The 57671-nt window shown below is 63.0% G+C and carries 48 protein-coding genes (1 of these 48 only partly in view); 25 read left to right on the top strand and 23 right to left on the bottom strand.

Going from position 1 to position 57671, the window contains the following annotated elements:
* The 3 genes from metF to LVY71_RS20880 all read left to right on the top strand — a co-directional run.
* A protein-coding gene (metF, locus tag LVY71_RS20890) for a methylenetetrahydrofolate reductase [NAD(P)H] (protein ID WP_235101857.1) crosses the window boundary here: on the top strand, window positions 1-496 show its 3' portion. The gene continues 392 nt to the left of window position 1, outside the view; the window shows 496 of its 888 coding nt (coding positions 393-888); the start codon falls outside the window, past its left edge; it ends in the stop codon at window positions 494-496.
* A gap of 4 nt (window positions 497-500) precedes the next feature.
* A complete protein-coding gene (gene metH, locus LVY71_RS20885) occupies window positions 501-4352 on the top strand; it encodes a methionine synthase (RefSeq protein WP_235101856.1) in 3852 nt (1283 codons plus the stop codon).
* 245 nt (window positions 4353-4597) lie between these two features.
* Window positions 4598-5188 carry a hypothetical protein gene (locus LVY71_RS20880; protein WP_235101855.1) on the top strand — a complete coding sequence of 197 codons (591 nt, stop codon included), beginning with the start codon at window positions 4598-4600 and terminating at the stop codon, window positions 5186-5188.
* Between the two features lie 56 nt (window positions 5189-5244).
* Here LVY71_RS20880 and LVY71_RS20875 read toward each other — a convergent pair whose 3' ends face one another.
* The 8 genes from LVY71_RS20875 to LVY71_RS20840 all read right to left on the bottom strand — a co-directional run bounded on the left by LVY71_RS20875 (window position 5245) and on the right by LVY71_RS20840 (window position 16280).
* Window positions 5245-5955 (bottom strand): carbonic anhydrase family protein, encoded by a 711-nt coding sequence (locus LVY71_RS20875; protein ID WP_283842559.1) that lies wholly within the window; start codon window positions 5953-5955, stop codon window positions 5245-5247.
* Between the two features lie 150 nt (window positions 5956-6105).
* Window positions 6106-7614 carry a glycerol kinase GlpK gene (glpK, locus tag LVY71_RS20870; RefSeq protein WP_235101853.1) on the bottom strand — a complete coding sequence of 503 codons (1509 nt, stop codon included), beginning with the start codon at window positions 7612-7614 and terminating at the stop codon, window positions 6106-6108.
* Between the two features lie 116 nt (window positions 7615-7730).
* On the bottom strand, window positions 7731-8504 hold the full coding sequence (locus LVY71_RS20865) for an SDR family NAD(P)-dependent oxidoreductase (RefSeq protein ID WP_235101852.1): 774 nt from the start codon (window positions 8502-8504) through the stop codon (window positions 7731-7733).
* Window positions 8505-8660: 156 nt separating this feature from the next.
* The gene (gene pimD / locus LVY71_RS20860) at window positions 8661-9803 is read right to left on the bottom strand and encodes a pimeloyl-CoA dehydrogenase small subunit (RefSeq protein WP_235101851.1); all 1143 of its coding nucleotides are present in this window, start codon (window positions 9801-9803) and stop codon (window positions 8661-8663) included.
* A gap of 161 nt (window positions 9804-9964) precedes the next feature.
* Window positions 9965-11152 carry a pimeloyl-CoA dehydrogenase large subunit gene (pimC, locus tag LVY71_RS20855; protein WP_235101850.1) on the bottom strand — a complete coding sequence of 396 codons (1188 nt, stop codon included), beginning with the start codon at window positions 11150-11152 and terminating at the stop codon, window positions 9965-9967.
* Window positions 11153-11223: 71 nt separating this feature from the next.
* The gene (locus LVY71_RS20850; RefSeq protein ID WP_235101849.1) at window positions 11224-12408 is read right to left on the bottom strand and encodes an acetyl-CoA C-acyltransferase; all 1185 of its coding nucleotides are present in this window, start codon (window positions 12406-12408) and stop codon (window positions 11224-11226) included.
* Window positions 12405-14090 carry a dicarboxylate--CoA ligase PimA gene (gene pimA / locus LVY71_RS20845; RefSeq protein ID WP_235101848.1) on the bottom strand — a complete coding sequence of 562 codons (1686 nt, stop codon included), beginning with the start codon at window positions 14088-14090 and terminating at the stop codon, window positions 12405-12407. Before pimA ends, LVY71_RS20850 begins: the two co-directional genes overlap by 4 nt.
* A gap of 102 nt (window positions 14091-14192) precedes the next feature.
* A complete protein-coding gene (locus LVY71_RS20840) occupies window positions 14193-16280 on the bottom strand; it encodes a 3-hydroxyacyl-CoA dehydrogenase NAD-binding domain-containing protein (RefSeq protein ID WP_235101847.1) in 2088 nt (695 codons plus the stop codon).
* A 141-nt stretch (window positions 16281-16421) separates the two neighbouring features.
* Here LVY71_RS20840 and LVY71_RS20835 point away from each other — a divergent pair, with 141 nt between their 5' ends.
* The 13 genes from LVY71_RS20835 (at window position 16422) to LVY71_RS20775 (ending at window position 31596) form a co-directional block, all read left to right on the top strand.
* Entirely contained in the window at window positions 16422-17297 is an 876-nt protein-coding gene (locus tag LVY71_RS20835) for an IclR family transcriptional regulator (protein WP_235101846.1), read from the top strand.
* A gap of 60 nt (window positions 17298-17357) precedes the next feature.
* The gene (locus LVY71_RS20830) at window positions 17358-18152 is read left to right on the top strand and encodes an ABC transporter ATP-binding protein (RefSeq protein ID WP_235101845.1); all 795 of its coding nucleotides are present in this window, start codon (window positions 17358-17360) and stop codon (window positions 18150-18152) included.
* Window positions 18149-18862 carry an ABC transporter ATP-binding protein gene (locus LVY71_RS20825; RefSeq protein ID WP_235101844.1) on the top strand — a complete coding sequence of 238 codons (714 nt, stop codon included), beginning with the start codon at window positions 18149-18151 and terminating at the stop codon, window positions 18860-18862. The genes LVY71_RS20830 and LVY71_RS20825 overlap by 4 nt, the downstream gene beginning before the upstream one ends.
* A 10-nt stretch (window positions 18863-18872) precedes the next feature.
* Entirely contained in the window at window positions 18873-19751 is an 879-nt protein-coding gene (locus LVY71_RS20820; protein WP_235101843.1) for a branched-chain amino acid ABC transporter permease, read from the top strand.
* A 2-nt stretch (window positions 19752-19753) separates the two neighbouring features.
* Complete coding sequence (locus tag LVY71_RS20815) at window positions 19754-20770, top strand: branched-chain amino acid ABC transporter permease (RefSeq protein ID WP_235101842.1); 1017 nt, start codon at window positions 19754-19756, stop codon at window positions 20768-20770.
* A 212-nt stretch (window positions 20771-20982) separates the two neighbouring features.
* Complete coding sequence (locus LVY71_RS20810) at window positions 20983-22209, top strand: ABC transporter substrate-binding protein (protein WP_235101841.1); 1227 nt, start codon at window positions 20983-20985, stop codon at window positions 22207-22209.
* Window positions 22210-22384: 175 nt separating this feature from the next.
* Window positions 22385-23614 carry an ABC transporter substrate-binding protein gene (locus LVY71_RS20805; RefSeq protein ID WP_235101840.1) on the top strand — a complete coding sequence of 410 codons (1230 nt, stop codon included), beginning with the start codon at window positions 22385-22387 and terminating at the stop codon, window positions 23612-23614.
* A 169-nt stretch (window positions 23615-23783) separates the two neighbouring features.
* Window positions 23784-25013, top strand: a complete 1230-nt coding sequence (locus LVY71_RS20800; RefSeq protein WP_235101839.1) for an ABC transporter substrate-binding protein — start codon at window positions 23784-23786, stop codon at window positions 25011-25013.
* A 166-nt stretch (window positions 25014-25179) separates the two neighbouring features.
* Window positions 25180-26463, top strand: coding sequence for a glycerate kinase type-2 family protein (locus LVY71_RS20795; RefSeq protein WP_235101838.1), 1284 nt, complete (start codon window positions 25180-25182; stop codon window positions 26461-26463).
* A gap of 321 nt (window positions 26464-26784) precedes the next feature.
* On the top strand, window positions 26785-27825 hold the full coding sequence (locus tag LVY71_RS20790) for a branched-chain amino acid ABC transporter permease (RefSeq protein ID WP_235101837.1): 1041 nt from the start codon (window positions 26785-26787) through the stop codon (window positions 27823-27825).
* 163 nt (window positions 27826-27988) lie between these two features.
* Window positions 27989-29758 carry a branched-chain amino acid ABC transporter ATP-binding protein/permease gene (locus LVY71_RS20785; RefSeq protein WP_235101836.1) on the top strand — a complete coding sequence of 590 codons (1770 nt, stop codon included), beginning with the start codon at window positions 27989-27991 and terminating at the stop codon, window positions 29756-29758.
* Window positions 29755-30486, top strand: coding sequence for an ABC transporter ATP-binding protein (locus LVY71_RS20780; protein WP_235101834.1), 732 nt, complete (start codon window positions 29755-29757; stop codon window positions 30484-30486). Before LVY71_RS20785 ends, LVY71_RS20780 begins: the two co-directional genes overlap by 4 nt.
* 138 nt (window positions 30487-30624) lie before the next feature.
* Window positions 30625-31596 (top strand): adenylate/guanylate cyclase domain-containing protein, encoded by a 972-nt coding sequence (locus LVY71_RS20775; protein ID WP_235101832.1) that lies wholly within the window; start codon window positions 30625-30627, stop codon window positions 31594-31596.
* Window positions 31597-31667: 71 nt separating this feature from the next.
* Here LVY71_RS20775 and LVY71_RS20770 read toward each other — a convergent pair whose 3' ends face one another.
* The gene (locus LVY71_RS20770; RefSeq protein WP_235101830.1) at window positions 31668-32822 is read right to left on the bottom strand and encodes an ABC transporter substrate-binding protein; all 1155 of its coding nucleotides are present in this window, start codon (window positions 32820-32822) and stop codon (window positions 31668-31670) included.
* 330 nt (window positions 32823-33152) lie between these two features.
* Here LVY71_RS20770 and pobA point away from each other — a divergent pair, with 330 nt between their 5' ends.
* Window positions 33153-34319, top strand: coding sequence for a 4-hydroxybenzoate 3-monooxygenase (gene pobA, locus LVY71_RS20765; protein ID WP_235101827.1), 1167 nt, complete (start codon window positions 33153-33155; stop codon window positions 34317-34319).
* A gap of 182 nt (window positions 34320-34501) precedes the next feature.
* Complete coding sequence (locus LVY71_RS20760; RefSeq protein WP_235101825.1) at window positions 34502-34921, top strand: PaaI family thioesterase; 420 nt, start codon at window positions 34502-34504, stop codon at window positions 34919-34921.
* Between the two features lie 127 nt (window positions 34922-35048).
* Here the strand turns inward: LVY71_RS20760 and LVY71_RS20755 are convergent, their stop codons facing one another.
* Window positions 35049-35948, bottom strand: a complete 900-nt coding sequence (locus tag LVY71_RS20755) for a LysR family transcriptional regulator (protein WP_235101823.1) — start codon at window positions 35946-35948, stop codon at window positions 35049-35051.
* A 108-nt stretch (window positions 35949-36056) separates the two neighbouring features.
* Here LVY71_RS20755 and LVY71_RS20750 point away from each other — a divergent pair, with 108 nt between their 5' ends.
* The 3 genes from LVY71_RS20750 to LVY71_RS20740 all read left to right on the top strand — a co-directional run bounded on the left by LVY71_RS20750 (window position 36057) and on the right by LVY71_RS20740 (window position 37275).
* Window positions 36057-36683 (top strand): pyridoxamine 5'-phosphate oxidase family protein, encoded by a 627-nt coding sequence (locus LVY71_RS20750; RefSeq protein WP_235101822.1) that lies wholly within the window; start codon window positions 36057-36059, stop codon window positions 36681-36683.
* Between the two features lie 23 nt (window positions 36684-36706).
* A complete protein-coding gene (locus tag LVY71_RS20745) occupies window positions 36707-37027 on the top strand; it encodes a YkgJ family cysteine cluster protein (RefSeq protein ID WP_235101821.1) in 321 nt (106 codons plus the stop codon).
* A 65-nt stretch (window positions 37028-37092) separates the two neighbouring features.
* Window positions 37093-37275 (top strand): hypothetical protein, encoded by a 183-nt coding sequence (locus LVY71_RS20740; RefSeq protein WP_235101820.1) that lies wholly within the window; start codon window positions 37093-37095, stop codon window positions 37273-37275.
* Window positions 37276-37333: 58 nt separating this feature from the next.
* Here the strand turns inward: LVY71_RS20740 and LVY71_RS20735 are convergent, their stop codons facing one another.
* The 8 genes from LVY71_RS20735 to LVY71_RS20700 form a co-directional block, all read right to left on the bottom strand.
* Window positions 37334-37732, bottom strand: coding sequence for a hypothetical protein (locus LVY71_RS20735; RefSeq protein ID WP_235101819.1), 399 nt, complete (start codon window positions 37730-37732; stop codon window positions 37334-37336).
* Between the two features lie 407 nt (window positions 37733-38139).
* The gene (locus LVY71_RS20730) at window positions 38140-38829 is read right to left on the bottom strand and encodes a nitroreductase (protein ID WP_235101818.1); all 690 of its coding nucleotides are present in this window, start codon (window positions 38827-38829) and stop codon (window positions 38140-38142) included.
* Window positions 38830-38832: 3 nt separating this feature from the next.
* Window positions 38833-40077, bottom strand: a complete 1245-nt coding sequence (locus LVY71_RS20725) for an acyl-CoA dehydrogenase (protein ID WP_235101817.1) — start codon at window positions 40075-40077, stop codon at window positions 38833-38835.
* Window positions 40078-40201: 124 nt separating this feature from the next.
* Entirely contained in the window at window positions 40202-41329 is a 1128-nt protein-coding gene (locus LVY71_RS20720; RefSeq protein ID WP_235101815.1) for an acyl-CoA dehydrogenase family protein, read from the bottom strand.
* Window positions 41330-41359: 30 nt separating this feature from the next.
* Complete coding sequence (locus LVY71_RS20715) at window positions 41360-43261, bottom strand: AMP-binding protein (protein ID WP_235101814.1); 1902 nt, start codon at window positions 43259-43261, stop codon at window positions 41360-41362.
* Window positions 43262-43445: 184 nt separating this feature from the next.
* A complete protein-coding gene (locus LVY71_RS20710; protein ID WP_235101813.1) occupies window positions 43446-44204 on the bottom strand; it encodes an SDR family NAD(P)-dependent oxidoreductase in 759 nt (252 codons plus the stop codon).
* 48 nt (window positions 44205-44252) lie between these two features.
* Window positions 44253-45377, bottom strand: a complete 1125-nt coding sequence (locus tag LVY71_RS20705; protein ID WP_235101812.1) for a CaiB/BaiF CoA transferase family protein — start codon at window positions 45375-45377, stop codon at window positions 44253-44255.
* A 133-nt stretch (window positions 45378-45510) separates the two neighbouring features.
* On the bottom strand, window positions 45511-46236 hold the full coding sequence (locus LVY71_RS20700) for a TetR family transcriptional regulator (RefSeq protein ID WP_235101811.1): 726 nt from the start codon (window positions 46234-46236) through the stop codon (window positions 45511-45513).
* A 136-nt stretch (window positions 46237-46372) separates the two neighbouring features.
* On the opposite strand from LVY71_RS20700, the gene LVY71_RS20695 reads away from it, so the two are divergent.
* A complete protein-coding gene (locus tag LVY71_RS20695; RefSeq protein WP_235101810.1) occupies window positions 46373-47545 on the top strand; it encodes an acetyl-CoA C-acetyltransferase in 1173 nt (390 codons plus the stop codon).
* A 137-nt stretch (window positions 47546-47682) separates the two neighbouring features.
* Entirely contained in the window at window positions 47683-49236 is a 1554-nt protein-coding gene (locus LVY71_RS20690) for an acyl-CoA synthetase (RefSeq protein ID WP_235101809.1), read from the top strand.
* 10 nt (window positions 49237-49246) lie between these two features.
* Here LVY71_RS20690 and LVY71_RS20685 read toward each other — a convergent pair whose 3' ends face one another.
* The gene (locus tag LVY71_RS20685; RefSeq protein ID WP_235101807.1) at window positions 49247-49864 is read right to left on the bottom strand and encodes a hypothetical protein; all 618 of its coding nucleotides are present in this window, start codon (window positions 49862-49864) and stop codon (window positions 49247-49249) included.
* Between the two features lie 166 nt (window positions 49865-50030).
* Here LVY71_RS20685 and putA point away from each other — a divergent pair, with 166 nt between their 5' ends.
* Window positions 50031-53039, top strand: coding sequence for a bifunctional proline dehydrogenase/L-glutamate gamma-semialdehyde dehydrogenase PutA (gene putA, locus LVY71_RS20680; protein WP_235101805.1), 3009 nt, complete (start codon window positions 50031-50033; stop codon window positions 53037-53039).
* A gap of 160 nt (window positions 53040-53199) precedes the next feature.
* Here the strand turns inward: putA and LVY71_RS20675 are convergent, their stop codons facing one another.
* The 3 genes from LVY71_RS20675 to LVY71_RS20665 are packed head-to-tail and all read right to left on the bottom strand — an operon-like array spanning window position 53200 to window position 55221.
* Complete coding sequence (locus tag LVY71_RS20675; RefSeq protein WP_235101803.1) at window positions 53200-53697, bottom strand: TPM domain-containing protein; 498 nt, start codon at window positions 53695-53697, stop codon at window positions 53200-53202.
* A gap of 19 nt (window positions 53698-53716) precedes the next feature.
* On the bottom strand, window positions 53717-54571 hold the full coding sequence (locus tag LVY71_RS20670) for a TPM domain-containing protein (protein WP_235101802.1): 855 nt from the start codon (window positions 54569-54571) through the stop codon (window positions 53717-53719).
* Window positions 54572-54591: 20 nt separating this feature from the next.
* On the bottom strand, window positions 54592-55221 hold the full coding sequence (locus tag LVY71_RS20665; RefSeq protein WP_235101801.1) for a LemA family protein: 630 nt from the start codon (window positions 55219-55221) through the stop codon (window positions 54592-54594).
* Window positions 55222-55476: 255 nt separating this feature from the next.
* Here LVY71_RS20665 and LVY71_RS20660 point away from each other — a divergent pair, with 255 nt between their 5' ends.
* A complete protein-coding gene (locus tag LVY71_RS20660; protein WP_235101800.1) occupies window positions 55477-56334 on the top strand; it encodes an enoyl-CoA hydratase-related protein in 858 nt (285 codons plus the stop codon).
* 4 nt (window positions 56335-56338) lie between these two features.
* On the opposite strand, the gene LVY71_RS20655 is transcribed toward LVY71_RS20660, so the two are convergent.
* Window positions 56339-57634 carry an acetyl-CoA C-acyltransferase gene (locus LVY71_RS20655; protein WP_235101799.1) on the bottom strand — a complete coding sequence of 432 codons (1296 nt, stop codon included), beginning with the start codon at window positions 57632-57634 and terminating at the stop codon, window positions 56339-56341.
* Between the last annotated feature and the right edge of the window lie 37 nt (window positions 57635-57671).

Below are 57671 nucleotides of genomic sequence, written 5' to 3'. Positions count from 1 at the left end.
CATCAAGCGCAACCACCCCGACGTGGAAGTCAGCGTCTCGGCCTATCCTGAGAAGCATCCGGAGAGCGCCAGCTTCGAAGCCGACATCGACGCGCTGAAAGCCAAGGTCGATGCCGGCGCCACACGCGCGATCACGCAATTCTTCTTCGACAACGATCTCTACTATCGCTATCTCGACCGCGTGCGCGCGGCGGGAATCAATATTCCGATCGTGCCGGGGATTTTGCCGGTGCAGAATTTCAAGCTGGCGAAGAATTTTGCGACCCGCGCCGGCGCGACTATTCCCGACTGGCTCGAGGCCAAGTTCGACGGACTCGACGACGACGCCGATACGCGCCGCCTCGTGGCCGCGACCGTCGCCGCGGGGCAAGTGCAGAAGCTCGCCAAGCAGGGCGTCGAGAATTTTCATTTTTATACGATGAACCGTGCGGATCTTGTGTTCGCCATCAGCCACCTGCTGGGCATTCGCCCGAACGGTGCGCAGAAAGCTGCGTGATCCCATGACTGTGAAGACCTCCCCGACCGCCGACCGTTTCCGCGCGCTTGCCCGTGAACGCATCCTCGTGCTCGACGGCGCGATGGGCACCATGATCCAGGGCCTGCAGTTCGACGAGGCGGCGTTCCGCGGCGAACGCTTCAAGGATTTTCACCGCGACCTGCGCGGCAACAACGACCTGCTGATCCTCACCCAGCCGCAGGCCATCGAGGACATTCACTTCGCCTATCTCGCGGCGGGCGCGGACATCGTCGCGACCAACACGTTCTCCTCGACCTCCATCGCGCAGGCCGACTACGACCTCACCACCATCGCCTACGAGATGAATCTCGAAGGCGCGAAGCTGGCGCGCAACGCCGCACAACGCGCGGAAGCCACCGACGGCAAGCCGCGCTTCGTTGCAGGCGCGCTGGGACCTACCAACCGCACCGCCTCAATCTCGCCGGACGTCGGCAATCCCGGCTACCGCGCGGTGACGTTCGACGACCTGCGCATCGCCTATAGCGAGCAGATCAACGGCCTGCTCGACGGCGGTGCGGATTTGCTGCTGGTCGAAACCATCTTCGACACGCTGAACGCCAAGGCTGCGCTCTACGCCATCTCGGAAATCTCCGAGGCGCGCGGGATTTATGTGCCGGTGATGATCTCTGGCACGATCACCGACAAGTCCGGCCGCCTTCTGTCGGGCCAGTTGCCGGAAGCTTTCTGGTATTCGGTGCAGCACGCCAGCCCGATCACCATCGGCTTCAACTGCGCGCTCGGCGCGGAAGACCTGCGCGCGCATATCGCCGATATCGGCCGGGTCGCGGATACACTCGTGTGCGCTTATCCGAACGCGGGCCTGCCCAATGAATTCGGCCAGTACGACGAGACGCCGGAATACATGGCGCGACTGGTCGGCGAATTCGCACAGGCCGGCCTCGTCAACGTGGTCGGCGGCTGCTGCGGCACCACGCCGGCACACATCAAGGCGATTGCGGAAGCCTGCGCGCCGCACAAGCCGCGCATCGTTCCCGAGATTGCGCCGCTGCTGCGGCTGTCCGGCCTCGAACCGTTCTCGCTGACCTCCGACATTCCGTTCGTCAATGTCGGCGAACGCACCAACGTCACCGGCTCGGCGCGCTTCCGCAAGCTCATCAAGGAAGGCGACTACACCGCCGCGCTCCAGGTGGCGCGCGATCAGGTGGAGAACGGCGCGCAGGTCATCGACGTCAACATGGACGAAGGCCTGCTCGACTCCAAGCAGGCGATGATCGACTTCCTCAATCTCGTCGCCTCGGAGCCGGACATTGCCCGCGTGCCGGTGATGGTGGACTCCTCGAAGTTCGACGTGATCGAGGCAGGCCTGAAATGCGTGCAGGGCAAGCCAATCGTCAACTCGATCTCGATGAAAGAGGGCGAGGAGAAATTCATCCATGAAGCGACCATCGCGCGGCGTCATGGCGCGGCCGTGGTGGTGATGGCGTTCGACGAGGTTGGACAGGCTGATACCTATGAGCGCAAGATCGAAATCTGCAAGCGCGCCTACGATCTCCTCGTCGAGAAGCTGAACTTCCCGCCGCAGGATATCATTTTCGATCCGAACATCTTTGCCATCGCGACGGGTCTCGAAGAGCATAACAACTACGGCGTCGATTTCATCGAGGCCACACGCTGGATCCGCCAGAACCTGCCGCACGCTCATATTTCCGGCGGCGTCTCCAACCTGTCGTTCTCGTTCCGCGGCAATGAGCCGGTGCGCGAGGCGATGCATTCGGTGTTCCTGTATCACGCCATCAAGGCCGGCATGGACATGGGCATCGTCAATGCCGGGCAGATGGTGATCTACGATGATATCGATCCCGAACTGCGCGCGGTCTGCGAGGACGTCATCCTCAACCGCGACCCCGGCGCGCCGGAACGGCTGCTGGAGCTTGCGGAGAAATTCCGCGGCCAGGGCAAGCAAGTCAAGGAACAGGAACTCGCCTGGCGCGAATGGCCGGTCGAGAAACGTCTGAGCCACGCGCTGGTCAATGGCATCACCGAATATATCGATGCCGACACCGAAGCCGCGCGGCTCACCGTGGAGCGGCCGCTCAACGTGATCGAGGGTCCGCTGATGGCGGGCATGAACATCGTCGGCGACCTGTTCGGCGACGGCAAGATGTTCCTGCCGCAAGTGGTGAAGTCCGCCCGCGTGATGAAGCAGGCGGTCGCCTACCTGATGCCGTTCATGGAAGAGGAAAAGGCGCGCAACAAAGCCAACGGCATTGTCGGCGACGGACGCAACTCCGCCGGCAAGATCGTGCTCGCCACCGTCAAGGGCGACGTCCACGACATCGGCAAGAACATCGTCGGCATCGTGCTCCAGTGCAACAATTTCGAAGTGGTCGATCTCGGCGTCATGGTGCCCGCCGCCAAGATCATCGAGACGGCGAAGGCCGAACAGGCCGACATCATCGGTCTCTCCGGTCTGATCACGCCGTCGCTGGATGAAATGGTGTTTCTCGCCTCCGAGCTGGAGCGTCAGGGCCTCGACATTCCACTGCTGATCGGTGGCGCGACCACCAGCCGCGTGCATACCGCCGTGAAGATCGATCCCGCTTACAAGCGCGGCCCGGTGGTGCATGTCAACGACGCCAGCCGCGCGGTCGGCGTCGCCTCTTCGCTGCTGTCCGCGGATAGATGCGAGGAGTACGCCCGCGAAGTGCGCGCCGATTACGCGAAAATCTCGAACGCGCATTTCAAGGCGCAGCAGGACAAGAAGCGGCTCAAGCTGGAAACCGCACGCGCCAACGCGCTGAAGATCGACTGGAGCAAGACCGCGCCGGCAAAGCCCGCTTTCATCGGCATCAAGAGCTTCGACAGCTATTCGCTGGAAGAACTGGCGCAGTACATCGACTGGACGCCGTTCTTCCAGACTTGGGAACTGACCGGGCGCTTCCCGGCCATTCTCGACGACCCGAAGGTCGGCGAGGCCGCGCGCGCGCTCTATGACGATGCGCGCAAGATGCTGGACCGGATCATCAAGGAGAACTGGTTCAAGGCCCGCGCCACCATCGGCTTCTGGCCGGCGAATGCCGAGGGCGACGACATCGTGCTCTACAGCGACGAGGCGCGCACCAAGCCGCTGACCACACTGCACACATTGCGGCAGCAGCTTGAGAAGCGCGAAGGGCGCAAGAATGTCGCGCTGTCGGACTTTATCGCGCCCGTCAGCAGCGGCGTGCCGGATTACATCGGCATGTTCGTCGTCACCGCCGGCATCGGCGAGGACGTGGTCGCGGACCGTTTCAAAAACGCCAACGACGATTACTCCTCCATCCTCGTCAAGGCACTGGCAGACCGCCTCGCCGAGGCTTTCGCTGAAAGAATGCATCAGCGCGTGCGCAAGGAATTCTGGGGCTACGCGCCAGACGAGACGCTGGCGCCCGACGCCTTGATCCTCGAGGAATATGCCGGCATCCGCCCCGCGCCGGGCTATCCGGCGCAGCCGGACCACACCGAGAAGGCGACGCTGTTCAAGTTGCTCGACGCCGAGCGCACCGCCGGCGTGACGCTGACCGAGAGCTTTGCGATGTGGCCGGGCTCGTCGGTCTCCGGACTCTATTTCAGCCACCCGGAGAGCTATTACTTCGGCGTCGGCAAGATCGAGCAGGATCAGGTCGAGGATTATGCCGAGCGCAAGGGCATGAGCGTTGCGGAAGTCGAGCGCTGGCTGGCGCCGATTCTCAACTACATTCCGTCGCGCGACATGCCGCCCGAAGCAGATGACGATGTCGCGACGCTGCCGCTGGCGAAACATCCGCCCGGCTGCGGCTGCGCCATGCATATGCGGCTCGCCATGAAACCGCGCGCGGAAGTCAGTGCGAACTAATCACCATCAGGTTTCGTTCTCCGCTCATTCCCGCGCAAGCGTGCATTCGTCTCTGCTCTCGATCCCCGCTTTCGCGGGGGCCGAGCGGGATACAGTCATATTCACATCAAATCTGCTGAAGCCAGGCGTGGGTGTCTACGGAACCGCCCTCACGCATGCGTGACTCCAATTGGAGGGGAACCCGGAACGGCGCCGGGAATGATGCGTTGGTGCGCCGCAACGTCCCACCTCAAAAAGGAGCCAACATGAAAAAGGTGACATTCCTCGCCGCAGCAGCGGCTGTGACCGCGCTGGTTGCAACCCCGGCCCTCGCGCAGGACGCGCTGCAGCCTCGCTCCGGCATCCATGCCAAGGCCTACAAGTCGAAGCACATGAAGACAAGTGCGCGCATGCAGACCCGCGACGCAGGATACACGCGCACCACCGACCGCTGGAATGACCGCGACGACTGGAACAACCGCAGCAGCGGCTTCTGGCCGGCGGATGTGGTCGGCGGCGCCGTCGGCACGGCTGGCGCGATCGCGGGGGCTGCGGTCGGCACCGCGGGCGCGATTGCGACCGCGCCATTCGGAGGCCCGGCCTACAGCAACGACCGCTATTCCTATGGCAGCCGCTACAGCGACGCAGGCGGCTATCCCTACGGCAACCGCCACCGCTATGGCGCGTCCTACGCTTCAATGAATGCGGGCGGATGGAACGATCCGGGCTACGTCGGCGAGTACTCGTATAACGGTATCGCGATTCCGGCCTCCGCGAACTACGACGCCCGCAACGGTTTCACCTGCCGTCCGGGTTCGATCACGCGCGTGGGCAACCAGCAGGTGATCTGCCAGTAAAGGCCAAAGTGAAGATCGTGGCGGCCGGGTTTTTCCCGGCCGTCATTTTCCGTGACTTACGCCATGAAGCTGACGCACCCGGTCGCGAGATCATGCATCGCGCCAACGATGCGGAGCTGGCCCGCCTTGACAAGATCCTTGAGCACGGGGCTTTTCGCCGTCAGCGCGGCGACGCCCATCTTCACATTGGTTTCGGCCACGGCCTGGACGAAGGCGGCGTTTTTCGAGGTGCGTTCTCCGCCAGCCTTACTCGCCTTCACCGCCGGCTCGATATGAGCAAGCGTCGCCGTCAGATTGCCCAGCTTGACATGATCAATCGCGCCCTTGACGGCGCCGCAATCGCTGTGTCCGAGCACCACAATGGCCCGCGCGCCCGCGACCTTGGCCGCATATTCCAGGCTGCCGAGGAAATCCGTGTTGATGAAATTGCCCGCCACCCGGGTGCAGAAGACGTCGCCGATCCGCTGATCGAAGACAAGCTCGGGCGGCACGCGCGAATCCATGCAGCCGACAATGGCCGCGAACGGGGCCTGCGACTTCGCGGTTTCCTTGGCCTGCTGGATCAGATCGCAATTGATGGTCTTGCCGTCGATGAAGCGCTCGTTGCCGGCCTTGAGGCGCGCCAGCGCTTCGTCCGGAGTGATGGCGTGCTGGCGGTCGCGGGTCATGACCGCACAGGCGGCATCCACGGCCCGGGCGCGATCTGACATGAGTGATGAAACGAGGGCGAGTGAAGCGCAAGTGCAGAACGCACGGCGATGCAGCATGAGGACGGCTCCCTGAAAATGTCTGTCTGAACTTTCCTGGCAGACAAGGACACGCCGCGATTCGCGGCGCTGGAACTTTTGGGTCAAAGCCGTTAAAAAGACACAACCGCGACCGGGATAAATCGCTTCAACCGCTGTTGGATTTTCCGCCTATTCCTCGCCGGGGTCGCTCGCCAGCACGCCCTTCACCGCCTGCGCCCAGCCCTTGAGCTTCCGCGTGCGGGTGGCGTCCGACATGTTCGGCTTGAAGCGATGCTCCAGCCGCCATGAATCCGCAAAGCGCGCGGGCTCTGGATAGACGCCCGCTCCGAGGCCCGCGAGATAGGCTGCGCCCACCGCAGTGGTTTCCTGAATCATCGGCCGGTCCACCGGCGCGTTGAGCAGGTCAGCCAGGCGCTGCATGGTCCAGTCCGATGCCGTCATGCCGCCATCGACGCGCAGCACGGTGTTCGCGCTCGCGGCTTCCGGCCAGTCGGCGCGCATCGCCGCCCACAGGTCGTAGGTCTGGTAGCAGACGCTTTCCAGCACCGCATGCGCCAGTTCGGCCGGGCCGGTGTTGCGGGTCAGACCGAACAGCGCGCCGCGCACGCGCGGATTCCAGTACGGCGCGCCGAGGCCGACAAAGGCCGGCACCAGATAGACCGATTGCGTGGTGTCGTTGGCCTCCGCCAGCGGGCCGGTCTCGCCAGCACTCTTGATGAGGCCGAGGCCGTCGCGCAGCCACTGCACGGCGGAGCCGGCAACGAAGATCGAGCCTTCCAGCGCATAGGTGCGCCGGCCGTTCAACTGATAGGCGATCGTCGTCAGCAGCTTGTTCTTCGAGGCCACGGCCGTGGTGCCGGTGTTGAGCAGCGCGAAGCAGCCGGTGCCATAGGTGGACTTCATCATGCCCGGCGTGAAGCAGGCCTGGCCGATGGTCGCGGCCTGCTGGTCGCCGGCGATCCCTCGAATCGAAATCGCGCCACCGAACAGGTCCGGAATGGTCTCACCGAAATCGGCGGAGGAGTCGCGCACCTCCGGCAGCATCGAGCGCGGCACGCGCAGGATCTTCAGCAGATCGTCGTCCCACGCGCCCTTGTGGATGTCGAACAGCAGGGTGCGCGAGGCGTTGGTGGCGTCGGTGGCGTGCACCTTGCCGCCGGTCAGCCGCCACAAGAGATAGGAATCCACCGTGCCGAACAGCAGTTCGCCGCGCCCGGCGCGTTCGCGTGCGCCGGGGACGTGGTCGAGAATCCACGCCACCTTGGTGCCGGAGAAATACGGGTCGACGATCAGTCCGGTCCGCGCCGTAATAAGCGGCTCATGACCGTCGGCTTTCAGACGCGTGCAAATCTCCGCCGTGCGCCGGTCCTGCCAGACGACGGCGCGATGCACCGCCCGCCCGGTGGCGCGGTCCCATACCACGGTGGTCTCGCGCTGGTTGGTGATGCCGATGGCGGCGATGCCCGAGGCTTTGACATCCGCCTTGCGCATCGCCTCGCGGCAGGTCGCAACCGTGGAGGCCCAGATGTCTTCCGGCTCATGCTCGACCCAGCCGGACGCTGGAAAGTGCTGCGGGAATTCCTGCTGCGCCTGCGCCGCGATGGAAATGTCCGACCGAAACACGATGGCGCGCGAGGATGTCGTGCCCTGATCGATAGCAAGGATGTGCGACGCCATGACGTTCTTCCCGGATGCCTGATTTGTTCGCAGTGTTGTTGCGGCAAACCAAGCGGATCGCGGCACGCGCGTCAATATGACCGGCCGAATGAAGCGCCGTCATCCAGGGAGAGAGGCTATACCGCCGCCGTCGTGACGCCGCCGTCGATGACGATGGTCTGACCGGTCATGAAGGTCGACGCATCGGAAGCGAGATAGACCACGGCGCCGGCAATCTCGTGCGGCTCGCCGATGCGGCGCAGCGGCGTGGTCGCGGTGCGGCGCGCCAGCAGGGCTTCGTCTTCCCACAGCGCGCGCGCGAAATCGGTCTTGACCAGACCCGGTGCGATGCAGTTGACCCTCACATTCTTCGGCCCCCACTCCCCCGCCAAGCTGCGGCACAGAGAGAAGTCCGCGGCCTTGGAGATGCCGTAGGCGCCGATCACAGTCGAGCCGCGCAGACCTCCAATCGAAGAAATGATGACAACAGAGCCGCCGCCGCGCTCGGCCATCTTCGGCATCGCCAGACCGCAGAGCCAGATGTTGCTCTTGACGTTGGCGCCCATGATCTTGTCGAAGGCCTCGTCCGTGATGTCGAGCAGCGGGCCGTAATAGGGATTCACCGCCGCGTTGCAGACCAGAATGTCGATCTTGCCGTAGTGTTTGACGGTGCCGCTGACCAGCGCCTCGACCTCGTCGCGGCGACTGATGTTGCAGGCGATGACATGGGCGTCACCACCTTCGTCGCGGATGCCGTCGGCGACTTCCTGACAGGCGTCCGCCTTGCGGCTGGAGACGACGACCTTCGCGCCCATCCGCGCCAACAGTTCCGCCGAGGCGCGGCCGATGCCGCGACTCGATCCGGTGACGACGGCGACCTTGCCGGTGAGATCGAAGGGATTGTTCGTCATGGTCTGCATCGTCCAGATCGCTAACTTGGTCGTCCCGGCGAACGCCGGGACCCATCATCCCAGATCGCTCTGTTGGAACGACATGGAAGACCGTTTTTCAAATCTCCGACAGGGGTGATGGGTCCCGGCTTGCGCTACGGTTGCCGGGACGACCAGTCACACCAGATTGCCAGCCTCGCTGACGCGGCGCAGGTGATAGTCGGTGTCGCCGAAGGTGCTCTCGATCATGGTCAGCCGCTTGAAGTAGTGGCCGATCTTGAGCTCCATGGTCATGCCGACGCCGCCGTGAAGCTGGATCGACTGCTGGCCAACGAACTTCAGCGACTTGCCGATCTGCACCTTCGCCGCCGCGACCGCCTTGGCGCGCTCGGCGGCGTCCTCGAAATCGGACGCCATAGTGGCGAAAATCGACATGCTGCGCGCCTGCTCCAGCGCCACGAACATGTCCGCAGCACGGTGCTGCAAGGTCTGAAAGTTGCCGATGGTGACGCCGAACTGCTTGCGGGTCTTGAGATACTCCACCGTCGACTTCAGCGACTCGTCCATTGCACCGACAGCCTCGGCGCACATCGCGACGCGCGCTTCATCCACCACGCGCTCGACCAGCGGCAGGCCGTTCTCGGCATCGCCGATGACGGCGTCCGCGCCGACCTCGACGCTCTCGAACCGGATGTCCGCGGCGCGCATGCCGTCCTGGGTTGCGTAGCCCTTGACGGTGACGCCCTTGGCGTTCGCCGGCACGAGGAACACACCGATGCCGTTGCGATCGCGCTGGCCGCCCTTGGTGCGCGCGGTCACGATCAGGGTATCGGCGGTCTCGCCGTGCAGCACCACGAACTTCTCGCCGTCGATGACCCAGCCACCGCCCTTCTTCTTGGCGGTGGTGGTCACGTCCGCGAGATTGTAGCGCGAGTTCTTTTCAAGCTGCGCGAAGGCCAGCGTCTTGCTGCCGTCGATGATCGACGGAACATGCGCGGCCTTCTGCGCGGCCGAGCCGCCGTGGCGCAGGAATCCGCCACCGAGAATGACGGTCGACAGATAGGGCTCGATGACGAGCGCCTTGCCCAGCGCCTCCATCACGATCGCGGTTTCCACCCCGCCCGCGCCGAAGCCGCCGTCGGCTTCCGGGAACGGCAGACCGAGCAGGCCCTGCTCCGCCAGCTTGTTCCAGACGGTCTTGCTCCAGCCGCCCTTTTCCGCCGCGTACTTCTTGCGCTGATCGAAATCGTAGGAATCGGCCAGCAGGCCGTCGACGCTGTCTTTCAGGAGCCGCTGCTCCTCGGACAAATCAAAATCCATTTTACTCTCTCCGGATATATCAAAATCGCCGTTGCGAGGAGCGAAGCGACGAAGCCATCCAGTTTCCCATTCGGCGCTCTGGACTGCTTCGCTTCGCTCGCAATGGCGGGAAGACGCGGGTGATGCCCCTCTCCCCGCAGGCGCGGGAAGAGGGAAGAGACTTACAACCCAAGAACCGCCTTGGTGATGATGTTGCGCTGAATCTCGTTCGAGCCTCCGTAGATGGAGACCTTGCGATAGTTGAAGTACCCCGGCGCGACGGTGGTCGCCCAGCTTGCTTCCTCGTTGCTCTTTTCGTCTTCCGACGCATACGGCAGCGCGAACGGTCCGGTGATCTCGAGCAGCAGTTCGGTGATGGTCTGCTGGATCTCGGAGCCCTTGATCTTGAGGATTGAGGAAGCCGGGTCCGGCTTGCCCTTGCCGTTCTTGTGCTCGTTGGCGACGACGCGCATCTGGGTGAGTTCAAGCGCCTTGAGTTCGATCTCGGTCGCCGCGAGCTTCTCGCGGAAACGGGAATCCTCGATCAGCGGCTTGCCGTCCTGTTCGACCTTGGAAGCAAGATCGCGGATGCGGCGGATGCGCTCCTTCGACATGCCGACGCGGGCGATGTTGGTGCGCTCGTTGCCGAGCAGGAACTTGGCGTAGTCCCAACCCTTGTTCTCCTCGCCGACGAGATTTTCTACCGGCACCTCGACGTCATCGAAGAACACCTCGTTGACTTCGCGGCCGCCGTCGATGGTCTGGATCGGACGCACGGTGACGCCGCGCGACTTCATGTCGAACAGGATGAAGGAAATGCCCGACTGCTTCTTCGCGTCCGGATCTGTGCGGCAGAGACAGAAGATCCAGTCGGCGTATTGCGCCAGCGTGGTCCAGGTCTTCTGGCCGTTGATGACGTAGACGTCGCCCTTGCGCTTCGCGGTGGTCTTCAGCGAGGCGAGGTCGGAACCGGCGCCGGGTTCGGAGAAGCCCTGGCACCACCAGTCGTCAAGATTGGCGATGCGCGGCAGATAGTGCTTCTTCTGCGCCTCGTTGCCGAAGGTGTAGATCACGGGGCCGACCATGTTGACGCCGAACGGAAGCGGCGACGGCGCCGGGGTGGCCTGCAGCTCTTCGAGGAAGATGTACTGCTGCACCGGGGTCCAGCCGGTGCCGCCGTATTCCTTCGGCCAGTGCGGCACCGCCCATCCCTTCTTGTTCAGGATGCGCTGCCAGGTGACCATGTCTTCCTTGCTGGTATGGCGGCCTTCCACCAGCTTCTTGCGGATGTCGGCGGGGAGACTCTCCTTGAAGAAGGTCCGCACCTCGTCGCGAAACGCGAGTTCTTCCTTGCTGAAACTCAGATCCATGGGATCCTCCTTGGGCGATTTGTTTTTACCCACCTCCCCTTTTTTCAGGGGAGGTGAAGCTATTCAGAAAATTACTGAAGGATTTCGAACAGGCCGGCCGCACCCATGCCGCCGCCAACGCACATAGTCACCACGCCGTACTTCGCCTTGCGGCGGCGGCCTTCGACCAGCACGTGGCCAGCGAGACGCGAACCGGTCATGCCGTACGGATGGCCGACCGAAATCGCACCGCCGTTGACGTTGAGCTTTTCCGGATCGATGCCGAGCTTGTCGCGGCAGTAAAGCGCCTGCACGGCGAAGGCTTCGTTCAGTTCCCAGATGTCGATGTCCTCGATCTTGAGGCCATGACGCTTCAGCAGGCGCGGAATCGCGAACACGGGGCCGATGCCCATTTCGTCCGGCTCGCAGCCCGCGGCGACGAAGCCGCGGAAGATGCCGAGCGGCTTGAGACCCTTCTTGGCCGCAAGCTTGTCACTCATCACGACCTGGGCGCTGGCGCCGTCGGACAACTGGCTGGCGTTGCCGGCGGTGATGCAGCCGCCCTCGATCACGGGCTTGAGGCTCGCAAGCCCTTCCGCCGTAGTCTCGGGGCGCGGACCTTCGTCCTGCGAGATCGTGATGTCCTTGTAGGACACTTCCTTGGTGTTCTTGTCGACCACCGCCATCTTGGTGGTCATCGGCGCGATCTCCTCCTTGAAACGTCCTCCCTGCAAGGCCGACGCCGTGCGGCGCTGGCTTTCCAGGCCGAACTCATCCTGCTTCTCGCGCGAGATGCCGTAGCGCTTCGCCACCACTTCGGCGGTGTTCAGCATCGACATATAGACGTCGCCCTTGATCGCGACGAGTTCCGGATCGACGGCGTGAAACTTGTTGATGTGATCGTTCTGCACAAGGCTGATCGATTCACCGCCGCCGGCCACCGCCACCTCGACGCCGTCATACATGATCGAGCGCGCCGCAAGCGCGATCGCCTGCAGGCCAGACGAGCACTGGCGGTCGATGGTGGTGCCGGCCACCGACACCGGAAGACCGGCGCGCAGCGCGGCCTTGCGCGCGATGTTGCCGCCGGTGGTGCCCTGCTGCATGGCGGCGCCCATCACCACGTCCTCGATCTCTGCGCCGTCGATGCCGGCGCGCTTCACCGCATGCTCGATGGCGTGGCCGAGCAGCGTCGCGCCCTCGGTGTTGTTAAAGGCGCCGCGATAGGCCTTGCCGATCGGGGTGCGGGCAGTGGAAACGATAACGGCTTCGGTCATGAGCGACCTCCTGTTGCAAGTTTGGGTTGTTGTTGAATGTATTGGCGTTGCTGGTTGCGTAGTTCGTGGCGCGAGAGTTTTCCGACGCTGGTGCGCGGCAGTTCCTTGAGAAATTCCACCGCGACCGGCAGTTCGTGCTTGCCGACCTTGCCGGCGAGAAACGCGCGCAGGTCCTCGATCGTGAAAGGCGCGGCGCCCGCGCGCAGCGTCACGAAGGCTTTCGCCGCTTCGCCGCGATAATCGTCGGGAATGCCGATCACGATGACTTCCTGTACGGCGGGATGCATGTAAATCGCCTGCTCGATCATCTGCGGATAGACGTTGAAGCCGCCGGAGATGATCATGTCCTTCTTGCGATCGACCAGATAGAAATAGCCGTCGCTGTCCATATAGCCGATGTCGCCTGTGAGGAAACGGTCGCCGACGAACGCCTCGGCGGTTTCCTTCTCGCGGTTCCAGTAGCCTTGGGTGACGTTGGGACCGCGGACGCGGATTTCGCCGGCCTCGCCCACGGGCAGCACCTGCTTCGGATCGTCCAGCGACACCACATCCATTTCGATGCCCGGCAGCATCAGGCCGATCGAGCCCGGCTTCTCCGGACCTTCCGGCGGATGACCGGTGCCGGGCGAGCAGGTTTCAGTCATGCCCCAGCCGCTTTTCAGCGCGAGGCCGGTCTTGCTCTGGAAGATTTTCGCCACCTCAACCGGCAGCGGCGCACCGCCGGAACCCGCGGCGGCCAGCGACGACAGGTCACGCTTGTCGAGATCGGGCAAACTGGCGATGGCGATCCACATGGTCGGCACGCCGGGGAAGTAGGTCGCGCGCTTGATCTCGATGTCGCGCATCACCGCCTCGACGTCGAAGCGCTGATGCAGCGAGATCAGGTCGCCGTTCTTCAGCGAGCGCAGCAGCACGACGGTCAGCGCGTAGATGTGAAACAGCGGCAGCACCAGGATGACGCGCTCGACGGTGCTGCGCTCGGCTTTCTGCTTCGCGCTCCACACGTCATAGATGGAGACGGCCGAGGTGAGATTGCCGTGGGTCAGCATCGCGCCCTTGGGCAAGCCGGTGGTGCCGCCGGTATATTGCAGCACCGCGATGTCATCGGCGCTGATCGCGGGCCATGCGGCCGGCGGCTGCGCGTCTTTGACAAAATCCTTGAAGGTGACAATGGCGGGATTGGACGGGATCGCGGCGTGCGGATTGCCGACGTCGCCCCAGGTCTGGTCCTCGCAAACGATCAGACGATCGATCAGTCCCTGCTCGAAGAATTTCAGCGCGGTCGGCAACAGCGTCACCAGGTTACTGGTGACGAGCACCCGCGCGCCGCTGTCCTTCAGTTTGTGGGTGAGCGCGATCTCGCCGTCGAGCGGGCTGAGATGTACCACGCGCGCGCCGGCTTTCAGCGCGCCGAAGAAATTCACCGGATGGTCCGGCGAGTTTCCCAGAAAAAGAGCGATCGACGATCCCTTGCCGTAGCCGGCGCGGAGAAACGCGCTTGCGGCGACATCGACCATATCCTGCAGCTGGGAGAAACTGATCGACCGGTCGCGAAACTCGATGGCCGGTCGCGCGCCGAAATCCTTGGCCGCCTGCGACAATAAATCCGGCAGCGTGCCGCGCGGGATCGGTGAATCCCAGCGGACGCCCTCCGGATAGTATTGCTCGCCGGGATGGGTCATCGACATCCTGTCAGCTTTTGCCTTGAGGCGAATACCGCTTTTGCTCCCTTCCCCCGCGAGGGGGAGGGAGTGCAAGCTGCAAACCCTGCCGGCTTTTCACGTTCACGCGCCCTTGGCGAGGGACGCGAATGTCTTGCCTTCGTCAGCCAGACGCTTGAGCAGCGACGCCGGCTCCAGCGACGGGTCGTTGGTCTGCTTGGCGTAGAATGACAGCCGCTCCGCGACCTTCTTCAGGCCGACCTGGTCGGCATAGAACATCGGGCCGCCGCGATAGATCGGCCAGCCGTAGCCGTACAGCCAGACCACGTCGATATCGCTCGGACGCGCCGCGATCTTCTCTTCGAGGATGCGCGCCCCCTCGTTGATCATCGGATAGACCATGCGCTCGAGGATTTCCTGATCGTCGATCTGGCGCGGCTTGAGGCCGAGCTTGGCCAGCGTCTCCTGGATCAGTTTCTCGATCTCGGGATCCGGCAGCGGCGAGCGCGAACCGGCTTCATACTTGTAATAGCCCTTGCCGGTCTTCTGGCCGAAGCGGCCCGCCTCGCAGATCGCGTCGGCGATTTCCGACTTGATGCCGCGGTCCTGGCGCGAGCGCCAGCCGATGTCGAGGCCCGCGAGATCCCCCATGGCGAACGGACCCATCGGGATGCCGAACTTGGTGACGACACCGTCGACCTGCTGCGGCAACGCGCCTTCGAACAGGAATTTCTCGGCCTGCTTGCCGCGCGCAGCCAGCATGCGGTTGCCGACGAAGCCGTCGCACACACCGACCACCACCGGCACCTTGGCGATGCGCTTGGCAATGTTCACCGCAGTCACCAGCGCGTCCGGCGCGGTCTTTTCGGCGCGGACGATTTCGCACAGCTTCATCACGTTGGCCGGCGAGAAGAAGTGCATGCCCAGCACGTCCTGCGGACGCTTGGTCATGGCGGCGATCTGATTGATGTCGAGATACGAGGTGTTGGACGCGAGCACCGCGCCCGGCTTGGCGTACTGGTCGAGCTTGCCGAACACTTCCTTCTTGATCGCCATGGTCTCGAACACTGCTTCGATGATGAGGTCCGCGTCCTTGACGTTCTCGATGCCGACCACGCCCTTGATCAGGCCCATGCGCTTGGCCGGTGCATCGGCGGGAATGCCGCCGCGCGCCGCGGTGGCTTCGTAGTTCTTCTGCATCACGCCGAGGCCGCGCTTGAGCTGCTCCTCGCCGGTCTCGATCAGGGTAACCGGAATGCCGGCATTGGCGAACGACATCGCGATGCCGCCGCCCATGGTGCCGGCGCCGATGATGGCGACCTGCTCGACCTTGCGCGGTTTGGTGCCGGCCGGAACATCGACCTTGGCGGCTTCGCGCTCGGCGAAGAAGGCGTAACGCTGCGCCTTGGACTGGTCGCCGTTCATCAGCTTGAGGAACAGTTCGCGCTCGGTCTTGAGCGCTTCGTCGAACGGCATGTCGAGCGCGTGGCTGACCGCCTCGGCGGCGGCGAGCGGCGCTTCGAGACCGCGGTTGCGCTTATTTGCCGCAGCCGCTGCATTGGTGAAGATCGACTTGTCGGCCTTGGCGGCCGCGAGCTTGGAATCGTCGTCGCGCAGCTTGCGCAGCGGGCGCTTTTCCGCGAGCACCTTGCGCGCGAAAGCCTCGCCGCCGACCGCCGGCTCACCATCGACGATCTCTTCGATCAGTCCGTTCTTGAGCGCGTCCTGCGCGCTGACGAATTCGCCGGTGACGATCATCTTCACGGCGAGTTCGGGACCGACCGCGCGCGGCAGGCGCTGCGTGCCGCCGCCGCCGGGCAGCAGGCCGAGCTTCACTTCCGGAAGGCCAAGCTTGGCGTCCTTGGTGGCGACGCGGAAATGGCAGCCGAGCGCAAGCTCAAGACCGCCGCCCAACGCGGTGCCGTGGATCGCAGCGATCACCGGCTTCGGCGCATTCTCGATGAGAGTGATCACCTCATGCAGGCTCGGCGACTGCGGCGGCTTGCCGAACTCGGTGATGTCCGCACCGGCGACGAATGTTCGCCCGGCGCACGCAAGAACGATGGCCTGAACCTGCGGATCCGCCGACGCGCTTTTGACTCCTTCGAGAATGCCCTTGCGTACTGCAGCGCTGAGCGCATTCACCGGAGGGCTATCGATCGTAACGATAGCAACTGCGTCATGACGTTCCACCTTGACCACTTCGCTCACGCACATCTCCTTGGACTGCTTGTTTCGACGGCTTGTTTTGCACAATATTTCGCAGTGCGGAATTTAATTCCACATCTTGACACGGAGGGATATTTTGAAGCACGTCGCTTGTCAACGAAGACCACATATGCGGTTGAACGAATGAAACGCCCGCCCAAGAAACCCGCGACGGATCGCAGTTTCGTTATCGCGTTGTCGCGAGGGCTCGATGTATTGCGCGCGTTTCGCCCGAGTGACGGCCTTCTCGGAAACCAGGAGCTTGCGGCGCGTACCAACCTGCCGAAGCCGACGATTTCGCGACTGACCTACACGCTGACGAAGCTCGGCTATCTGACGCCGGTGCCGCGTTTCGAAAAATACCAGCTTGCTCCCGCCGCAATGGCGCTCGGTTATTCCGCGCTCGCCAACATGGGCATTCGTCATCTGTCGGATCCGTATCGCGATCAGTTGATGCGCGAGACCGGCGGCGCCGTTGCGATCGGCGCGCGCGACCGCCTGAGCATGATCTATTTCGGACAGAGCCGCAGCGAACTCACCGTCGGCGTACTGCTCGACGTCGGCTCCAAGGTGCCGATCGCCACCACCGCGATGGGACGCGCCTATCTGTGGGCGCTGCCGGACGAGGAACGCGCCACGCTGATGCGCGAGATCAAGGAACATGTCGGCCCGAACTGGCCGAAGGTGCGCGACGGCATCGAGCGCTCCGGCGAATGCATCGCCAAGCACGGCTTCGCGATGTCCGCCGGCGAATGGCACAACGACATCCATGCGGTCGGCGTGGCGCTGAAACTGAATGACGGCACGGGACCCTACGCCTTCAATTGCGGCGCCCCGGCTTTCAAATTCAGTGAAGTTCTATTAAAGAACGATATTGGACCTCGCCTCGTGGCGATGGTAAGGAATATCGAAGTCGCACTCACCGGCAGCATCTCACGCGGGCCGCAAAACAAAGAAAACCCCAAGAAACCACGATCACCAGGAGGAAAAGTTGCACGTATTGCTGAGGGGATCAGATAGCCGCGGTCGGTGCGGATTCAGGCAGAACCTGGCATGCCAGTTCTGTAAAGGAACCGAAGTATGACGGGGGCTCAGGTGGCGCAGGGGCAGCCCCTGCTCGCGGTGCGCGACGTCAGCGTCGTGTTCGGCGGCATCATCGCGTTGAACGGCGTGTCGTTCGATATGAAAAAAGGCCAGATTCTGGGCCTGATCGGTCCGAACGGCGCCGGCAAGACGACGCTCTTCAATTGCCTCAGCAGGCTCTATCAGCCGAGCAAGGGCGAGATCCTGATGGAAGGCGAGAGCATTCTCACCCGCCAGCCGTCGAAGATCGCCGAAGCCGGCATCGGCCGCACGTTCCAGAACGTCGCGCTGTTCCCGAAGCTGACCGTGCGCGACAACATCCGCATCGGCGGCCACTGCCGCACCAAGAGCGACGTGGTCAGCGACGCGCTGAAGCTGCCGTGGGTGCGCGAACAGGAGCGCAATCTCAACGCCAAGGTGCATGAGATCCTCGACTACCTCGACCTGCACGACGTCGCCGATCGCGAGGTTGCAGGCCTTCCCTTCGGGACCCAGAAGCGCGTCGAACTCGGCCGTGCGCTGGCCGCCGAACCCAAGATCCTGCTGCTCGATGAACCCGCCGGCGGCCTCAATCACGAGGAAGTCTATGTGCTGGGCGATCTCATCTGCCGCATCCGCGATCAACGCAACATCACGGTCCTCCTGGTCGAGCACCACATGGGCCTCGTGATGAAAATCGCCGATCACGTCGTCGCGCTCAATTTCGGCAAGAAACTCGCTGAAGGCACGCCAGCCCAGGTGCAGTCCGATCCCGACGTCATCAAGGCCTATCTCGGGAGCCAGGACCAATGAGCACGATGCTGACGATCAAGGATCTGCGCGCCTATTACGGCCAGGTGCAGGCCCTCCACGGACTTGAATTCTCGCTCAACGAAGGCAGCGTCACCACGCTGCTCGGCGCCAACGGCGCGGGCAAGACCACGACGCTGCGCGCGATCTGCAACATGATCCGCTCCACGGGCAATATCGAGTTCGAGGGCAAGCCTCTGACCGGCGTCTCCACCGAGAACGTCGTGCGCCTCGGCATCGCCCACGTCCCGCAGGGCCGCGGCACCTTCACCAACATGACGGTGGAGGAAAATCTCCAGCTCGGCGCAATCTCGCGCCGAGATGTGAAGAACATCCCGGACGACATCGAGCGCATGTACGCGCATTTCCCGGTGCTCAAGCAGCGCCACACCCAGCAGGCCGGAACGCTGTCCGGCGGCGAGCAGCAGATGCTCGCGGTCGCCCGCGCGCTGATGCTGCGCCCGCGGCTGATGCTGCTCGACGAGCCGTCGTTCGGCCTCGCGCCGCTGATCGTGCGCGACCTGTTCGGGATTCTCGGCAAGATCAACCGCGAGGACAAGGTGACGATCCTGGTGGTCGAGCAGAACGCGCAGCTTGCGCTTGAGCTCGCCGAGAAAGCCTACGTGATCGAGACCGGCCGCATCGTGATGTCGGGCACGGCGGCCGAGATCAAGAACAACGAAGACATCCGTAAATCCTATCTCGGATACTGAGGAACCAGCCATGGAACTGTTTACCAACCAAGTCCTGGCTGGCATTGCCACAGGCGCGATCTACGCCTGCATGGCGCTGGCCGTGGTCATGATCTATCAGGCGATCGACCACCTGAACTTCGCCCAAGGCGAAATGGCGATGTTTTCGACCTTCATCGCGTGGCAGTTGATGCAGTGGGGTCTGGGCTTCTGGCCCGCCTTCCTGCTGACCCTGGCCATTTCGTTCGCCGGCGGCATCATCATCGAACGCGCACTGTTCAAGCCCCTCACCAACGCTCCGGTGCTGGTGCATGTGGCCGGCTTCATCGCGCTGTTCGCCATCCTCAACAGCGTCGCGGGCCTGACCTGGGACTTCACCATCAAGCAATTCCCGTCGCCGTTCGGCTCGTCGGGCTTCCTCGGCAGCCAGCTCATCTCCACCCATCAGGCCGGCATGATCGGCGTCGTGCTGGTGCTGCTGCTCCTGCTGTTCGTGTTCTTCCGCTTCACGCGCGTCGGCCTCGCCATGCGGGCCGCCGCGTCGCTGCCGGAATCGGCGCGTCTGGTCGGCATCAACACAAGCTGGATGATCGCGCTCGGCTGGGGCATGGCGAGCGCCATCGGCGCCATCGCCGGCATGCTGATCGCTCCGGTGGTGTTCCTCGAACCCAACATGATGGGCGGCGTGCTGCTGTACGGCTTCGCGGCGGCAGTGCTGGGCGGCCTCACCAGCCCGTTCGGCGCTGTGGCCGGCGGCTTCCTGGTCGGCATCTTCGAGAACCTTGTCGGCACCTACATCCCCGGGGTCGGCAATGAACTGAAATTGCCGATCGCGCTGGCACTGATCATCGTCGTGCTTGTCATCAAACCGTCCGGTCTGTTCGGCCGCAAAATCGTGCAGCGAGTTTAATCATGAGCACAGTTCAGGAATCCGTTTCGCAAGCTCCGGCGGTTGCCGTGCCGTCGAAAAAGTCGATGACGGTGGGCACCACCGCGACACTGGTGGTGCTGGCAGCGCTGCTGATCTCGCCGCTGTTCGTGAAGAACTTCATCATCTTCCAGATGACGATGGTGCTGATCTACGCGATCGCCATTCTCTCTCTCAACCTGCTCACCGGCGGCAGCGGGCAGTTCTCGCTGGGCCAGAGCGCGTTCTACGCGGTGGGGGCTTATACCACCGGCATCCTGATGGAGCATTTCGGCGTCAACTACGTGCTGACGCTGCCGATCGCGGGCATCGTCTGCTTCATCTTCGGCTTCCTGTTCGGGTTCCCGGCATTGCGGCTCTCAGGTGTGTACCTCGCTCTCGCGACGTTCGCTCTGGCCGTCGCGATGCCGCAACTCCTGAAACTCGGCGTGTTCGAGCACTGGACCGGCGGCGTGCAGGGCCTCGTCATCACCAAGCCGGATGCTCCGTTCGGCCTGAAGATGTCGCAGGACATGTGGCTCTACTACTTCACGCTGTTCATCGCCGGTATGATCTACGTCCTGGCCGTCAATCTGCTGCGAAGCCGGTCCGGTCGCGCCATGATGGCGATCCGCGACAACCAGATCGCCGCCTCCGCCATGGGCATCGACCTGCCGCTCTACAAGACGCTGGCGTTCGGCATCAGCGCCGCGTTCACCGGCATCGCCGGCGCGCTCGGCGCCATCGTGGTGCAGTTCGTGGCGCCGGACAGCTTCACCATCCAGCTCGCGATCGCGATCTTCGTCGGCATGGTGGTCGGCGGCGTCGGCTGGCTGCCGGGCTCGCTGGTTGGTTCGGCCTTCATCGTGTTCGTGCCCAACGTGGCCGAACACATTTCGAAGGGCCTTTCCGGCGCGGTGTTCGGCGTGTTCCTGTTCGCCGTGATCTTCCTGCTGCCGCACGGCGCCAGGCAGGTGGCCTACATGGTCGAGGCGCTGTTCCGCAAAAAGAGCAAAAAATAGGCTCCGAGTCTGATTCAGCCATGCTGAATCAGACTTGTCGTCTTCCGATTGTTTGCGCATGGTCCGTCCCGGAATACCGGTCGCCACCGTCGGATCACAAAGGGTCTGATTCATTCGTGAGTCAGACCCGTCTGCTTTCCCAGACTTGATCTCTCTTTCGGGAACCGGTCTTCCGCCATGCGGAATTCCGCACTCCAGGGAGATAAAGAAAAATGCTGTCTAAATTCACGGTCAACGTGGCCGCGGCCTCAATCGCTGCGCTTGCGATGACAAGCGGCAACGCACTTGCCCAAAAAAAATACGACACCGGCGCGAGCGATACCGAAATCAAGATCGGCAACATCATGCCCTATAGCGGCCCGGCTTCGGCCTACGGCGTGATCGGGAAGATGGAAGAAGCCTACTTCAAGATGATCAACGAACAGGGCGGCATCAATGGCCGCAAGATCAACTTCATTTCCTACGATGACGGCTACTCGCCGCCAAAGGCCGTCGAACAGGCCCGCAAGCTGGTCGAGAGCGACGAGGTTCTGGTGGTGTTCGGACCGCTCGGCACGCCGTCCAACTCCGCGATCCAGAAGTACCTGAACGCCAAGAAGGTGCCGCAGCTATTCGTTGCCACCGGCGCCACCAAGTTCGGCGAGCCGAAGGAATTCCCCTGGACCATGGGCTGGCAGCCGGCCTACCAGAGCGAAAGCCGCGTCTACGCCAAGCATCTGCTGACCGCCAAGCCGGACGCCAAGATCGCGATCCTCTACCAGAACGACGACTTCGGCAAAGACATGCTGAAGGGCCTCAAGGACGGTCTCGGCGCGAAGGCGTCGCAGATCATCGCCGAGGAAAGCTATGAAGTGTCCGAGCCGACCATCGACTCGCACATCATCAAGCTGAAGGCCTCCGGCGCCGACGTCTACTTCTCCTTCACCACGCCGAAGTTTGCGGCGCAAAGCCTGAAGAAGGTCGCCGAACTCGGCTGGAAGCCGATGTACTTCCAGAGCAATGTCGGCGCATCGGTCGGCAGCGTGCTCAAGCCTGCGGGCTTCGAGAATGCGCAGGGCATCCTTTCTGCGGCCTACGCCAAGGACGGCGCCGATCCGCAGTGGGACAACGACGTGGGCATGAAGAAGTTCTACGCCTTCCTCGCCAAGTACGCGCCCGACATGAACAAGACCGACGGCTCGGTCGTGTACGGCTACGGCCAGGCGCAGACCATGGTTCAGGTGCTGAAGCAGGCGGGCGATAACCTCACCCGCGAGAACGTCATGAAGCAGGCCGCAAGCCTGAAGGATTTCGTTCCCGACACCCTGCTGCCTGGCGTGAAGATCAACACCAGCGCTACCGACTTCTACCCGATCGACCAGCTGCAGATCATGCAGTTCAAGGGCGACAAGTATGACCTGATCGGCCCGATCATCAGCGGCGGAATGGGCGGCAGCTAAGGTTAATTTTCGCGCTGCGAAACTGACTGCCGTCAAAATCAGCCCCCGGCGACCCTGTCGCCGGGGGCTTTTCGTTGAACGGGATTGGCAAAGGGTATTGAATATCCGTGAAGCCGCCAAGAGCTTTGAATCAAAAAAACAAAAGAGGACACACACACGACCAGGGAGCAAACGAATGTCTACAATCACGACTCGATTTACGACTGCCGCTGCGGCTTTCGCGTTTGTTGCAGCAGTGAATAGCGGGGCGCTGGCCCAGAAGAAATACGACACCGGCGCGAGCGATACCGAGATCAAGATCGGCAACATCATGCCCTACAGCGGCCCGGCCTCCGCTTACGGCGCCATCGGAAAATCCGAAGCTGCGTACTTCAACAAGATCAATGCCGAAGGCGGCATCAACGGCCGCAAGATCAACTTCATCTCCTACGACGACGGCTACAGCCCGCCGAAGGCTGTCGAGCAGGCCCGCAAGCTGGTGGAAAGCGACGAGGTTCTGATCGTCTACGGGCCGCTGGGCACGCCCTCGAACTCGGCGATCCAGAAGTATCTGAACTCCAAGAAAGTCCCGCAACTGTTCGTCGCCACCGGCGCGACCAAGTGGAACGACCCGAAGGAATTCCCCTGGACCATGGGCTGGCAGCCCAACTACCAGAGCGAGGGCCGGATCTACGCAAGCTACCTGATGAAGGAAAAGCCGAACGCGAAAATCGGAATCCTTTATCAGAACGACGACTACGGCAAGGACTACCTGAAGGGCATCAAGGACGGTCTTGGCGCCAAAGGCGCCTCGATGATCACGGCGGAAGAACCCTATGAGACCAGCGTGCCCACCATCGATTCTCAGGTCGTCGCGCTGAAGTCGAAGGGTGTCGATGTCTTCATCAGCATCACCACGCCAAAGTTCGCCGCGCAGTCGATCAAGAAGGTGGCAGAGCTTGAATGGAAGCCGCTGTTCATCCTCAACAACGTCTCCGCCTCGGTGGGCTCGGTGATCAAGCCGGCCGGTTTTCCGAATGCGCAGAACATCATCTCGGCGGCCTACGCCAAGGACCCGACCGACCCGCAGTGGAAGGACGACAAGGGGATGAAGGATTTCGACGCCTTCCTGCTTAAGTACCATCCCGAAGCGAACCGGACCGACGGATCGGTGATCTACGGTTACAACTCGGCACAGACGCTGGTGCATGTGCTCAAGGCCTGCGGCGACAATCTCACCCGCGAGAACGTCATGAAGCAGGCGGCCAGCATCAAGAATCTTGAACTCGGCGGCCTGCTGCCCGGCGTCACGATCAACACCAGTGCGACCGACTTCGCGCCGATCAGTCAGATGCAACTGATGCGGTTCAAGGGCGAGACATGGGAGCGGTTCGGGGAAATCCTGAACGGCGACGTCGGCGGCTAGGCCGTCCGAGATCCACAATTACCCCCTGCGACACATTCGCAGGGGGTTCGACTTCAATGCCGGTTTGTTGAAACAGCAGGCCGGTGTTGAATACCAAGGGAGCAAAAAAAGCTTCCAAGGCAAAACGCCGAAACAAAACTCAAAAAACGAAGCTAGGGAAACACAGGAAATGTCCTTCAAAAAACTAAACCGCATGCTGCTGCTCGCAAGCGTAGCGGCCTTCGCCGCGTCGGCCACCAGCGCATTTGCACAGAAGAAGTACGACACCGGCGCGACCGACACTGAAATCAAGGTCGGCAGCATCATGCCATATAGCGGACCCGCATCCGCCTACGGCATCATCGGCAAGACCCAGGCGGCCTACTTCAACAAGATCAACGCCGAGGGCGGCATCAACGGCCGCAAGATCAATTTCATTTCCTACGATGACGGCTACTCGCCGCCGAAGGCCGTCGAACAGGCCCGCAAGCTGGTCGAGAGCGACGAAGTACTTTTCATCTTCAACCCGCTCGGCACCCCGTCTAATTCGGCGATCCAGAAATACATGAACGCCAAGAAGGTGCCGCAACTGTTCGTCGCCACCGGCGCGACCAAATGGAATGACCCGAAGGAATTCCCCTGGACCATGGGCTGGCAGCCCAACTACCAGAGCGAAGGCCGCATCTATGCAAAGTACCTGATGAAGGAAAAGCCGAACGGCAAGATCGGCATCCTCTATCAGAACGACGATTTCGGAAAGGACGTGCTGAAGGGACTGAAGGACGGTCTCGGCGCCAAGGGCGCGTCGATGATCATCGCGGAAGAGCCTTACGAGACGTCGGTTCCCACCGTCGACTCGCAGATCGTCGCGCTGAAGTCGAAAGGCGCGGATGTCTTCGTCAGCATCACCACGCCGAAGTTCGGCGCGCAATCGGTGAAGAAGGTGGCCGAACTCGGCTGGAAGCCGCTGTTCATTCTCAACAACGTGGCGTCCTCGACGGGTTCGGTCATCAAGCCCGCCGGCTATGAGAATGCGCAGGGCGTCATCTCGGCGACCTACGGCAAGGACCCGACCGATCCGCAATGGAAGGACGACGCCGGGGTGAAGAACTTCGACGCCTTCCTCGCCAAGTACTTCCCGGAAGCCAACCGCGCCGACAGCTCGGTGACCTACGGTTACAGCTCGGCGCAGACGCTGGTGCATGTGCTCAAGGCCTGCGGCGACGATCTCACGCGTGCGAACGTCATGAAGCAGGCGGCGAGCATCAAGGACCTGCAGCTTGAAATGGGCCTGCCCGGCATCAAGCTGAACACCAGCGCCACCGATTTCGCCCCGATCGAACAATTGCAGATGATGCGGTTCAAGGGCGAGCGTTGGGAGCTGTTCGGCCCCGTCATCAGCGGCGAAATCGGCGGCTGACCGGGCCGGCGCCATGCGAGGCTTCCGGTTTTGAAATCCGGTTTCCTCGCACAGCACAGGCACATCACGCACTGTTTCCGCCCTCCGCAATAAGCTTGCGGAGGGCCTTTTATTGACCGTCCGATCATGCCATCTCTGTGGTCCCTCAACGCTACGCGATGACACGATGACCGAAAGACGCCCCCTGCTGCGCGCGATGTTCGATGCCGCGGTCGCGGCCGCCCATCCCGACCGCATTCTTGCCGCGCATCTGCCCTCGCCGCCCAAGGGACGGATCATCTGTCTCGCTGCGGGCAAGGCCGCGGGCGCGCTGGCCCATGCCGCGGAGCGCTACTATCTCGGCGAAGAACGGATCGATCCGTCGCGCCTGTCCGGACTTGCAACCACGCGTCACGGCCACGGCATGCCGACCGCGCGCATCGAAGTGGTCGAAGCCGGTCATCCGGTGCCTGACGAGGCAGGACTGAAAGCCGCCGGCCGCACGCTCGATCTCGCGGCAACCGCGCGCGAGGACGATCTGGTTCTGGTGCTGCTGTCCGGCGGCGGTTCGGCCAACTGGATCGCACCTGCCGACGGCATCACCTTCGCGCAGAAACAGGCGATGAATAAAAGCCTGCTGCGGTCCGGCGCGCCGATCGGCGAGATGAACACTGTCCGGAAACATTTGTCGCGCATCAAGGGCGGACGGCTCGCCCGCGCCGCTTCACCGGCGCAAATCCTGACGCTGGCGATTTCCGACGTGCCGCATGACGATCCGGCGACCATCGCATCGGGGCCGACCGTGCCCGACACCACAACGCTCGCCGACGCGCGCGAAATCGTGGCGCGCTACGGCATCACGGCGGATCAGGCTGTCACCAATGCGCTGAACGATCCGCGCAACGAGAGCTGCAAGCCCGGCGACACGGCATTTGCACGCGCGGAATTCAGGATCATCGCACGGCCGCAGGAGTCGCTCGATGCGGCTGTCGCGATTGCGAAGCGCGAGGGCTATGAGGTGCTCGATCTCGGCGCCGATCTCGAAGGCGAGGCGCGCGAGGTTGCCGCAGCCCATGCAGCCATCGCGCTGAAGGCGAAGACGGACGGCAAAAAGCTCGCGATCCTGTCCGGCGGCGAACTCACCGTCACCGTGCGCGGCAACGGGCGCGGCGGCCCCAATCAGGAATACGTGCTGGCGCTGGCATCCCTTTTCGCCGAAACCACCGGCATTTCCGTGCTGGCCGGAGATACCGACGGCGCCGACGGCGGCGCAGGCTCGGCCGACGATCCCGCCGGCGCGCTGATCGACCAGCGCACGTTTGCGAAGATGCGGGAATTGAAACTCGACCCCAAGGCCTATCTCGACAACAACGACGCCACCGCGTTTTTCACCGCCACCGGCGATCTGCTGAACACCGGCCCGACGCTGACCAACGTCAACGATATCCGTATCATTCTGGTGGATCCGTAGCTTCCTTCTTCGTCATTGCGAACGAAGCGAAGCAATCCAAAGCTAGTGGCAAGAAAGCTGGATTGCTTCGTCGCAAGTGCTCCTCGCAATGACGCTGCGGGGCACACGCCCTCGCCCCGCTTTTGCGGGGAGAGGTTAAAGAAAGCGAAATTCGCGTTTGGACCGCCTGGCTTATAGCCCCTATCCGCCTTGAGCTTGATCCCGATAGCCGTTATCAAAACGCCCAATCGCAGCGGCGGCTCTCAACCGCCTTTGGTTTGCCCGGGGGAACTCGAACGCCGCGCGCCGGTGTTTGAGGGGAATGTCTTTTAAGGGGATATCTTGGACAGCACGATCCTTCTGTTCCTGCTGCAGGACGGAATCACCAGCGGCGCGATCTACGCGCTGCTTGGCCTCGCGCTCGTCCTTGTGTTCGCGGTGACGCGCGTCATCCTGATCCCGCAGGGCGAATTCGTCACCTTCGGCGCGCTGACCTACGCAGTCCTCGCCACAGGCAAGGTGCCGGGCACAGTGTTTCTTGCACTCGGCATGGGCGTCATCGCATTCGCGTTCGATATGATCGCCGGGCGCAGCGCGATGACTGTGCGGAAGGCTGTCCGCTCACTCGCGCTGAACATCCTGCTGCCGCTGGCGATCTGGGGCATCGCCACGACGCTTGCAGGACGGCAGAACAGCGTCACCCTCAACTTCCTGCTGTCGATCGTCATCGTGGCGCCGATCGGGCTTTATCTCTACCGCATCGCCTATCAGCCGATCGCGCACGCATCGGTGCTGGTGCTGCTGATCGCATCGGTCGGCATCCATCTGGCGTTGCAGGGGCTGGGCCTCGTGTTCTTCGGACCCGAAGGACTACGCGGGCCCGCGATCTCCGCCGCCGCCCTCACCATCGGCCCACTGCGCTTCACCGGCCAGAGCCTCGGCATCTACGCCATTACCATTATCCTGATCGTCGGGCTGTGGCTGCTGTTCGGCTACACCCTGTACGGCAAGGCACTGCGCGCCACCGCCGTCAACCGCCTCGGCGCGCGCATCGTCGGCATCCGCACCTCGGTGTCCGGGCAGTTCGCGTTCCTGCTCGCCGCCGTGATCGGCACCATTTCCGGCATCCTGATCGTGCCCATTACCACCATCTATTACGACACCGGCTTCCTGATCGGCCTGAAGGGCTTCGTCGCCGCCATTATCGGCGGCCTTGTCAGCTATCCGCTCACCGCCGTGGCCGCCATCGTGGTCGGCATCGTCGAGGCTTTCTCGTCGTTCTACGCCAGCAACTTCAAGGAGGTCATCGTCTTCACGCTGCTGCTGCCGGTTCTCGTGCTGCGTTCACTCGCCTCTCCGGAAGTCGAAGAGGAGAACGACTAGTGTGGTGGTTCGCAAGTCCGCATCGTCGTTTTCAGCGCATTCCATTTGCGGACTTGCGAACCAAAACCACACTAGAATTATATTTGTTCAGTGTCCTTTCGAATCCGAAGTTCGCTACGGAAGGCGCTGCGAGACGAGGCGAACTTCGGATTCGGGACACTGAATGACGCAGCGACGGGCGATGATCGTATTGGCGCTGGTGCTGGCGGTGATCCCGCTCATTCCGGGCATGCCGCCGTTCTGGATCGTGCTGCTCGACAACATCGGGCTCGCGGCGCTGGTGGCGATGGGCCTCGTGCTATTGACCGGCGTCGGCGGCCTTACCTCGTTCGGTCAGGCGGCGTTCTGCGGGTTCGGCGCCTACACCACGGCGGTTTTGACCACGAACTATGGACTGTCACCGTGGCTGACGTTGCCGCTGGCGCTGATTGTGGCCGGCGGCGCAGCCGTGATTCTCGGCCTCATCACCGTGCGGCTGTCGGGTCATTATCTTCCGCTCGGCACCATCGCCTGGGGCATCAGTCTTTTTTATCTGTTCAGCAAGCTGGAATTCGTCGGCCGCAATGACGGCATCTCCGGCATTCCGCCGCTCGCGCTCGGTTCGTTGCAACTGACCGATCCTGGCAGAATCTATTTCGCGATCTGGCTCGCGGTGATCGTCTGCGCGCTGCTCACCATCAACCTGCTCGACTCCCGCACCGGCCGCGCCATTCGTGCTCTAAGGCGCGGCCATATCGCCGCGGAAGCGTTCGGCGTTGAGACCGCGCGCGCCAAGCTGCTGGTGTTTATCTACGCGGCGGTGCTGGCAGGATTGTCCGGCTGGCTCTACGCGCACTTTCAGCGCGCGGTGAATCCAACGCCGTTCGGTCTTAACGCCAGCATCGAATATCTGTTCATCGCCGTGGTCGGCGGCGCAGGCTATGTCTGGGGCGCAGTGCTCGGCGCGGGCATCGTCATCGTGCTCAAGGAAATTTTGCAAAGCTACCTGCCGATGATTTTTCACGGCAATGCACAGCTCGAAACCGTGATCTTCGGCATCCTGCTGGTGGCGCTGTTGCAGATCGCGCCCGGCGGCATGTGGCCTAAGCTGGCGGCGCTGCTGCCGTTCAGGGTCAGGCCGCCGACAACGCAGACGGCGGACGCATTACCGCCACGCGAAAAGACTGTCGCAACCTCCAGCACGCTGCTCGACATCCAGGCAGCGCGCAAGCAGTTCGGCGGCGTGATCGCGGTGAACGATGTATCGTTCGACGTGAAGGCACGCGAGATCGTTGCGCTGATCGGACCGAACGGCGCGGGCAAGAGCACCACCTTCAATCTCATCACCGGCGTGCTGCGCGCAACGGGAGGCACGATCTCGATTCTCGGCAAGACCGTCGACAACGCCCCGCCGCAGGAGATCGCCAAGCTCGGCGTCGCCCGCACCTTCCAGCACGTCAAGCTGGTGCCCGACATGAGCGTACTGGAGAACGTCGCCATCGGCGCGCATCTGCGTGGCCATGCCGGCGCCATCGCCAGCATGCTGCGGCTCGACCGCAAGGACGAGGCGGGACTTTTGGCCGAGGCCGCAAAGCAGATCGCGCGCGTCGGCCTCGGCGATCAGATGCACCAACTGGCCGGAAGCCTGTCGCTCGGCCAGCAGCGCATCGTCGAAATTGCCCGCGCGCTCTGCGTCGATCCGGTGCTGCTGCTGCTTGACGAGCCGGCGGCCGGATTGCGCCACATGGAAAAGCAGAAACTCGCCGCCCTGCTGCGCCAACTGCGCTCTGAGGGCATGTCGGTGCTGCTGGTGGAGCACGACATGGGCTTCGTGATGGACATCGCCGACCGCATCGTGGTGCTGGAATTCGGCACCAAGATCGCGCAGGGCACGCCGGCGGAAGTCCGCGCCAATCCGGACGTCATCAAGGCGTACCTGGGAGCGGCGTCATGACAAGACTGCTCACGGTTGACGACGTTCACGTCTCCTACGGCAAGGTCGAGGCCGTGCGCAACGCCACGCTCGATGTCGGCGCCAACGAGATCGTCACCATCATCGGCGCCAACGGCGCGGGCAAGACCACACTGCTCAACGCCATCATGGGGATCCTGCCGCTCACCGGCAGCGTGACCTTCGATGGACAGCAGATCGCGAAACTCGAGATCGAGGACCGCGTCGCCGCAGGCCTGTGCATCGTGCCCGAGCATCGCGAATTGTTCGGTACCATGACGGTGGAGGAGAACGTCCAGCTCGGCGGCTTTCGCGTCTCGCGCACCGATGCGGCGCGCGAACAGGAACGGGTCTATACGCTGTTTCCGCGTCTGAAGGAGCGGCGCACCCAGCTTGCCGGCACGCTGTCCGGCGGCGAGCAGCAGATGCTGGCGATGGGCCGCGCGCTGATGAGCCGGCCGCGCCTCCTGATGCTGGACGAACCCAGTCTGGGCCTGGCGCCGCTGATCGTGGCCGATATTTTCCGCACCGTCACCGAACTGAAGCAGGCCGGCGTGTCGGTACTGCTGGTCGAGCAGAACGCCCGCGCCGCGCTGGAGATTGCCGACCGCGCCTATGTGATGGAGCTTGGCGAGTTCGTCATAAGCGGCTCGGCGAAGGATATCGGCGGCGACCAGCGCGTGGTGGCGAGCTATCTCGGCTTCCAGCACGGTGATCAGAGCAAACTCTGAATTCGTCGGCGGAGCCGCGGCCTCCATCGTGTATGTGTTGTGGATTGACAGGCTCTGGCCGATACTGGCGCGGGCAACATCGTCGCGCGGGGGCACTTCGTTATGGATGCGCGATCTGAGCGAAATTTACGGTTTTTCGTGGCGTTCCTCGGAATCGGGATGCTTGGCGGCGGGGCCTTCGCCATGCATGTCGGTGTTTCCGCGCAGCAGTTCGTGATCGGCGCCATCTACGGCCTTCTGATCAGTGGCGCGATAGGCACCTTTGAAGTCTTTGCATCCTCGAGCCCGCTACGCGACTGGCTGGGAAGCCTGCCGTTCAGTGCAAGCCTTGCGGTCCGCAGTGCGTTCTATGCGGCGGTGATTATTCCAGTACTGTATTTCGATCTCGGGGTCCTGATCGCAGGCCAGACGCCCGATTCAAATCAGAATGTCTGGACTGCCATTATTTTCTCAGCGGTATTTTCAGTCGCGCTGAACCTGCTCTTCTCGATCACCAACATCATTGGCCCGCGCACCTTCCTCAATCTTGCGACCGGGCGCTATCACACACCGGCAGAGGAAAACCGATTCGTGCTATTCGTCGATATCGCGGGATCGACAACGCTGGCCGAGCGGCTGGGTGGCCTCGGCATTCATCGCTTTCTGGACAAGACCTTCCGCACCTTGACCGGGCCCGTCATCGACTACCGGGGCGAGGTTCTCAACTATGTCGGGGACGAAATCATCGTCACATGGCCGGAGTCCTCCGGCTCCGTGGATTGCCGGCCGCTGCGTTGTTTCCTGGCGATGCGTGCGGTCCTGCAGCAGCTCCACGGCCGATTCGAGAAGGAATTCGGCGTCGTGCCGCGGATTCGCGGCAGCCTGCATTTTGGACCCGTCATCGTCGGCGAGATAGGCGACATCAAGCGGGCCATCGTGTTTAACGGCGACGTGATGAATACAGCTGCCCGGCTTGAAGAACTCAGTCGCAATGTCGAAGGCGGCTTTCTCGCTTCGCGCGCCGCGATCGATCAGTTCAAGACCGCGCCGCCGGTCACGCTACAAGATCTCGGCGTCCGCGAGATTCGCGGCAAGTCCGACGGCATCGAGGTGGTCGGGCTTGCCACATAGCGATCGATGCACGCCACAAACGAAAATGCCCGGCGCAAGGCCGGGCATTACGCCGATCAGTTCAGACGAACTTACTTCACAACTTCATACTTGCCGTTCTTCACAGTGAGCAGGATGCGGGAGCGTTCGTCGGTGCCGAAACGATTCTTTTCGGTGAAGTTGTAGACGCCCTGGCTGGCCGGGATTTCCTTTTCCGTGAGCAGAGCCTGGCGGATGGCCTCGCGGAATTCCGGAGTGCCCGGCTTCGCCGTCTTCAACGCCACCGGCACGACGCGCTTGAGCACCTCGAAGGCATCGTACATGTGGCCCGCGAACTGGCTGCGGGTGTTGGCGCCGTACTTGGCTTCATAGGCGCTGTTCAGGGCGAGACCGGGCTTCTTGGTCAGCGCGCTGTCGTCCTGGCCTTCCGGCGCCATCACCGGGCCGGCCGCCATGATAACGCCTTCCGCCGACGGACCGGCGATGCGGATGAAGTCCATCGCCGCAGCACCGTGGGTCTGGTAGATCGCGCCCTTGTAGCCGCGATCGCGCAACGCCGACTGCGGCAGCGCCGCACCGGTGCCCGACGCGCCGATCAGGATGGCGTCGGGATTGGCCGCGACCAGCTTCAGCACCTGACCCGCCACCGACGTATCGGGGCGCGCGTAGCGTTCCTCAGCCACGACGGTGATGCCGCCCATGGCGCCGGTCTGAGTCTTGAGGTCGTTGAGCCACAGATCGCCGTAGGAATCCGAGAAGCCGATATAGCCAACGGTCTTCACGTTGTTCTTCTTCATGTGCTCGTAGAGTACCTTGCCCATGATCGGCACCGGCTGCGGCATGACCGTGGTCCACTTCTCGCGGGCCGGCGTGATCGGCAGCGGCGCGAGGCTGAACTGCGGTACGCCGACTTCGTTGGCGACAGTCGAAATCGCAATCGACGGCGGCGTGGTCGACGAGCCGATGATGATGTCGGCGTTCGATTCGGTCACGAAGCGGCGCGCATTGGTGGTGGCGTTGGTCGGATCGCCCGCGTCGTCAAGCACGATAGTCTTGATCTTGGCGCCGCCGATCTCCGACGGAACGAACTCCAGCGCATTTTTCTCGGGCACGCCGAGCGCGGCTGCGGGGCCGGTGGTGCTGACGCTGACGCCGATGGTGATGTCCTGCGCGGCCGCCAAAGTCACGGCAACCGGCAACGCGACGGAAGCCGCCAATACCACGGCGGTCCAGGTAAGCTTTGTCATCAAGTCCTCCCAAATCTTCAATTTCAAGTTTCGTTCGACAATGGCAAACGCGGCGACGCATGCTTTATTTGCGGTGCACCATCGCGTCCGGATTTTCAGCCATTCAGATAGAAATTATCGGCCATTTGCAATGCCTGCAGCCTCTGCCATTGGTATGACAGTTAAAGCAGCGAGGCGTTGAGCCGGACCGTTCTGCCAGCCGCTGTCGCGGCCGCCGCCCGGTTCATGTTCGACGGCCTTTCGTACATGGTTGTCTGGTATAACCAAACTCCGACCCGCGAAACTTGTTCGCGAGCCGGAAGCGATGCCGCAAGGCGGGAGTGACTGACGTTGCGGACACAGGTCGCCATCATCGGCGCGGGCCCCGCGGGTTTGCTGCTCGGGCAACTGCTTTATCGCTACGGCATCGACAATATCATCCTTGAGCGCAAGGATCGGGACTACGTGCTGGGCCGCATCCGCGCCGGCGTTCTCGAACAGGGCACGGTGGGCTTGCTGGAGGAGGCGGGCGTCGCCACGCGATTGCACCATGAAGGCCTGATCCATCATGGCATCGAGCTGGCCTTCGGCGGCGCATGCCACCGTATCGATATGACCAAGGCCACCGGCAAGACGGTCACGATCTACGGTCAGACCGAAGTGACCCGCGATCTGATGGACGCGCGCGACAAGGCCGGTCTCGCGACGATCTACGACGCCGGCGATGTCAGCCTTCACGACTTCGACGGAGAACGGCCGCGCGTACGCTATGCCAAGGATGGCGTCAGTCATGAGATCGCCTGCGATGTGATTGCGGGCTGCGACGGCTTCCACGGCGTCAGCCGCCAGAGCGTCAAGGATGCAATCACGGCGTTCGAACGTGTTTATCCGTTCGGATGGCTCGGCCTTTTGTCGGAGACGCCGCCGGTCTCCCCCGAACTGATCTACAACAATCACGAGCGCGGCTTCGCGCTGTGCTCGATGCGTTCGAACACGCGCAGTCGTTACTATCTGCAATGTCCGCTCGACGACCATGTCGATAACTGGTCCGACGACACGTTCTGGGACGAATTGAAGCGCCGCCTCGATCCGGAGGCGGCGGATCATCTGGTCACCGGCCCGTCGATCGAAAAGAGCATCGCGCCGCTGCGGAGCTTCGTCGCCGAGCCGATGCGGTTCGGCCGGCTGTTCCTGGCGGGCGACGCCGCGCACATCGTGCCGCCGACCGGCGCCAAGGGCCTCAACCTTGCTGCCAGCGACGTGCATTACCTGTCGCAGGCGCTGCGCGAATTCTTCTTGGAGAAATCTTCCGCCGGGATCGACGATTACTCGCGCCGCGCGCTCGGCCGGGTCTGGAAGGCCGAACGCTTCTCGTGGTGGATGACATCGATGATGCACCGCTTTCCCGGCACCGACGCGTTCAGTTCGCGCATCCAGATCGCGGAGCTGAACTACCTGATTGAGTCCGACGCCGCGCAAATGTCGCTGTCGGAGAACTACGTCGGGCTACCGTATTGACGTGAGGCGCGCGCAATCGGCTCCCTCTCCCCGCTTTGTGGTCAGAGATGAAGAGAGAATGACGCCGCTGTTTCAAACATCCCGCATCGCGATGTTTCAAACTTGATTTCGCATGATTGCGCGACGGGTCTGATTTATGATGAAGATCATATGATCTTCTCGCGCGACACATGGCAAAGCAAATGACAGTGACAGATATTCCCGGGGGCTTCGAGCCGCATCTGCGGCGTAGCCCGATGACGGAGCCGTGGGAGCCGATCTACGCCAAAAAGACGCCGGATGCCTTCATCCTCGGACTGCGCCTGGCGAAACCGCACACCAATTCGCGCGGACTGGCCCACGGCGGACTGATTACCACGCTGGCCGACAACGCCATGGGGCTCAGTTGCGGCCTCAAGGCGACGGATACGGCGGGACTCGTCACCGTGCATCTCTCGGTGGATTTCCTTGGCTCGGCGACAGTCGGACAATGGCTGCAGGTCGAAACCAGTTTCGTCAAACCCGGCGGCTCGCTCTATTTCGCGCAATGTTTCGTCACCGCCGACGGCGAACCATGCGCGCGCGCCAATGCAACCTTCAAGGCACTAAGGAAGAAGAGTTAATCTCCCGGCTTACCTCATCCTGAGGAGCGATCCGGAGGATCGCGTCTCGAAGGATGAGGTGAGCCTCATGGTTCGAGACGACGCAAGAGCGCCTCCTCACCATGAGGACAACGCGCGCAGCCGTCTCTCACCTCGTCCCGAACCGCCAGTCCGCCTGCGCGACCACCAGATCGACGAATGCCCGCACCTTCGCCGACAGCAGGCGCGAGGTCGGATAGACCAGATGGATCGGCATGGGCGGCGGTTCGTAATCCGCCAGCACGATCTTCAGCCGCTTTGCTTTGATTGCATCCGCGGCTTGATAGGCCAGCACGCTGATCAGACCACCGCCCTGCTCCGCGTACAGAACCGCGGCATCGGTGCTGTTGGTGGCAAAGCGCGACGTATACGGGATGCGGATGTCCCGGCCGCCCTCCGTGAAGCGCCACTCGGACAGCGAGGACATGCCCGTAAACTGAACCACGTCATGCCCGGAGAGATCCGACGGCTTCAACGGCGTGCCGCGCGCCTTTAGATAACGCGGCGCGGCCACCACCACACGACGCATGTCGCCCACCGTGCGCGCGACCACACTGGAATCCGCCAGGTGCCCGATGCGCACGGCGAGATCGACGCCTTCGTCCACCAGGTTGACCATGCGGTCCGACAGTCTGAATTCCGCGCTGACGTCCGGATATTTTTTGAGATAGGCCGACATGATCGGGCCGACATGCAGCCGTCCGAACATCAGAGGCGCGGAAACCACCAGCTTGCCTGACGGTTGGGTGCGCTCGGCCCGCACCGAGCCTTCGGCCTCCTCGACATCGCCGAGAATCCGCCGCGCGCGCTCCAGATAGCGCGCGCCGACATCGGTCAGCGTCACCGAGCGCGTGGTGCGCTGGAGCAGCCGCGCCCCGAGATGGTCTTCGAGGCTTGCGACCAGGCGCGTCACTGCCGACGCCGAAAGACCCAGCTTGCGGGCGGCGGGCGCGAACCCCTCAAGGTCCGCGACGGAAACAAAGGCGCGCATGGCATCGAGACGGTCCATGGGATTATTTCATATCCTGCAACGATCAAGTGTCAATGATGGCGATTGCTGCGGAATAGTCCGCTCACTAGCTTGGGTTCATCCAAACGGCCGATCACGAGGTCCGCCATGACGAATACCCAGAACTATTCCAGCGACGTCGCCTTCACCCCCGCCGTGAAGGCGATCCAGGCCCGCAAGGGCTCGCGCGGCGGCTATGCCCATATGGAAGAAGGCGGCGGCTGGCGCACCGAAATCGACGAGGCGCTTGCGGCCTTCATCGGCGAGCAGACCAGCTTTTTTCTCGCGACCGCAACTGCCAATGGCCAGCCCTATATCCAGCATCGCGGCGGTCCGGCTGGCTTCATCAAAATCCTCGACAAATCGACGCTGGCCTTCGCGGACTTTCGCGGCAACCGGCAGTACATCACGCAGGGCAATCTCACTGAGAACCCGAAGGCCTATATTTTTCTGATCGATTACGTGAACCGTAGGCGGGTGAAGATCTGGGGCGAGGCGCGCGTGGTCGAGGACGATCCGACACTGACGGCGTCGCTGATGCCGAAGGATTACAAGGCCAAGCCGGAACAGGCGATCCTGTTCAGGATCACCGCATGGGACACCAACTGTCCGCAGCATATTCCGCTGAAGTTCGACGCCGCCGACGTCGCGGAGGCCATTGCCGCCCGCGACACGCGTATCACGGAACTCGAGGCGGAGGTGGCGCAGTTGAAGCAGCGGCTCTCGCCCAACTGACCGGGGCGTGCTTTACAGGGAAGATGACCGAGAGCCCCTGCCAGAGCTGCGGTGCCTGTTGCTCCTATTCGAGCAACTGGCCGCGCTTCACCATCGAGGAAGACGCTGCGCTCGACCTGATCCCCGCGAAATTCGTCAACGACCGGCTGTCCGGCATGCGCTGCGACGGTGACCGCTGCACGGCGCTGACGGGGAAGATCGGGATTTCAACGGCGTGCGGAATCTATGAGATCCGCCCGGACGTCTGCCGCACCTGCATGCCCGGCGATCCGGAATGCCTGATGGCGCGGCGGCGGTTTGGCCTTGGGGCACTGCCCGCGAGTTTCGCCGCCGGAGACCATTAATCCGGGAACGAAACGGCCCGGTCGGGCGTCAATGCTCCAAACTCCGAACAAGGGAGCATGACGCGATGCAGGAAACCGAGATCCACACCTACGCCCGGCAATTGATGGAAACCCATGGGCCGCAGGCCATCGCCCAGGCCGCGCAAAAAGCGACCGAGTGCGAAGCCGAGGGCAAGATGGAACTGGCCCGGGACTGGCGGCACGTGGAAGATGCCTTGAAAATGATGCGTGGGCCGCATCAAAGCTGAGCGGATTTCAAGCTCAAACGCCTGATGCAAAAGCCGCCGCCTGTGCGGCGGCGCTGGCTCATGCCGGCATGGCCGCGAAGTCGTCGTCCAGTTCGTCCGCCACGGGAGCGAACGTGCTGAGCGGCTTGGTCGACAGCGTGATGTTGCGGCGGCTGCCATAGGACGACGCCGCAGGCATCGATGACGGCGCCTGCCGAGACATCGCGAACAAGGTGGATCCGACGATACCGCCCTGTTCCACCAGATCGCGCTCCGTGCAGGTGGCGGCGATCGCCAGACTCATCGAGTGCAGATGGGCGCGCTTGTAGCAGAACAGCGCCAACATCGCTCTGACGTCGGATGACACCGATTCAACCAGTTGGGGAAGGCCATGTTCGCTGGCGCGATACAGGCTTCCGAGCATCTCGTCGCCCACCGGGCAAACGTCGTTCTCAAAGGCTTCGCGGCTGGACCACATTGCAAATCTCCCGAAGCACGATCCGTCAAAACTGAATTCACCTTTGCCGATCGCGCTTGATGGGAAGGATGCAATGCAATTTCCTAACGCAGAGTTAACCACGCGCCGGGCTTCGCCCGCGCGTTCACATTATGTAGAGAAATGACAACGCCGGTTCCATCCGCGATTCGCTGCGTGATTCGCGATCCAAATCAGGCGTGATCCCACGCCACCGAGGCTAGCTGAAGCCTCATGGTGAGGAGGCGCTTCTTCAGCGCCGTCTCGAACCATGAGGCGCATGCTCGATTTCTTCACCTCATCTCATCCTTCGAGACGCGCGCAAGAGCGCGCTCCTCAGGATGAGGACTGCGGCGAATGAGATACAGGCAAGCGCGTTCCTAAACGCCTTCGTCCTTATCCATCACATGCTATCCGATAAACGTCACCGTCTCGGGGATCGTCGCGCGGTTGGTGCGATAGCTGTTGGCGAGATGCGCCTCGTCCGCGTATCCGAACGAAATGCCGCAGACCACGCGACGATCGTCGGCAAGACCGAGATGCTTGCGCACCACATCGGATTGCCCCGCCAGCGCCGCCTGCGGAACGGTCGCAATGCCAAGCGCCTGCGCCGCCAGCATGAAATTGCCGACATAGCCACCGCAGTCCACCGCGCCATAAACGCCGAGCGCTTCGGCGGTGGTGATGATCGCCACATGGGGCGCGCCGAAGAAGCGGTAGTTTTCCAGCATCTGCTTTTGATAACCCGCCTTGTCGCCGCGCGGGATGCCGAGTGCGTTGTAAAGCTGGAAACCGCTCTCGCGGCGGCGATCGAGATAGACGCCCGTGTATTCGCGCGGAAACGGAAAATCCGAAGCGTGTTTGCCCTCGCTCGCGTTCTTGTACAACGCATCACCAAAGGCGCGCGTCGCATCGCCGCTGACGATGATGACCTGCCACGGCTGGCTGTTGCACCAGGACGCGGTTTTCTGCGCGGCGCTCAACACCCGCTCGATGACCGGACGGGCGACGGGTTCAGGCTTGAACGCGCGGCAGGAATAGCGCGCGCCCAATAGCTTCTCCACAACCTCGATGTCGCGACTGTCGTTTGTTGCAGACATTATCTAGCGCCCCTTGGTCGGAATGGCATTAAACGGCACATCCTTGTCGACACGAATATCACCCGGCAATCCCAACACGCGCTCGGCGATGATGTTGCGCAGGATTTCGTCGGTGCCGCCCTCGACGCGCGTTGCGGGAGAGCGCAGCAGCATCGACTGGAACTGTCCGGCTCCCGCGACGGCATCCGCATCGTTGAGCACGCCCGCCGCGCCCTGAAGATCGAGCGCGAACATCGCGATGTCCTGAAGCATCGAACCGGACACCAGCTTGCCGATGGAGTTCTCCGGTCCCGGACGCTCGCCGCGCGACAGCGCCGAGATCGAGCGGTAGCTGGTGTATTTCAGGCCGCTGGCCTTCACCGCCCAGCTTGCGAGCTTGGAGCGGACGTTCTTGTCATCGATGGCCAGACCATCCTCCAGCATCAGCTTGCTGCAAAAGTCGAACATCTCCGGCACGCCGGTCACGATACGCGCGCCGATCGACATGCGCTCGTTCATCAGCGTGGTGAGCGAGACATTCCAGCCGTCGTTCACCTTGCCGAGCCGCTGCGAGTCCGGAATTTTCACGTCGGTGAAGTACACCTCGTTGAACTCGGCCTGGCCGTTGGCCTGCTTGATCGGCTTCACCACCACGCCCGGACTTTTCATGTCCAGGAAGAACATGGTCAGGCCCTTGTGCTTGGGCTGGGCCGGATCGGTGCGTGTGATGACGATGCCGTAATCCGAGAAATGCGCGCCGGTGGTCCAGACCTTCTGGCCGTTGATGATCCAGTCGTCGCCCTTCCTCTCGGCGCGGGTGCGCAGACCCGCGACGTCGGAACCCGCCGCAGGTTCGGAGAACAACTGGCACCAGATGTTTTCCCCGGAAGCGAGCTTCGGCAGATACTTCTTTTTATCGTCCTCGCCGGCATAGGCCATCATGGTCGGGCCGCACATGCCCTGCCCGATCAGGAACACGCTTTCCAGCTTGATGAAGACGCCTTCCTCCTGCTGCCAGATCACGCGCTCGATCGGCGATGCGCCGCGACCGCCATATTCCTTCGGCCAGTGCAGGCAGGCCCAGCCGGCCTCGGCCTTCTTCTTCTGCCACTTCTTCGATTCGGTCAGGATGTCGCCGCTTCGCAGCTTGATGCGTCCGACCGACGGCTCGGACAATTCGGGCTCAAGATGTCGCGGCGCGTTGGCCTGAATCCAGGCACGGGCTTCGGCGCGAAATGCAGCTTCCTGCGGGGTGTCATCGAAATTCATGAGAGCGATCCTTCATTTTTCGTCATTCCGGACGATCCGCACTTCGCGGATCGATCCGGAATCTCATCCCAACTGGATTCCGGGTTCGCTCGAAGACGAGCGCCCCGGAATGACGTCATAAATCTCACCCCGCGTTGCGCAGGCGCATGCGGTCGATCAACTGGTTTTCCCAGTACGACAGGCTTCCGAGCGCCAGCGCGAGCGCGTTCGCGCGCCGGTAGTACAAGTGGCAGTCGAATTCCCAGGTGAAGCCCATGCCGCCGTGCACCTGGTTGTTGTTCTTGGCGCAATGCTGGAACGCCTGGGTCGCGCTGATGCGCGCGCCGGCTGCTGCTTCCGGCAACTCGGCCGCGTCGGTGGAGAGCGCCCACGCGCCATAATAGCAGTTCGAGCGCGCCAGCGTCGCCGAGACATACATGTCGGCGAGCAGATGCTTCACCGCCTGGAACGATCCGATCTGACGGCCGAAGGCGATGCGGTCGAGCGCGTAGTCGCGCCCCATCTCCAGCGCGCGGTCCGCGCCGCCGACCTGCTCGAACGCCATCAGAACGGCGGCGCGGTCGAGCACGCGGGTGAGGATGCTCCAGCCTTCGTTGGCCGCGCCGAGTGGTTCGGCTTTGGCTTTATCGAACGTGATTTCGGCCTGACCGTGCGCCTGATCGATATTCGCCAGCGATTTGCGCGTCACGCCCGCGCCGTTGAGATCGACAATGAACAAGCCAATATCGGTCTCGCGGCCGGTCGAGCCGGTGCGCGCCACGACAATGGCGAAATCCGCAATGGCTCCATCCGGCACCGGCTTCTTGGTGCCGGAGACAGCGCCCTGTGAGACCGACACGTTGATCCCCTTGGGTGACGGATTGCCCGCGCCCTCGAACAGCGCCAGCGTGCCGATGGCTTCGCCCGACGCGATCTTTGGCAGCCACTTGGCCTTCTGCTCATCGCTGCCTGCGAGCATGATGGCTTCGGTTGCAAGATAGATGGTCGATGCAAACGGCACCGGCGCGAGCACGCGGCCGATTTCCTCGGCAATCACGCACAGTTCAAGATGGCCCGCACCTGCGCCGCCGAATTCCTCCGGGATTGCCACACCGAGAAAGCCCATCTCGGCGAGGCCCTTCCACAGCGCCTTGTCATAGGGCGCCTTGCCTTCCAGCACCGAGCGCACCGCCTTCGACGGGGAATGTTCGGCGAGGTAGCGCCGCGCCTGATCGCGCAACTGCTTCTGGTCGTCGGAGAATTCGAAATTCATGGGTTTGGGACTCGCATTGTGAAGAGGAAACTATGAGAGGACGATGACATCCGGCCCCGGTTGATCTGCATAAAGCTGTTCGACCAGCGCCGCGCGGCGCTCCAGACCCGCGCGCTGGTTGATGTAACCCTTGTCGGTGAGTTCGTTGCCGTCGATGGATGGCGGCTCGGCCATCAGCATGGCGCGCGCGATCCTCATGCTGCTCGCGCCGCCACAGGCCTTGTTGTGGGTCATCAGGCCATCGCGCAGATGCATGCGCACCTTGGGATGATTAACGACCGTTTTCATAGTCGCATCCATGTCGCCAATCAGGCGGCGGCAGGCGTCGAGATTCGGCCACGCCAAAAGCCCGATGCAGGGACGATCCTGGCCCGCGACCAGCGCATCCTGAACGACCGGCGACGCCGCCGCAATCGCATCGGTGCGCAGCGAGCCGACCAGCACAAACGTGCCGGTGGTGAGCTTGAAGTCCTCGACCACGCGGCCGGAGAAGATCAGACCCTTCGCGGGATCCTCGGGATCGACAAACACGCCGGCATCGCCGATGCAATAAAAGCCTTCCTCGTCGAACGCCTTCTGGGTCAGTTCGGGCTGGCCGTAATAGCCCGGCGTGACGTTGACGCCACGCAGGCGCAATTCGTATTGCGGTCCGGCAGGCACCATTTTCAGTTCGACGCCCGGAAACGGCAGGCCGATCAGCCCGACGCGCTCGGTGTCCCAATAGGTGCCGGTGGACGTCGGCGCGGTCTCGGTCGAACCCCAGCCGGTGTAGAACACAATGCGCTCGCCGGTCGCTCGCATCGCCAGCGCCTGCACGCGCTCGTACAGATCATCCGGCAGCCGTGCGCCGCCATAAGCAATCAAACCGAGGTTCCGGAAAAAGTTGCGACACAGCGCGTCGTCCTTCTCCATCGCCGCCGCCAGCGCGGCATAGCCGGCGGGCACGTTGGCGTAATAGGTCGGAGAAATCTCGCGCAGGTTGCGCAGCGTCTCATCGATCATGCCTGGCAGCGGACGGCCGTCGTCGATATAGAGCGTGGCACCTTCGGTCAGCACCGGATTGAACAGCGCGTTGCCGCCCATGGTGTGATTCCACGGCATCCAGTCGAGATAGATGCCTTCGGAATCGCCCGGCGGGCGCGGCCGCACCTGCATCATCATGCGGGCGTTGGCGCACATCATCTTATGGGTATTGATGACGGCCTTCGGCATGCCGGTCGAACCCGAGGTGAACAGGAACTTGCCGACGGTATCCGGCGTGATCTTCGCAATCGACGCTTCGACTGCGGGCGTCACCGAAGTCGCGGCGAGATCTGCGTAAGACACGCTTTTGACATTGGCGGGCGCGCGGTCGACGTGGACCACCGTGATGCCGCGCAGATCGAGCGCGGCCAGCGCCTTCTCGAAGACAACGCCGTCCTGCACCATCACCACGGCAGGCTTGATGAGGTCGAACAGGTATTTCAGCTTGGCGTGATCCTGGCTCATCAGCGAATAGGCAGGTGAGACGGGCGCGGCCGGAATTCGCGCCTGCATCGCGGCCTGCGTTATCAGCGCATGTTCGATGGTGTTGCCGCTGAGGATCGCGAGCGGCCTGCTTTCCGGCAGCTTCATGTCGAGCAGCGCCTGCGTCAGCGCGTCGACGGTACGCTTGGCCTCGCCATAGGATAACTTGCGCCATTGCCGTTCTGGTCCCTTGCGCTGCGCCAGCCAGATGTGATCGGGGCGCAGCTTCGCCCACTTCGCCAGTGACGCCGGAATGTGCGGCTCGAATGGATCGAGCGGGATTTTCGACTTGAGAACGATCACGCCGTCGGGACGGCGCTCGACGGCGATGTCGCGCGCAAGCCATTCGATCTTGCGGAACGGCGGCTTCGAGAGCGCGGCCTCCGCGCTCTTCTCCGCCAGACAGAAACCAGAACTCGCGCTCATCGCAAACTTCCTCCCGGGAGAGCGGCGGGGGCATTCTTGTGATGCGCCCCTCACCGGCAGAGCTTGCGTCATCCTTCGAGGCTCGCCGCAAGCGCAGCTCGCACCTCAGGATGACGCATATCGTGTGCCCGTCACCCTGAGGCGCCGCCGCACAGCGACGGCCTCGAAGGGCGACAACCGTGTGTTACCGCGGCGCCATACGGATCGCGCCGTCGAGACGAATGGTCTCGCCGTTGAGCATCGGGTTCTCGACGATATGCACCGCGAGCGCGGCGTATTCGCCGGGATCGCCGAGACGCGCCGGATGCGGCACCTGCGCGCCCAGGCTCTTGCGGGCCTCTTCCGACAGGCCCATCAGCAACGGCGTCAGGAACAGGCCGGGCGCGATGGTCATGACGCGGATGTTGAGCGAGGCCAGATCGCGCGCCACCGGCAGCGTCATGCCGACGATGCCACCCTTCGACGCGGAATACGCCGCCTGGCCGATCTGACCGTCGAACGCCGCGACGCTCGCGGTGTTGATGAACACGCCGCGTTCCTCGCCGATGGTCGGCGCGGACTGCATGCGCTCGGCAACCAGACGAATGCAGTTGAACGAGCCGATCAGATTGACCTTGATGATGCGCGAGAAGTGATCGAGCGGATAGGCCCCGTTCTTGCTCACGGTCTTCACCGCGCCGCCGATGCCGGCGCAGTTCACCAGCACGCGGATCGGGCCGTGCGCCGCTTCGGCTTTCGCGATGGCTTCCTTGACCGGCGCTTCTTCCGACACGTCGCCGGTGAGTGCGAGGCCCTTGATTTCCTTGGCGACGGCTTCCGCGCCGTCCTTGTTCATGTCGATGACGGCGACCTTCGCGCCCTTCGCCGCCATGGCGCGCGCCGTCGCTGCGCCGAGGCCCGAGCCGCCGCCCGTCACGAGTACCGAAATATCCTGGAGCTGCATAATCTGTTTCCTGCCTGAGTTGCGTTGAAGGTTTCTACGAGACGTTTTCTAGACGGTCTGCGCGGCGGTTGTCTCCGACCACTGCGCAAGAATATCGGCGGCATCGACCGGCGGGACGGCAGGCGATCCCTGAATCGCGGATGGCGTGCGCGAGAAGCGCGGCGCCGGCGCAGGCTGCACATAGCCGTCGGCGGTGACGAAGGTCTGCCGCGCGGCAAGATGCGGATGCTTCGGCGCATCGAACAATCCCAGGACCGCCGCGGCACAGGCATCGGAACCTTCGAGAATCCTGGCCCATTCGTCGCGCGTTTTGGTCTTGAACAGCGCGGCCATCTTTTCCTGCACCTTCGGCCACTCGGCGCGATTCATCTGCGCGTCGTAACATTCCTCGTCGAGACCGGCGAGCTGGCGCAGCTCCGCATAGAACTGCGGCTCCAGCGCGCCGATGGCCATGAAGCCGCCGTCCTTGCACTCGTAGGTGCGATAGAACGGCGCGCCGCCGTCGAGCAAGTTGGTGCGCGGCTGTTCGGTCCAGCGGCCCGTGGCGCGCAGGCTGTGGAACATGGTCAACATGCTGGAGACGCCGTCACACATCGCGGCGTCCACAACCTGCCCCTTGCCCGAGGCGCGCGCCTCGATCACGGCAGCCAGCACGCCGACGACGAGATAGAGCGCGCCGCCGCCATAGTCGCCGACCAGATTGAGTGGCGAAACGGTCTCGCCGCTGCCGGAGCGGAACGAGTCCAGCGCGCCGGTGATCGCGATATAATTGATGTCGTGACCGGCTGCCTGCGACAGCGGCCCGGTCTGGCCCCAGCCCGTCATTCGGCCATAGACCAGACGCGGATTGCGCTTGAGCACCACGTCCGGCCCGAGGCCGAGACGCTCCATCACCTGCGGACGGAAACCCTCGATCAGTACGTCAGCGGCGGCGATCAGATCCAGCGCCTGCTCGATATGGGCCGCGCTTTTCAGATCCAGCTCGATGACCCGCCGTCCGCGATTGACGAAATCCCGCACATCGCGCTTGCCCTGCCCGGGCCGCGCGATCGACACCACGTCGGCGCCCATGTCGGACAGCAACATCGAGGCGAACGGCCCCGGTCCGATGCCAGCAAATTCGATCACGCGCACGCCGCGCAGTGGCCCCGTTGCCGCCGATTGCTCCTTCATACGCCTCTCCCGAACTCAACGTCTTTTTGTTTTGGTTTCCGAGTCCGCTCAGCTTCGCTGATGTCAAACTCACTGCTTGTTTCATTGAGCATGCCCGTCCGGACAACCTTTCGGCGTCACGATCATGCCAGTCTCATGCTTTGCCGGCGGGCTTTTCCTGAAGATCGGAGGGCATGCCAGCCTTGTCGGTCAGCAATCCCCCCAGGATCAGCTTCGTCATGTGGCTGATATATTGACGCCGCACCTCGTCGGTGATGCCGCGCGATCCGATAAAACGCGCATTCATCTGGCGACCGTAGAACAGGTGATCGCACGCGCCGTTGAGGCTGATGTAGAACAGCGCCGGATCGACCTTGCGGAACTCGCCCGCCGCGATGCCTTCTTCGAGCAGCCGGCGCAGAAAATCGAACAGCGGATTGATGAAGAAGCGGTGGACTTCTTTCGAAGTCGCCTCGCTGCCCTGATGCAGCAGCAGGTGAATCAGCCGGTTCAGATACGGCACGCGATAATAGGCGTTGATGATGCCGGCGATGTGCCGACGCATCTTCTCCGTCGGCGAGATCGGCATATCGAGCACGAAGGCGAGGTTCGCCATTTCCGCGGCGGCGTCGCGCGCCAGCAGCGCCAGCAGCAGACCATCCTTGTTGCCGAAATGGTATTTCACCAGCGCCGCATTGACGCCGGACTTCTGCGCGATCTCGCTCAGCGACACCTCGGTGGTGTTGCGCTCGATCATCAGATCGCCCGCGGCCACCAGCAGCTTGGCAGCCGTCGCATTCATCGGCGCGGCCTCCTTTTCAGGAGCCTGCTTCGACGGCGCGGAGGGCCGCGGCGCTTTTTGGGTCAGGGGCGATGACATGCATCTCTCATTATAGGGAGTAGACAGCTAAGCCGATGATGGCTCCCGGCTCAAGAGTTAATTGAGCGATTGACTAAATCTCGCCGGGCCATTTTAATCGGCCGCAACACATAACAATCAAACAGGGAGCACCACCATGGCCGAAGCCTATATCGTCGCCACCGCCCGCACCGCAGGGGGACGCAAGGGAGGCCGCCTCGCAGGCTGGCATCCGGTCGATCTCGCCGCATCCGTGCTGGACTCTTTGGTGGACCGCACCGGCGTCGATCCCGCCCAGGTCGAAGACGTGATCATGGGCTGTGTCATGCAGGCCGGCGAACAGTCGAACAACGTGGCGCGCAACGCCGTGATGGCTTCGAAACTTCCCGAAAGCGTGCCCGGCACCTCGGTCGACCGCCAGTGCGGCTCGTCGCAACAGGCGCTGCACTTTGCGGCGCAGGCGGTGATGGCCGGCACGATGGACATCGTGATCGCGGCGGGCGTCGAAGGCATGACCCGCGTGCCGATGGGACTTCCGGCCTCGCTGGCCGCCAAGAACGGCTTCGGCACCTACATGAGCCCGAACATCCAGCGGAAATATCCGAACATCCAGTTCAGCCAGTTCACCGGCGCGGAAATGATGGCGGAAAAATACGGTCTTTCGAAAGACGATCTCGACCAGTACTCCTACCAGAGCCACCAGAAGGCCATCGCGGCGACGCAGGCCGGCGCTTTCAAGGACGAGATTGTTCCGCTGAAGTTCACACGCGATGACGGCTCCAGCGACATCCACAGCATCGACGAAGGCATCCGCTTCGACGCCACCATCGAAGGCATCCGCGGCGTCAAGACGATTGCGGAAGGCGGCAAGCTCACTGCCGCCAGCGCCAGCCAGATCTGCGACGGCGCCTCCGGCGTCATGGTGGTGAACGAGAAGGGCCTCAAGGCACTCGGCATCGCGCCGCTGGCGCGCATCCACCACATGACCATGATCGGCGGCGATCCGGTCATCATGCTGGAAGCGCCGCTGCCCGCAACCCATCGCGCGCTCAAGAAGGCTGGCATGAAGATCGACGACATCGACCTGTTCGAGGTCAACGAAGCCTTCGCCTCGGTGCCGACCGCTTGGCTGAAGGATACCGGCGCGGACCCGGCGCGGCTCAACGTCAATGGCGGCGCGATCGCGCTCGGCCATCCGCTCGGCGGCTCCGGCACCAAACTGATGACCACGCTGGTCAACGCGCTGAAGCAGCGCAACAAGCGCTATGGCCTTCAGACCATGTGTGAAGGCGGCGGCATGGCCAACGTCACCATCGTCGAGCGGCTGTAACGGTCTCTTGTGAAGGGCGGGTTCAACACCCGCCCTTTTTTTCTGACGGCTGTTCACAGGCCGTCACATCGACACTTCAAAACCAATCAACGAGCGGCAAAAGCCGCCGATGCATCGGGAAACGCCGAGGGAGCCTTATGTCTCATCCGTCCATTCACGCGCAGACGACGCCCGACAAGATCGCCTATCAGATGGCGGGAAGCGGCGAAGCCGTCACCTATCGCGATCTCGACCGCCGCTCCAACCAGGGTGCGCAACTGTTCCGCTCCCTTGGCCTGCAGAAAGGCGACCACATTGCGCTATTGATGGAGAACACGCCGGTCTTCCTGGAAATCTGCTGGGCGGCGCAGCGCAGCGGACTCTACTACACGGCGATCAGCCGCTACCTCACCGCCGACGAGATCGCCTACATCGTCAAGGATTGTGGCGCGCGCGTTGTGATCACGACACCGAAGTGCGTGGAGGCTGTCGCCCCATTGATCACCGGCGCACCGGGCGAGCCGGTGTTCTACATCACCGGTCCCGCGCAGGGACAATTCAAATCGTGGGACGAGGCCATCGTCGCGCAGCCCGCGACACCGATCGCGGACGAATCCGCCGGTTACGACATGCTGTATTCGTCAGGCACGACGGGAAGGCCAAAAGGCATCAAACGCCCGCTGACGGAGCCGTCGATCCTGGTGCCCAATCCGCTGCTGAAACTGCTTTGCTCGACAATGTGCGGCATGACGGGGGACAGCGTCTATCTCTCGCCTGCGCCGCTCTATCATGCAGCTCCGCTGCGCTTCAACATGATGTGCGCGGCGCTTGGCGGCACATCGATCATCATGGAACACTTCGACGCCGAGGAATTCCTGCGGCTGGTCGAGAAGCATAAGGTGACGCAATCGCAACTCGTGCCGACCATGTTCGTGCGGATGCTCAAGCTGCCGGACGACGTGCGCAAGAAATATGACGTATCCTCGCTGAAGGGCGCGGTGCATGCCGCGGCGCCCTGCCCTGCCGATGTCAAGGCGAAGATGATCGACTGGTGGGGGCCGATTCTGATCGAGTACTACGCCGGATCGGAAGGCAACGGCGTCACGGTCTCGACCTCGAAGGACTGGCTCGCGCATCGCGGCACCGTCGGCCGCGCCGTGGTAGGATCGCTCAAGATCCTCGACGACGACGGCAACGAACTGCCCGTGGGCGAGACCGGCACGGTGTATTTCGCAGGCGGCCCGCAGTTCGCCTATCACAACGATGATGAAAAGACGAAGCGCGCCTACAACGCGCAGGGCTGGTCGACGCTGGGCGACGTCGGTTATCTCGACAGCGAGGGCTTTCTCTATCTCACCGACCGCAAGGCCTACATGATCATTTCCGGCGGCGTGAACATCTACCCGCAGGAAACCGAGGACGTGCTGATCACCCACCCCGCCGTGGCGGATGTCGCGGTGTTCGGCGTGCCGAATGAGGAAATGGGCGAAGAGGTCAAGGCCGTGGTGCAGCCGCACGACATGGCGCGCGCCGGCAAGGAACTGGAAGCCGAACTGGTTCTGTTTTGCCGCAAGCACCTGTCGCCGATCAAATGCCCGAAGAGCGTCGACTTTGAAGCGGAGCTGCCGCGCACGCCCACCGGCAAGCTGGTGAAGCGGCATCTGCGCGACCGCTACTGGGCGAAGGTGAAGAAGACCCCGGCGCAGGCGTGAGCGGCGACGCTCACTCCTCCTTCAGCCACTGCTCCACGAGCATGACATCGGGCGGCTGCGCGTAGCGCGTGGTCCACATATCGACGACCCAGTCCACGCGGCTTGCCTTTTCCGTGAGCACCGCCGTGTTGTGCGGCAACTGCATGGCCAGAATGTTGCCGCGATAACGCGGATTGCCCACCGTGTGATGCTTCAGCAAGCCCCATTCCTGCAGCACCAGCAGGAAGCTCGACACGTTGCGTGTCGCGTCCCAGCAATCATAGTTGCTGGCATCGGCGCGATTGCGGATGTCCGCCCGCGCAACTCGCGTTGTCGTGCCGATCACCGGCCCCATCCGCTTGTCGAACCAGACCACCGCCTTCTGAACCGCCGCACGCTCGGCAATCGCCGAGGCCTTGCCGGCGGCCATGAGCTGCGACAGTTGCTTCTGATCCGCGGCGGTAAAGGTCAATTCCGCCCGGCGGCGACAGACGAAGCCGTAGCAGACCGTCATTCCGTTCGGCGATGGCGGATTGATCGATACCGATGTGTAGAGTTCGTTCTGCTCGGGGCTGAGTTGCATGGCGGACGCAGGCGCGCCGAGTGCAAGACTGGCCAGGAATGCGGCAATCAGAAAAATGCGGGACATGACGCGGAACAACGTGATTTCTTGAGACCTCGGACCGCAGGACTATGGCGGATTTTCCGCGAGATCAACAGTGCGATGGCGGCCTTCGCCCACATTCGTGTGAATGCGCCGTCAATCCCGGAACCGTGTCGCTTCCCGCATCGCAATTTGCGTGTACCATGGCGTCATGGCCCGGCCGGATGTCAGCGTTCCGCTGTTTGCAGCGCCCTACGCGCCAGACGATGGCGAGATCGCCGCGCGGCTATTGTCCTTTCCGCCCCTCACCGCCGAACAGAACGCCCGCATCGAGGTCACCGCCACGCGGCTGATCGATGCCGTCCGCGCCGAGGATAGCGGCTTCGGCGGGGTCGAGGACATGCTGCGCGAATTCGCGCTTTCCACAAGAGAAGGCCTCGCCCTGATGGTGATGGCGGAGGCGCTGCTTCGCGTTCCGGATGCCGCCACCGCCGATCGCTTCATCGAGGACAAACTCGGTCAGGGCGATTTCGCCCGTCACCAGACCAGATCCCATGCGGTTCTGGTCAACGCGTCGGCATGGGCGCTCGGCCTGTCGGCGCGGATCATCCAGCCCGGCGAAACCCCGCACGGCACGATCGGCCAGATCGCGAAACGCATCGGTCTGCCCGCCGTCCGCGCCGCAACCCGGCAGGCGATGCGGCTGATGGGCAATCACTTCGTACTGGGCGAGACCATCGACGCGGCGCTCGCCCGCGCGGCCGATTACGACGGCCACCATCATCACAACCGCTATTCGTTCGACATGCTCGGCGAAGGCGCACGGACGGCGGACGATGCTACGCGCTATTTCGACTCCTACGCCTCCGCCATCGCAGAGATCGGCGCGAACGCCGGAACCATCCCGTTCCCGGACCGGCCGGGGATTTCCGTCAAACTCTCCGCGCTGCATCCGCGCTATGAGCCGCTCAGCCGCGCGCGGGTGACGGCCGAACTGGCGCCGCGCGTGCTCACGCTCGCCCAGCAGGCCAAAGCCTGCGACCTGAACTTCACAATCGATGCCGAGGAAGCCGACCGGCTCGAAATGTCGCTGGATGTGATCGGCGCGATGTTTTCGGATTCATCGCTCGACGGCTGGGACGGCTTCGGGCTGGCAATCCAAGCCTATCAAAAGCGCGCCGAAGCCGTGATCGATCATGTTTATGATCTCGCGCAGCGCACCGGCCGCCGCATGGTCGTCCGTCTGGTCAAAGGCGCCTATTGGGACACCGAGATCAAGCGCGCGCAGGAGCGCGGCCTCGACGATTATCCCGTTTTTACCCGCAAAGCGATGACTGACCTGAACTATATCGCCACTGCGCAGAAGCTGCTGAACTTGCGCCCGCACATCTTTCCCCAGTTTGCAACGCATAATGCGCTTTCGGTAGCGACCATTGCCGAGCTCGCGGGCGACGACGACAGCTTCGAGTTTCAGCGGCTACACGGCATGGGTGATGCCCTTTACGCGCAGCTTCACGCCGACAAGCCGGCACTGTCACTGCGCACCTACGCGCCGGTCGGCAATCACCGCGATCTGCTGGCCTATCTGGTGCGGCGGCTTTTGGAGAACGGCGCGAACTCCTCCTTCGTGGCGCAAGCGGCGGACGACAGCATCCCCGTCGCTTCATTGCTCCGGCGCCCGGAGCAGATCATCGCAACGCCCGATCAGGCGCGCCCCGCAAACCTGCCGCTGCCGCGCGACCTCTATCTGCCGCGCGTGAACTCACGCGGCATCGAATTCGGTGATCGCGCGGCGCTCGACGGGTTGCTGCAATCGGTCGCGAGCGCGATCGAGCCGTCCGGCGACGTCAAGAACGTGACCGAGGCGGAGGCCGCCATTGCCATCGGCCTCGCCCGCACGGGATTCGCGTTCTGGAGCCGGACGCCGGCGCAAATACGCGCCACGGCGCTCGAACGCGCCGCAGATCTATTTCAGCAACGGATGCCGCGCTTCGCCGCACTGTTGCAGGACGAAGGCGGCAAGACCATCGACGACGCCGTCTCGGAGGTCCGCGAGGCCATCGACTTCTGCCGCTACTACGCGATGGAAGGACGCAAGCTGTTCGGCGATGGCGTGCCGCTGCCCGGCCCGACCGGGGAGAGCAACACGCTGCGGCTGCGCGGACGCGGCGTGATGATCGCAATCTCGCCGTGGAATTTTCCGCTGGCGATTTTTGCGGGACAGGTCGCCGCGTGCCTGATGGCCGGCAACGCCGTTGTCGCCAAGCCCGCCGAACAGACGCCACGCATCGCGGCGGAAGCCGTAGCCCTGCTGCATGAGGCGGGCATTCCGGATTCGGCACTGCATCTCGTCCAGGGCGACGGCACAATCGGCGCGGCGCTGGTGGCAGACACGCATATCTCCGGCGTGGTGTTTACCGGCTCGACCGACGTGGCGCGCTCCATCAATCGCACGCTGGCGGCAAAGGATGGTCCGATCGTGCCGCTGATCGCGGAAACCGGCGGCATCAACGCCATGATCGTCGATGCAACCGCCCTGCCCGAGCAGGTCGCCGATGACGTCGTAACCTCGGCGTTCCGCTCCGCAGGCCAGCGCTGCTCGGCGCTGCGCCTGTTATTCGTGCAGGAGGATGTCGCCGACCGGATGATCGAGATGATCGCGGGCGCAGCACGTGAACTTCAGCTGGGTGATCCGCGCGATCCGGCGACCAATATCGGCCCGGTGATCGATACCGAGGCGAAAGCACGGCTCGATGCCCATATCGTGCGGATGATCCACAGCGCGCGCGTGCATTTTGCGGGTGAAGCGCCTCCCGGCAACTTCGTCGCGCCGCATGTCTTCGAACTCAAAGGCGCTGAGGAACTGACGGAAGAAGTTTTCGGTCCGATCCTGCATGTGGTGCGCTACAAGGCGGCGGATCTCGAGCGCGTGCTGCAATCCATCGCGGCCAGCGGCTATGGCCTGACGCTCGGGATTCATTCGCGCATCGACGATACGGTTGAAGCGGCAGTTGACCGGCTCAGCGTCGGCAATGTCTATGTCAACCGCAACATGATCGGCGCCGTGGTCGGGGTGCAGCCGTTCGGCGGACATGGGCTTTCAGGGACAGGCCCGAAAGCCGGTGGGCCGTATTATCTGCCGCGCCTCGCCACCGAACAGACGGTGACGATCAATACGGCCGCTGCGGGCGGCAATGTCGGGCTGATGACAGGGGAGTAGGAGTGCGGTGCGCAACCTTTACGGATGGTCATTGCCGGGCTTGACCCGGCAATCCATCTTCTTCCAAAAATTGGATGAAGAGCGACCGATGCGCTGGTCATAGGCGAGCGCAAGCGACTCCGTTCTTCGAACGGCTATGCCCCGCGCATGACATATCAATCTATAGTACCACCGGCTCGTCCGGAAGTTCGTTCGGATGCTTCCCCGCCGCCGGGAAATGCTTCGCCAGCAACTGCGTGGCGGCGGCGATGCCTTTCAGCACACCGCCCTCGTAATTTCCGGCGCGGAATTCCGCCTCCATGATGCGGCAGATTTTTTCCCAGTCCGTCTGCACCACCTTCTCACTGATGCCGCGGTCGGCGACAATCTCCACATCGCGGTCCGCGATCAGAAGATAGATCAGGATGCCGTTGCGATCCACCGTGTCCCAGAGCCGCAGCTCTGAAAACACATCGATAGCGCGGTCGCGCGCCGGCTGATCCTTGAAGAGCGGTCTGCCGTCGAGCGCACCTTCCACCGCGAAGCGGATCTGGCCGGCATGGCTTGCCTCGCTTGTCTTGATGGCCTTCTCGATATTGGCCAGCGCCTGGCGCGGAAACGCGCGCCGGACCCGCCAACGATTGAGAAGAAGATGCTTTCCGATGCGCTTGATACCCATGATTGTCAGATACCTGCCGCTACCAGTTGCCCGAGGCGCCGCCGCCGCCGAAGCTGCCGCCGCCTCCGCCGAACCCGCCACCCGAACTGCTTGAGCTGCCCGAACTGAAGCCGCCGCTGGAGCGGCCGCCGCCTCCGGAGGACACCAGCGCGTCGCCGATCAATGTAAGCACGAACACGATCAGGGCGGCGATGGCCGCGAGTGGCAATGTGCCGATCAGAAGCCACATCACGATGCCGATGCCGCCGCCGGCGATCAGCGCGCCGAGCAGCCGCCCGAAGATCGCGCGGAAAATTCCGCCAGCGAACAGCGTGCCGATGAACAGGAACGGAAAATATTCGCCGATCGCGCTGAGGTCGGGCAGTTCGCCCTCGGGCTTCGGCGCGGGTAACGGCTCGCCGTCGATGACTTTCAGGATGCGGTCGACGCCGTCGGAAATGCCGCCGGCGAAATCGCCGCTGCGGAACTTCGGCGTGATGATCTCGTCGATGATGCGCTTCGACGTCGCATCGGTCAGCGCGCCTTCCAGGCCGTAGCCCACCTCGATACGCAGTTTGCGGTCATTCTTGGCGACAATCAGCAGCGCGCCGTCGTCCACCTTCTTGCGTCCGAGCTTCCATTGCTCGACCACGCGCAGCGAATACTGCTCGATGGTTTCCGGCTGCGTCGTCGGCACGATCAGCACCGCCAACTGGCTGCCCTTGCGATCCTCGAAATCCTTCAGCTTCTGTTCGAGAGTGGCAGCCTGATCGGATGACAGCGTCGCCGTCAGATCGACGACGCGGCCGGTCAGCGGCGGCACCGCGACGTCCGCCCAACCGGCGGACGCGAAGCACAGCAGGAACGCGAGAATGACCGCCTTGACCGCTTTCATAGCGGGCGCTCTTTGCGCCGCTACTTTGCAGGCGCTGGTGTGGCTGGAGCAGTGGCCGGCGGCACGTTGAAATCGACCTTCGGCGCGGTGGAGATCGACTTCTCGTTTTCGACCGTGAAGTTGGGCTTTTCCTTGTAGCCGAACACCATGGCCGTCAGATTGTTCGGGAAGGTGCGGATGCCGACATTATAGTCCTGCACCGCCTTGATATAACGATTGCGCGCCACGGCGATGCGGTTTTCGGTGCCCTCAAGCTGCGCCACTAAATCTCGGAACAGTTGATCCGACTTGAGCTGCGGATAATTTTCCGTCGTCACCAAGAGGCGCGACAATGCGCCGGTCAACTCGCCCTGCGCGGCCTGGAATTTCTGGAACGCGGCCGGATCATTGAGAACTTCCGGCGTAACCTGGATGGTGCCGACCTTGGCGCGTGCGTTGGTGACACCGAGCAGGACGTCCTTTTCCTGCTGGGCAAAACCCTTCACCGAATTGACGAGGTTCGGCACCAGATCGGCGCGGCGCTGATACTGGTTCACCACCTCGGACCAGCTCGACTTTACCGATTCATCGTTCTGCTGGATCGCATTATATCCGCAATTGGTGAGGCTCAGCGACGCGAGCGCTGCGAGGACCGTCAAAATCTTGCGCATGGAATGATCTCCGAAATGAACCAGCAAGCGACCATAAGGTGGCCGTGTGACGATCAGCATACACGCCTGGCGCGGCGGGGTCATTGTTTCGACCACGCTCTTTTTAGCTACTTTGTTCTTGAATGGCCGATGAATGCGCGCTGCGCGGCGGGTTTCAAACCTCGCGCAACATGACTGGGTTGCGCGAGGTTTCGCTGGAAAACCGGCATTGTTGCGTTCACAGTTCTGTTTCGAAACCAACATCGGAACAGCGCCATGACCGTCACAGCCACTGTCCCCATCAGCGCCAACACCGTGATCGACACCGGCACGGACGAACTGCTCTGCGAAGTGCGCGACCGCGTCGCCGTCATCACGCTCAACCGCCCGCAGGCGCGGAATTCGCTCTCCGACAATCTGACGCCTGCGCTGCGCCGGATGATCAAGCTGTGCGGCGAAGACGCCAATGTCGGCGCGCTGCTGATCACAGGCGCGGGCGCGGCGTTCTGTGCCGGTGGTGACGTCAAGGGCATGGGCGGCAAACCCGGCAGCAGCAACGCACCCGAACTGACATTCGACCAGAAGGTTGCGCGTCTGCAGGAGCGCCAGCGCACGCTGACCGGCGTTCTGGTCAATGTCCGCAAACCGACCATCGCGGCCCTGCCGGGTCCAGCGGCGGGAGCGGGCCTTTCGCTGGCGCTGGCCTGCGACCTGCGCATTGCGGCGGAGTCCGCCTTCGTCACCACGGCCTATGTGAAAATTGGTCTCAGCGGCGACTACGGTATGTCGTGGCTGCTGACGCGCCTCGTCGGCACGTCGCGGGCGCGCGAGCTGATGTTCTTCGGCGAGAAGATCGATGCGAAGCGCTGCGAGACGCTTGGCCTTGTCAACCGCGTGGTGCCCGACGACCGGCTGCGCGACGAAGCCTTCGCCTGGGCAAAGACGCTTGCCGAAGGTCCGTCGACAGCCTTGCGGCTAATGAAGGACAATCTCGACGAGGCGCTGATGAACGATTTCCTCACCTCGCTCGATCACGAAGCCGAACGAATGGTGCGCACCGCCGGAACCGCCGATCACAAGGAAGCGGTGAAAGCCTTCGTCGAAAAGCGCAAGCCGGTGTTCAGGAACGGCTGAGACGCTACGCGGCTTCCAGCAGCGCCACGGTCCCCTGCCCGCCGTCGGCGCAGATGCTGACGATGGCGCGGCTGCCCTTCGGCATCGCGGCCAGCGCCTTGACCGCCTGACTGAGGATTCGCGCGCCGGTCGCGCCGAACGGATGCCCGAGCGCGGTGGAGCCGCCGTTCGGATTCATGCGCTCGCGCGGAAACTTGCCGAATTCTCCGGTCACGCCCGCCTTGTCACGGATGAACTCGGGGCTTTCCAGCGCCTTGATATGCGCCAGCACCTGAGCGGCGAACGCTTCGTGAATTTCCCAGAGATGGATGTCCGCATAGGTCAGTCCCTGCCGCTTCAGCAGACGCGGGATCGCGTAAGGCGGCGCCATCAGGAGACCTTCGGTGCGGAAATCCACCGACGCCATTTCCCAGTCCACCAGTTTCACGCGGGGCGTGCTCGCAGGCAGCCTTGTGAGACCCGCCGTCGAAGCGACCCAGATGCTCGACGCGCCGTCGGTCAGTGGCGACGAGTTGCCCGCGGTCAGCGTGCCCTTGCCGCTGGTGCGGTCGAACGACGGCGACAGCCGCGCCAGTTTCTCCAGCGATGTATCCTTGCGCGGAATGGTGTCGCGCTTCACCCCGCCGAACGGAATCACGAGATCGTCGAAGAAGCCGCGATCCCACGCCGCGACCGCGCGCTGATGGCTTTCCAGCGCGATCTGGTCCTGCGCCTCGCGCGAGATGTTCCAGACCTTGGCGGTGATCTCGGTATGCTCGCCCATGCTCATGCCGGTGGTGCGGTTGCTGACCGCCGGAATGTAGAGGCGCACGTCGCTGAGCTTGAGATCGATGGCGTGGCTGAGCTTCTGGCCGAGCGAGCGGGCGGTCTGGAACTGGCGCACCCAGTTCGACAACGATGTGCCGAGGCCAAGCTGCACCTGGCTGAGACTGTCGACGCCGCCGACCAGCGCGAGATTGCGCACCTCGCCGTCGATTAAGCCTGCGGCCTCGAACACGCCCATCATGCTGGTCGAGCAGGCCATCACGGTGGAAGTGGCCGGCACCGTGGCGTCGACGCCGGCATCCATGAGAATTTCGCGGGCGATGTTGCTCCAGGTCAGGTTGGGAACGACGTTGCCCCAGACCGCGAAGTCCGGCTTGCCGCCGCCAAGGCGATCGATCATGTGCTTGACCACCGGCACCGACAGCGCGATAGCGTCGACGCCGCTCAAGGGGCCATCGACCTTGGCAAACGGCGTGCGGACGCCCGCCGCCAGCCAGATGTCGTTTCCTGCATCGGTTTTGGTGGATTGCGCCATCGGGGACAACTCCTGGATCGAACGCCTTACAGGGCGC

The sequence above is a fragment of the Bradyrhizobium sp. G127 genome (assembly GCF_021502575.1).
Classification (GTDB): Bacteria; Pseudomonadota; Alphaproteobacteria; order Rhizobiales; family Xanthobacteraceae; genus Afipia.
Note: the sequence above shows the minus strand (reverse complement) of the source record. Positions and strands in the feature narration are given on the sequence as shown.

Coding starts and splice junctions, on each gene's coding strand:
- LVY71_RS20670 (WP_235101802.1), bottom strand. CDS start 54,571: ATGAAAGCGGTCAAGGCGGTCATTCTCGCGTTCCTGCTGTGCTTCGCG.
- LVY71_RS20815 (WP_235101842.1), top strand. CDS start 19,754: ATGAGCACAGTTCAGGAATCCGTTTCGCAAGCTCCGGCGGTTGCCGTG.
- LVY71_RS20835 (WP_235101846.1), top strand. CDS start 16,422: ATGAAACGCCCGCCCAAGAAACCCGCGACGGATCGCAGTTTCGTTATC.
- LVY71_RS20745 (WP_235101821.1), top strand. CDS start 36,707: ATGACCGAGAGCCCCTGCCAGAGCTGCGGTGCCTGTTGCTCCTATTCG.
- LVY71_RS20665 (WP_235101801.1), bottom strand. CDS start 55,221: ATGCGCAAGATTTTGACGGTCCTCGCAGCGCTCGCGTCGCTGAGCCTC.
- putA (WP_235101805.1), top strand. CDS start 50,031: ATGGCCCGGCCGGATGTCAGCGTTCCGCTGTTTGCAGCGCCCTACGCG.
- LVY71_RS20700 (WP_235101811.1), bottom strand. CDS start 46,236: ATGTCATCGCCCCTGACCCAAAAAGCGCCGCGGCCCTCCGCGCCGTCG.
- pimD (WP_235101851.1), bottom strand. CDS start 9,803: ATGGATTTTGATTTGTCCGAGGAGCAGCGGCTCCTGAAAGACAGCGTC.
- LVY71_RS20755 (WP_235101823.1), bottom strand. CDS start 35,948: ATGGACCGTCTCGATGCCATGCGCGCCTTTGTTTCCGTCGCGGACCTT.
- LVY71_RS20660 (WP_235101800.1), top strand. CDS start 55,477: ATGACCGTCACAGCCACTGTCCCCATCAGCGCCAACACCGTGATCGAC.
- LVY71_RS20655 (WP_235101799.1), bottom strand. CDS start 57,634: ATGGCGCAATCCACCAAAACCGATGCAGGAAACGACATCTGGCTGGCG.
- LVY71_RS20750 (WP_235101822.1), top strand. CDS start 36,057: ATGACGAATACCCAGAACTATTCCAGCGACGTCGCCTTCACCCCCGCC.
- LVY71_RS20715 (WP_235101814.1), bottom strand. CDS start 43,261: ATGAGCGCGAGTTCTGGTTTCTGTCTGGCGGAGAAGAGCGCGGAGGCC.
- LVY71_RS20675 (WP_235101803.1), bottom strand. CDS start 53,697: ATGGGTATCAAGCGCATCGGAAAGCATCTTCTTCTCAATCGTTGGCGG.
- LVY71_RS20820 (WP_235101843.1), top strand. CDS start 18,873: ATGGAACTGTTTACCAACCAAGTCCTGGCTGGCATTGCCACAGGCGCG.
- LVY71_RS20760 (WP_235101825.1), top strand. CDS start 34,502: ATGACAGTGACAGATATTCCCGGGGGCTTCGAGCCGCATCTGCGGCGT.
- LVY71_RS20695 (WP_235101810.1), top strand. CDS start 46,373: ATGGCCGAAGCCTATATCGTCGCCACCGCCCGCACCGCAGGGGGACGC.
- LVY71_RS20810 (WP_235101841.1), top strand. CDS start 20,983: ATGCTGTCTAAATTCACGGTCAACGTGGCCGCGGCCTCAATCGCTGCG.
- LVY71_RS20800 (WP_235101839.1), top strand. CDS start 23,784: ATGTCCTTCAAAAAACTAAACCGCATGCTGCTGCTCGCAAGCGTAGCG.
- LVY71_RS20770 (WP_235101830.1), bottom strand. CDS start 32,822: ATGACAAAGCTTACCTGGACCGCCGTGGTATTGGCGGCTTCCGTCGCG.
- LVY71_RS20690 (WP_235101809.1), top strand. CDS start 47,683: ATGTCTCATCCGTCCATTCACGCGCAGACGACGCCCGACAAGATCGCC.
- LVY71_RS20825 (WP_235101844.1), top strand. CDS start 18,149: ATGAGCACGATGCTGACGATCAAGGATCTGCGCGCCTATTACGGCCAG.
- pimC (WP_235101850.1), bottom strand. CDS start 11,152: ATGGATCTGAGTTTCAGCAAGGAAGAACTCGCGTTTCGCGACGAGGTG.
- metH (WP_235101856.1), top strand. CDS start 501: ATGACTGTGAAGACCTCCCCGACCGCCGACCGTTTCCGCGCGCTTGCC.
- LVY71_RS20740 (WP_235101820.1), top strand. CDS start 37,093: ATGCAGGAAACCGAGATCCACACCTACGCCCGGCAATTGATGGAAACC.
- LVY71_RS20795 (WP_235101838.1), top strand. CDS start 25,180: ATGACCGAAAGACGCCCCCTGCTGCGCGCGATGTTCGATGCCGCGGTC.
- LVY71_RS20785 (WP_235101836.1), top strand. CDS start 27,989: ATGACGCAGCGACGGGCGATGATCGTATTGGCGCTGGTGCTGGCGGTG.
- LVY71_RS20875 (WP_283842559.1), bottom strand. CDS start 5,955: ATGCTGCATCGCCGTGCGTTCTGCACTTGCGCTTCACTCGCCCTCGTT.
- LVY71_RS20735 (WP_235101819.1), bottom strand. CDS start 37,732: ATGTGGTCCAGCCGCGAAGCCTTTGAGAACGACGTTTGCCCGGTGGGC.
- LVY71_RS20880 (WP_235101855.1), top strand. CDS start 4,598: ATGAAAAAGGTGACATTCCTCGCCGCAGCAGCGGCTGTGACCGCGCTG.
- LVY71_RS20720 (WP_235101815.1), bottom strand. CDS start 41,329: ATGAATTTCGAATTCTCCGACGACCAGAAGCAGTTGCGCGATCAGGCG.
- LVY71_RS20780 (WP_235101834.1), top strand. CDS start 29,755: ATGACAAGACTGCTCACGGTTGACGACGTTCACGTCTCCTACGGCAAG.
- LVY71_RS20710 (WP_235101813.1), bottom strand. CDS start 44,204: ATGCAGCTCCAGGATATTTCGGTACTCGTGACGGGCGGCGGCTCGGGC.
- LVY71_RS20685 (WP_235101807.1), bottom strand. CDS start 49,864: ATGTCCCGCATTTTTCTGATTGCCGCATTCCTGGCCAGTCTTGCACTC.
- pimA (WP_235101848.1), bottom strand. CDS start 14,090: ATGACCCATCCCGGCGAGCAATACTATCCGGAGGGCGTCCGCTGGGAT.
- LVY71_RS20725 (WP_235101817.1), bottom strand. CDS start 40,077: ATGAATTTCGATGACACCCCGCAGGAAGCTGCATTTCGCGCCGAAGCC.
- LVY71_RS20730 (WP_235101818.1), bottom strand. CDS start 38,829: ATGTCTGCAACAAACGACAGTCGCGACATCGAGGTTGTGGAGAAGCTA.
- glpK (WP_235101853.1), bottom strand. CDS start 7,614: ATGGCGTCGCACATCCTTGCTATCGATCAGGGCACGACATCCTCGCGC.
- LVY71_RS20805 (WP_235101840.1), top strand. CDS start 22,385: ATGTCTACAATCACGACTCGATTTACGACTGCCGCTGCGGCTTTCGCG.
- LVY71_RS20830 (WP_235101845.1), top strand. CDS start 17,358: ATGACGGGGGCTCAGGTGGCGCAGGGGCAGCCCCTGCTCGCGGTGCGC.
- LVY71_RS20865 (WP_235101852.1), bottom strand. CDS start 8,504: ATGACGAACAATCCCTTCGATCTCACCGGCAAGGTCGCCGTCGTCACC.
- LVY71_RS20850 (WP_235101849.1), bottom strand. CDS start 12,408: ATGACCGAAGCCGTTATCGTTTCCACTGCCCGCACCCCGATCGGCAAG.
- LVY71_RS20705 (WP_235101812.1), bottom strand. CDS start 45,377: ATGAAGGAGCAATCGGCGGCAACGGGGCCACTGCGCGGCGTGCGCGTG.